The organism is Streptomyces sp. NPDC003284, from assembly GCF_053589675.1.
This window is the reverse complement of sequence record NZ_JBSFSI010000006.1, coordinates 339,957-395,914: the sequence shown is the minus strand read 5'-3', so window position 1 is coordinate 395,914 and position 55,958 is coordinate 339,957. Positions and strand designations below refer to the sequence as shown.

Annotated in this window: 52 protein-coding genes and 1 pseudogene (2 of these 53 cut by a window edge); 34 read left to right on the top strand and 19 right to left on the bottom strand. The window is 73.8% G+C overall.

What is annotated here, in order from left to right:
- The 10 genes from ACWDYF_RS16650 to ACWDYF_RS16605 all read left to right on the top strand — a co-directional run.
- Positions 1–678 carry the end of a CTP synthase gene (locus tag ACWDYF_RS16650; protein WP_381741473.1) on the top strand. It extends 972 nt beyond the left edge of the window, so only the last 678 of its 1,650 coding nucleotides appear in the window; its start codon lies beyond the left edge, outside the window; the stop codon is at positions 676–678.
- A gap of 88 nt (positions 679–766) precedes the next feature.
- Positions 767–1,393: an NUDIX domain-containing protein gene (locus tag ACWDYF_RS16645; RefSeq protein WP_037896719.1), complete on the top strand. Its 627-nt coding sequence runs from the start codon at positions 767–769 to the stop codon at positions 1,391–1,393.
- Between the two features lie 169 nt (positions 1,394–1,562).
- Entirely contained in the window at positions 1,563–3,671 is a 2,109-nt protein-coding gene (locus ACWDYF_RS16640; RefSeq protein ID WP_381741372.1) for a tetratricopeptide repeat protein, read from the top strand.
- Between the two features lie 134 nt (positions 3,672–3,805).
- A complete protein-coding gene (ald, locus tag ACWDYF_RS16635) occupies positions 3,806–4,930 on the top strand; it encodes an alanine dehydrogenase (RefSeq protein ID WP_381741374.1) in 1,125 nt (374 codons plus the stop codon).
- Positions 4,931–5,343: 413 nt separating this feature from the next.
- Complete coding sequence (locus ACWDYF_RS16630) at positions 5,344–6,480, top strand: ParA family protein (RefSeq protein ID WP_381741375.1); 1,137 nt, start codon at positions 5,344–5,346, stop codon at positions 6,478–6,480.
- Entirely contained in the window at positions 6,465–7,043 is a 579-nt protein-coding gene (locus ACWDYF_RS16625) for a hypothetical protein (RefSeq protein ID WP_381741377.1), read from the top strand. The genes ACWDYF_RS16630 and ACWDYF_RS16625 overlap by 16 nt, the downstream gene beginning before the upstream one ends.
- 18 nt (positions 7,044–7,061) lie before the next feature.
- Entirely contained in the window at positions 7,062–8,246 is a 1,185-nt protein-coding gene (locus tag ACWDYF_RS16620; RefSeq protein ID WP_389463966.1) for a segregation and condensation protein A, read from the top strand.
- A gap of 41 nt (positions 8,247–8,287) precedes the next feature.
- A complete protein-coding gene (gene scpB, locus ACWDYF_RS16615; RefSeq protein WP_389464281.1) occupies positions 8,288–8,968 on the top strand; it encodes an SMC-Scp complex subunit ScpB in 681 nt (226 codons plus the stop codon).
- Positions 8,968–10,038: a pseudouridine synthase gene (locus ACWDYF_RS16610; RefSeq protein ID WP_381741383.1), complete on the top strand. Its 1,071-nt coding sequence runs from the start codon at positions 8,968–8,970 to the stop codon at positions 10,036–10,038. Before scpB ends, ACWDYF_RS16610 begins: the two co-directional genes overlap by 1 nt.
- A gap of 135 nt (positions 10,039–10,173) precedes the next feature.
- Positions 10,174–11,196: an ADP-ribosylglycohydrolase family protein gene (locus ACWDYF_RS16605; RefSeq protein ID WP_389463968.1), complete on the top strand. Its 1,023-nt coding sequence runs from the start codon at positions 10,174–10,176 to the stop codon at positions 11,194–11,196.
- A gap of 16 nt (positions 11,197–11,212) precedes the next feature.
- Here the strand turns inward: ACWDYF_RS16605 and ACWDYF_RS16600 are convergent, their stop codons facing one another.
- Complete coding sequence (locus tag ACWDYF_RS16600; protein WP_381741386.1) at positions 11,213–11,914, bottom strand: nucleotidyltransferase domain-containing protein; 702 nt, start codon at positions 11,912–11,914, stop codon at positions 11,213–11,215.
- 22 nt (positions 11,915–11,936) lie between these two features.
- Positions 11,937–12,410 carry a Rieske (2Fe-2S) protein gene (locus tag ACWDYF_RS16595; protein WP_389463971.1) on the bottom strand — a complete coding sequence of 158 codons (474 nt, stop codon included), beginning with the start codon at positions 12,408–12,410 and terminating at the stop codon, positions 11,937–11,939.
- A 259-nt stretch (positions 12,411–12,669) separates the two neighbouring features.
- On the opposite strand from ACWDYF_RS16595, the gene aroH reads away from it, so the two are divergent.
- The 5 genes from aroH to der all read left to right on the top strand — a co-directional run bounded on the left by aroH (position 12,670) and on the right by der (position 17,153).
- Positions 12,670–13,032, top strand: coding sequence for a chorismate mutase (gene aroH / locus ACWDYF_RS16590; protein WP_381741389.1), 363 nt, complete (start codon positions 12,670–12,672; stop codon positions 13,030–13,032).
- Positions 13,029–14,114: a prephenate dehydrogenase gene (locus tag ACWDYF_RS16585; RefSeq protein ID WP_381741390.1), complete on the top strand. Its 1,086-nt coding sequence runs from the start codon at positions 13,029–13,031 to the stop codon at positions 14,112–14,114. Before aroH ends, ACWDYF_RS16585 begins: the two co-directional genes overlap by 4 nt.
- Positions 14,115–14,226: 112 nt before the next feature.
- Positions 14,227–14,922, top strand: coding sequence for a (d)CMP kinase (gene cmk, locus ACWDYF_RS16580; protein WP_381741391.1), 696 nt, complete (start codon positions 14,227–14,229; stop codon positions 14,920–14,922).
- A gap of 77 nt (positions 14,923–14,999) precedes the next feature.
- Positions 15,000–15,587, top strand: a complete 588-nt coding sequence (locus ACWDYF_RS16575) for a lysophospholipid acyltransferase family protein (protein ID WP_389464283.1) — start codon at positions 15,000–15,002, stop codon at positions 15,585–15,587.
- Positions 15,588–15,668: 81 nt separating this feature from the next.
- On the top strand, positions 15,669–17,153 hold the full coding sequence (gene der, locus ACWDYF_RS16570) for a ribosome biogenesis GTPase Der (RefSeq protein ID WP_381741392.1): 1,485 nt from the start codon (positions 15,669–15,671) through the stop codon (positions 17,151–17,153).
- 100 nt (positions 17,154–17,253) lie between these two features.
- Here the strand turns inward: der and ACWDYF_RS16565 are convergent, their stop codons facing one another.
- Together ACWDYF_RS16565 and ACWDYF_RS16560 are read right to left on the bottom strand one after the other, a co-directional pair.
- Complete coding sequence (locus tag ACWDYF_RS16565) at positions 17,254–17,631, bottom strand: hypothetical protein (RefSeq protein ID WP_018570452.1); 378 nt, start codon at positions 17,629–17,631, stop codon at positions 17,254–17,256.
- A 37-nt stretch (positions 17,632–17,668) separates the two neighbouring features.
- Positions 17,669–18,502, bottom strand: a complete 834-nt coding sequence (locus ACWDYF_RS16560; RefSeq protein WP_389463974.1) for a hypothetical protein — start codon at positions 18,500–18,502, stop codon at positions 17,669–17,671.
- A gap of 643 nt (positions 18,503–19,145) precedes the next feature.
- On the opposite strand from ACWDYF_RS16560, the gene ACWDYF_RS16555 reads away from it, so the two are divergent.
- Complete coding sequence (locus ACWDYF_RS16555; protein ID WP_018570450.1) at positions 19,146–19,361, top strand: I78 family peptidase inhibitor; 216 nt, start codon at positions 19,146–19,148, stop codon at positions 19,359–19,361.
- A 49-nt stretch (positions 19,362–19,410) separates the two neighbouring features.
- Here ACWDYF_RS16555 and ACWDYF_RS16550 read toward each other — a convergent pair whose 3' ends face one another.
- Positions 19,411–20,430 carry a phosphatase PAP2 family protein gene (locus tag ACWDYF_RS16550; protein ID WP_389463976.1) on the bottom strand — a complete coding sequence of 340 codons (1,020 nt, stop codon included), beginning with the start codon at positions 20,428–20,430 and terminating at the stop codon, positions 19,411–19,413.
- 297 nt (positions 20,431–20,727) lie between these two features.
- Positions 20,728–21,906, bottom strand: coding sequence for a hypothetical protein (locus ACWDYF_RS16545; RefSeq protein ID WP_381741398.1), 1,179 nt, complete (start codon positions 21,904–21,906; stop codon positions 20,728–20,730).
- Between the two features lie 266 nt (positions 21,907–22,172).
- Here ACWDYF_RS16545 and ACWDYF_RS16540 point away from each other — a divergent pair, with 266 nt between their 5' ends.
- Together ACWDYF_RS16540 and ACWDYF_RS16535 are read left to right on the top strand one after the other, a co-directional pair.
- Entirely contained in the window at positions 22,173–23,840 is a 1,668-nt protein-coding gene (locus tag ACWDYF_RS16540; protein ID WP_389463978.1) for an MFS transporter, read from the top strand.
- Positions 23,841–23,902: 62 nt separating this feature from the next.
- A complete protein-coding gene (locus ACWDYF_RS16535; protein ID WP_389463980.1) occupies positions 23,903–25,102 on the top strand; it encodes an acyl-CoA dehydrogenase family protein in 1,200 nt (399 codons plus the stop codon).
- Positions 25,103–25,138: 36 nt separating this feature from the next.
- Here the strand turns inward: ACWDYF_RS16535 and ACWDYF_RS16530 are convergent, their stop codons facing one another.
- Positions 25,139–25,576, bottom strand: a complete 438-nt coding sequence (locus tag ACWDYF_RS16530; protein ID WP_018570445.1) for a cell division protein SepF — start codon at positions 25,574–25,576, stop codon at positions 25,139–25,141.
- A 288-nt stretch (positions 25,577–25,864) separates the two neighbouring features.
- Here ACWDYF_RS16530 and ACWDYF_RS16525 point away from each other — a divergent pair, with 288 nt between their 5' ends.
- Complete coding sequence (locus ACWDYF_RS16525) at positions 25,865–27,109, top strand: DUF5685 family protein (RefSeq protein ID WP_389463982.1); 1,245 nt, start codon at positions 25,865–25,867, stop codon at positions 27,107–27,109.
- A 21-nt stretch (positions 27,110–27,130) separates the two neighbouring features.
- Here the strand turns inward: ACWDYF_RS16525 and ACWDYF_RS16520 are convergent, their stop codons facing one another.
- Positions 27,131–28,087 (bottom strand): ABC transporter substrate-binding protein, encoded by a 957-nt coding sequence (locus ACWDYF_RS16520; protein WP_389463984.1) that lies wholly within the window; start codon positions 28,085–28,087, stop codon positions 27,131–27,133.
- A gap of 508 nt (positions 28,088–28,595) precedes the next feature.
- On the opposite strand from ACWDYF_RS16520, the gene ACWDYF_RS16515 reads away from it, so the two are divergent.
- The 6 genes from ACWDYF_RS16515 to ACWDYF_RS16490 all read left to right on the top strand — a co-directional run bounded on the left by ACWDYF_RS16515 (position 28,596) and on the right by ACWDYF_RS16490 (position 35,878).
- Positions 28,596–29,453, top strand: coding sequence for an amino acid ABC transporter permease (locus ACWDYF_RS16515; RefSeq protein ID WP_037896699.1), 858 nt, complete (start codon positions 28,596–28,598; stop codon positions 29,451–29,453).
- Positions 29,450–31,207, top strand: a complete 1,758-nt coding sequence (locus tag ACWDYF_RS16510; protein WP_389463986.1) for an FAD/NAD(P)-binding protein — start codon at positions 29,450–29,452, stop codon at positions 31,205–31,207. The genes ACWDYF_RS16515 and ACWDYF_RS16510 overlap by 4 nt, the downstream gene beginning before the upstream one ends.
- A 71-nt stretch (positions 31,208–31,278) precedes the next feature.
- Positions 31,279–32,040, top strand: coding sequence for an amino acid ABC transporter ATP-binding protein (locus tag ACWDYF_RS16505; RefSeq protein WP_018570440.1), 762 nt, complete (start codon positions 31,279–31,281; stop codon positions 32,038–32,040).
- Positions 32,041–32,422: 382 nt separating this feature from the next.
- Positions 32,423–33,202, top strand: coding sequence for a DUF1684 domain-containing protein (locus ACWDYF_RS16500; RefSeq protein ID WP_389463988.1), 780 nt, complete (start codon positions 32,423–32,425; stop codon positions 33,200–33,202).
- 246 nt (positions 33,203–33,448) lie between these two features.
- On the top strand, positions 33,449–34,351 hold the full coding sequence (locus tag ACWDYF_RS16495; protein WP_018570438.1) for a S1 family peptidase: 903 nt from the start codon (positions 33,449–33,451) through the stop codon (positions 34,349–34,351).
- A 444-nt stretch (positions 34,352–34,795) separates the two neighbouring features.
- Positions 34,796–35,878 (top strand): S1 family peptidase, encoded by a 1,083-nt coding sequence (locus ACWDYF_RS16490; protein WP_381741410.1) that lies wholly within the window; start codon positions 34,796–34,798, stop codon positions 35,876–35,878.
- A gap of 388 nt (positions 35,879–36,266) precedes the next feature.
- On the opposite strand, the pseudogene ACWDYF_RS16485 reads toward ACWDYF_RS16490, so the two are convergent.
- A pseudogene (locus tag ACWDYF_RS16485) lies at positions 36,267–37,289 on the bottom strand (DUF3533 domain-containing protein); the annotation flags it as partial.
- Between the two features lie 155 nt (positions 37,290–37,444).
- Here ACWDYF_RS16485 and ACWDYF_RS16480 point away from each other — a divergent pair.
- Together ACWDYF_RS16480 and ACWDYF_RS16475 are read left to right on the top strand one after the other, a co-directional pair.
- Positions 37,445–41,140: a DNA polymerase III subunit alpha gene (locus ACWDYF_RS16480; RefSeq protein WP_389463990.1), complete on the top strand. Its 3,696-nt coding sequence runs from the start codon at positions 37,445–37,447 to the stop codon at positions 41,138–41,140.
- Positions 41,137–42,111 carry a DNA polymerase Y family protein gene (locus ACWDYF_RS16475; protein WP_389463992.1) on the top strand — a complete coding sequence of 325 codons (975 nt, stop codon included), beginning with the start codon at positions 41,137–41,139 and terminating at the stop codon, positions 42,109–42,111. Before ACWDYF_RS16480 ends, ACWDYF_RS16475 begins: the two co-directional genes overlap by 4 nt.
- Positions 42,112–42,168: 57 nt before the next feature.
- Here the strand turns inward: ACWDYF_RS16475 and ACWDYF_RS16470 are convergent, their stop codons facing one another.
- On the bottom strand, positions 42,169–42,543 hold the full coding sequence (locus tag ACWDYF_RS16470; RefSeq protein ID WP_018570433.1) for a cupin domain-containing protein: 375 nt from the start codon (positions 42,541–42,543) through the stop codon (positions 42,169–42,171).
- Between the two features lie 235 nt (positions 42,544–42,778).
- On the opposite strand from ACWDYF_RS16470, the gene ACWDYF_RS16465 reads away from it, so the two are divergent.
- Together ACWDYF_RS16465 and ACWDYF_RS16460 are read left to right on the top strand one after the other, a co-directional pair.
- Entirely contained in the window at positions 42,779–43,225 is a 447-nt protein-coding gene (locus ACWDYF_RS16465) for a MarR family winged helix-turn-helix transcriptional regulator (protein ID WP_381741415.1), read from the top strand.
- A 186-nt stretch (positions 43,226–43,411) separates the two neighbouring features.
- Positions 43,412–44,272 carry an esterase/lipase family protein gene (locus ACWDYF_RS16460; RefSeq protein ID WP_389463993.1) on the top strand — a complete coding sequence of 287 codons (861 nt, stop codon included), beginning with the start codon at positions 43,412–43,414 and terminating at the stop codon, positions 44,270–44,272.
- Between the two features lie 79 nt (positions 44,273–44,351).
- Here the strand turns inward: ACWDYF_RS16460 and ACWDYF_RS16455 are convergent, their stop codons facing one another.
- On the bottom strand, positions 44,352–45,431 hold the full coding sequence (locus tag ACWDYF_RS16455; protein ID WP_389463995.1) for a lytic polysaccharide monooxygenase auxiliary activity family 9 protein: 1,080 nt from the start codon (positions 45,429–45,431) through the stop codon (positions 44,352–44,354).
- A gap of 274 nt (positions 45,432–45,705) precedes the next feature.
- Positions 45,706–45,840: a hypothetical protein gene (locus tag ACWDYF_RS16450; protein ID WP_018570429.1), complete on the bottom strand. Its 135-nt coding sequence runs from the start codon at positions 45,838–45,840 to the stop codon at positions 45,706–45,708.
- Between the two features lie 140 nt (positions 45,841–45,980).
- Between ACWDYF_RS16450 and ACWDYF_RS16445 the strand changes: the two genes are divergently transcribed.
- Positions 45,981–46,625 carry a class I SAM-dependent methyltransferase gene (locus ACWDYF_RS16445; RefSeq protein ID WP_381741420.1) on the top strand — a complete coding sequence of 215 codons (645 nt, stop codon included), beginning with the start codon at positions 45,981–45,983 and terminating at the stop codon, positions 46,623–46,625.
- 101 nt (positions 46,626–46,726) lie between these two features.
- Here ACWDYF_RS16445 and ACWDYF_RS16440 read toward each other — a convergent pair whose 3' ends face one another.
- Together ACWDYF_RS16440 and ACWDYF_RS16435 are read right to left on the bottom strand one after the other, a co-directional pair.
- Positions 46,727–47,230 carry a DUF402 domain-containing protein gene (locus tag ACWDYF_RS16440; protein ID WP_389463997.1) on the bottom strand — a complete coding sequence of 168 codons (504 nt, stop codon included), beginning with the start codon at positions 47,228–47,230 and terminating at the stop codon, positions 46,727–46,729.
- Entirely contained in the window at positions 47,211–48,140 is a 930-nt protein-coding gene (locus tag ACWDYF_RS16435) for a GNAT family N-acetyltransferase (RefSeq protein WP_389463999.1), read from the bottom strand. The genes ACWDYF_RS16440 and ACWDYF_RS16435 overlap by 20 nt, the downstream gene beginning before the upstream one ends.
- Before the next feature lie 97 nt (positions 48,141–48,237).
- Between ACWDYF_RS16435 and ACWDYF_RS16430 the strand changes: the two genes are divergently transcribed.
- A complete protein-coding gene (locus tag ACWDYF_RS16430) occupies positions 48,238–48,606 on the top strand; it encodes a GntR family transcriptional regulator (RefSeq protein ID WP_064531993.1) in 369 nt (122 codons plus the stop codon).
- A 21-nt stretch (positions 48,607–48,627) separates the two neighbouring features.
- Here ACWDYF_RS16430 and ACWDYF_RS16425 read toward each other — a convergent pair whose 3' ends face one another.
- Both ACWDYF_RS16425 and ACWDYF_RS16420 read right to left on the bottom strand, forming a co-directional pair.
- Complete coding sequence (locus ACWDYF_RS16425) at positions 48,628–49,407, bottom strand: DUF72 domain-containing protein (RefSeq protein ID WP_389464000.1); 780 nt, start codon at positions 49,405–49,407, stop codon at positions 48,628–48,630.
- A gap of 78 nt (positions 49,408–49,485) precedes the next feature.
- A complete protein-coding gene (locus ACWDYF_RS16420) occupies positions 49,486–50,580 on the bottom strand; it encodes a DUF5925 domain-containing protein (protein ID WP_018570423.1) in 1,095 nt (364 codons plus the stop codon).
- Between the two features lie 339 nt (positions 50,581–50,919).
- On the opposite strand from ACWDYF_RS16420, the gene ACWDYF_RS16415 reads away from it, so the two are divergent.
- On the top strand, positions 50,920–51,726 hold the full coding sequence (locus tag ACWDYF_RS16415) for an SGNH/GDSL hydrolase family protein (protein WP_026252966.1): 807 nt from the start codon (positions 50,920–50,922) through the stop codon (positions 51,724–51,726).
- A 355-nt stretch (positions 51,727–52,081) separates the two neighbouring features.
- Complete coding sequence (locus ACWDYF_RS16410; RefSeq protein ID WP_026252965.1) at positions 52,082–52,348, top strand: hypothetical protein; 267 nt, start codon at positions 52,082–52,084, stop codon at positions 52,346–52,348.
- A gap of 288 nt (positions 52,349–52,636) precedes the next feature.
- On the opposite strand, the gene ACWDYF_RS16405 is transcribed toward ACWDYF_RS16410, so the two are convergent.
- A complete protein-coding gene (locus ACWDYF_RS16405; protein ID WP_389464003.1) occupies positions 52,637–53,419 on the bottom strand; it encodes an ABC transporter permease in 783 nt (260 codons plus the stop codon).
- Positions 53,416–54,372 (bottom strand): ATP-binding cassette domain-containing protein, encoded by a 957-nt coding sequence (locus tag ACWDYF_RS16400; protein WP_381741429.1) that lies wholly within the window; start codon positions 54,370–54,372, stop codon positions 53,416–53,418. Before ACWDYF_RS16400 ends, ACWDYF_RS16405 begins: the two co-directional genes overlap by 4 nt.
- 64 nt (positions 54,373–54,436) lie before the next feature.
- On the opposite strand from ACWDYF_RS16400, the gene ACWDYF_RS16395 reads away from it, so the two are divergent.
- Positions 54,437–55,150, top strand: a complete 714-nt coding sequence (locus ACWDYF_RS16395) for a TetR/AcrR family transcriptional regulator (protein ID WP_389464005.1) — start codon at positions 54,437–54,439, stop codon at positions 55,148–55,150.
- 48 nt (positions 55,151–55,198) lie between these two features.
- On the opposite strand, the gene ACWDYF_RS16390 is transcribed toward ACWDYF_RS16395, so the two are convergent.
- Positions 55,199–55,958: the 3' portion of a type ISP restriction/modification enzyme gene (locus tag ACWDYF_RS16390; RefSeq protein WP_389464007.1), read on the bottom strand. Its footprint extends 425 nt past the window's final position; 760 of the gene's 1,185 nt are visible here — the last part of the coding sequence; its start codon lies off the right edge, out of view — the gene reads right to left on this strand; it ends in the stop codon at positions 55,199–55,201.

Below are 55,958 nucleotides of genomic sequence, written 5' to 3'. Positions count from 1 at the left end.
AACAAGGCCCGTGTGAAGATCAAGTGGGTCACCTCCGACGACTGCCGGACGCCCGCGGACGCCAGGGCGCAGCTCTCGGACGTCGACGGCATCTGCATCCCGGGCGGCTTCGGCGACCGCGGTGTGCTCGGCAAGGTCGGCGCGATCCGCTACGCCCGCGAGAACAAGATCCCGCTGCTGGGCCTCTGCCTGGGCCTCCAGTGCATCGTGATCGAGGCGGCCCGCGGCCCGGCCGGGATCTCGGACGCCAACTCCACCGAGTTCGACCCGGCCACCGCGCACCCGGTGATCTCCACCATGGCCGAGCAGATGGACATCGTCGCCGGTGAGGGCGACATGGGCGGCACCATGCGGCTGGGCATGTACCCGGCCAAGCTGGCCGAGGGCTCCCTCGTGCGCGAGGCCTACGACGGCAAGGAGTACGTCGAGGAGCGCCACCGTCACCGCTACGAGGTGAACAACGCCTACCGCGCGGAGCTGGAGAAGAAGGCGGGCATCGTCTTCTCCGGCACCTCCCCGGACGGCAAGCTCGTCGAGTACGTGGAGTACCCGCGCGAGGTGCACCCCTACCTGGTCGCCACCCAGGCCCACCCGGAGCTGCGCTCCCGCCCGACCCGCCCGCACCCGCTCTTCGCCGGGCTGGTGAAGGCCGCCGTCGAGCGGAAGATCGCCGAGTAGTCCGCCGGTTGTACGGTGGCCGGGGTGCCCGCGCGCGGAGCGGGCACCCCGGTTGCGTACAGGTACCGACACACGCGGAGGACAGGGCATGACGATCAAGGACACCCCCGAGGAGTGGGAGGTCCGGGGCAGCCGGACGCCGTTCACCGGGGCCAAGACCTCGATGCGGACCGACGAGGTGGTCATGCCCGACGGCTCCGTGTCCGCCCGCGACTACCAGGTCCACCCCGGCTCGGTGGCCGTCCTGGCGCTGGACGGGCAGGACCGGGTGCTGGTCATCCGGCAGTACCGCCACCCGGTGCGGCAGCGGCTGTGGGAGATCCCGGCCGGTCTGCTCGACGTGCCCGGCGAGAACCCGCTGCACGCCGCCCAGCGCGAGCTGTACGAGGAGGCGCACGTCAAGGCGGAGGACTGGCGGGTGCTGACCGATGTGTACACCACCCCCGGCGGCTGCGACGAGGCGGTACGGATCTTCCTCGCCCGTGAGCTGTCCGAGGCCGAGGGCGAGCGCTTCGCCGCGGAGCACGAGGAGACGGACATGGAGCTGGACCGGGTGCCGGTCGGCGACCTGGTGCGCGGGGTGCTCGCCGGGGAGCTGCACAACAACTGCCTCGTCGTGGGCGTGCTCGCGCTCGTCGCGGCCCGGCAGGGCGAGGGCCTGGACGCGCTGCGTCCGGCGCTCGCACCGTGGCCGGCCCGTCCGTTCGCGTCCTGAGCGGGTCCCGGCCCCCTGGGCGAGGCCGGTGTGACCATCGGCTGATCCGATCGGGCGACCTGTCCGCCGTGCTCGTCCCGGAACGTCGCAGAGCGTGAACTAGGCTCTTCAAACGCCCGTACCGGAGTCCCGGCGGGTATGCGCGTGCGGTGGGACGGGAGTGTGGCCCGTGACGGATCAGGCGGTGGACGCAGGTGGCGTGAAACCGGCCCGCGACAACCGGTCGCCCACAGTGATGGACCGTCACTTCCTCGGCCGCACGCGGGAGTTGAAGGAACTGCGCGCGGACATCGAACGCGCCGGACTCGACACCATCTCCGGCCGCAAGGCCCCCCGCGCCCGGGTGCTGCTCATCGCCGGCCGCCCCGGATCCGGCCGTACCGCGCTCGCCGGGGAACTGGTGCGCCAGGTCGCCGCCCGTTACCCCGACGGCGTCCTGCGGGCCCGGCTCACCGAGCCCGACGGCACCCCCGTACCGGTCGCCCGCGCCGCCGGGGAACTGCTCGCCGCGCTCGGCCTGCCCGTCCCGCCCGGCGCCGCCGAGGACGACCTCACCGACGCCCTGCGCGCCGCCCTCGCCGAGCGCCGCGCCCTGCTCCTGCTGGACGACGCGGCCGGTGCCGAACAGGTCGACGCGCTGCTGCCGGACAACGCCGACTGCCTGCTCGTCGCCGTCTCCCGGGGCCCGCTCACCGGCATCGCCGACGTCCGGCCCTGCACCCTGGGCGGGCTCGACACCAAGTCCGCGCTCGACCTGCTCACCCAGCACATCGACCCGGTGCGCATCACCGTCGACCCGCTCGCCGCCGAACGCCTCGTCGAGATCTGCGAGGGCCAGCCCGCCGCGCTCACCCTGGCCGCAGGACGGCTCGCCGCGCATCCCGAGGAGACCGTCTCCGACCTCGCCAAACGGCTGCACGCCGACACCGGCGAGGGCACCGCGCTCGCCCGCGTCCTGCGCCTGGTCCACGCGGAGCTGCCCCGCTCCGCCGCCCGGCTGCTGCGCCTGCTCGCCCTCGCCCCGGCCGGCGACGTCGACCCGCACACCGCCTCCGCGCTGGCCGGGACCTCCCTGGACGGTGCCCGCGGGCTGCTCGACCGCTTCGCCGCCCTCGGCCTGCTGCGCGCCCTGCCCGCGCCGCTGCCCCGCTACGAGGTGCCCGGCTGTCTGCATCCGCTGCTGCTGGAGCTGGCCGGGCGCGAGGAGCGCCCCGCCGAGCTCCAGCTCGCCCGCGCCCGGATGCTGGAACGCACCGTGCGGCTGCTCCAGTCCTGCCGGGCGGTCACCGAGACCGACAGCCCCGAGACCCGCGAGAAGCTGAAGAACCTGCCCCCCGGCCTGCGCTTCGCCGACCCGCGGGCCGCCGAGGAGTGGCTGCGGGCCCGGCGGCCCGCCCTGCTGGCCGCCGCCCGGCTCGCGGTCGCCGACGGGGAGCTGGACACCCTGGCCCGCCGGCTGATGGCCCAGCTGGTCCGGGCCATGGTCGCCCACCTCGGCACCCGGGCGGCGGCCGGTGATCTGTACGGCATCCACCGGCTGGTCCTGGACGTCGCCGAGCGGCAGGGCCTGCCCCGGGAGCAGGCCGCCGCGCTGCTGAACCTCGCCGACCTGGACGCCCGCACCGGCCGGACCGCGAAGGCGCTGACCCGCTACCGCGCCGCGCTGGACGCCGGACGCGTGGCGAACGACCCGTACGCGACCGGCCGCGCGATGGAATCCGTGGGCGCCGCCCACCAGGAGCTGGGCGACCACGACCGGGCGGCCGACTGGTTCGGCCGGGCCCTGGCCCAGCGGCTGGCGCGCGGCGAGCACGAGGACGCCGCCCGGCTCTACGGCCGGATCGCCGCCGCCCACACCTACGCGGGCCACTACGGCGAGGCGCTGCGCAACTGGCGGGCCGCGGTCGCCGCGCACCGCAGGAGGGGCGATGTCCCCGCGCACGCGCGGGCGTTGAGCGAACTGGCCCGGGTCCAGGAGTACGCGGGCCGGCCCGAGGAGTGCCTGCGCACCTGCCAGGAGGCGGTCGAATGGGCCCGCCGCGCCGAGGACGTACGGCTCCAGGCCGCGCTCCAGCTCAGGCTCGGCGACACCCTGGAACGGCTCGGCGACCCGGCGGCGGCACGGCTGCACCGGGGGGCCGCCGAACGCATGCTCGCGGACCCGGCGGAGCCGGCCGGGCGGGCTCCGGTGGCCGAAACCGGTGCCCTTCCGGAGCACACATCACGGGAAGAGGACCAGGATGCCTGCGAAATCCGCAGCACATCCGCTGAAGATTGATGCAATGAAAGGCTAGACAGCGGGAACGCCTTCATTAGACTGGCTCTGCCGCTCGTTCCCCTGCGGTGTCTCCTGGTATGCCCGTGCGTGCCGGGGTACGTCTTAATTGCCCCACATTCCCTGAGTCAAGGACCGTGATCGACGTGAAGGTCGGCATCCCCCGCGAGGTCAAGAACAACGAGTTCCGGGTGGCCATCACCCCGGCCGGCGTGCACGAGCTGGTGCGCCACGGACACCAGGTCGTCGTCGAGCGGAACGCGGGCACCGGCTCCGCGATCCCTGACGAGGAGTACACCGCGGCCGGTGCCGAGATCCTGGAGACCGCCGACGAGGTCTGGGCCGCCGCCGACCTGCTGCTCAAGGTCAAGGAGCCCATCGCGGAGGAGTACCACCGCCTGCGCAAGGACCAGATCCTCTTCACCTACCTGCACCTGGCCGCCTCCAAGGAGTGCACGGACGCCCTCCTGGAGTCCGGCACCACGGCGATCGCCTACGAGACCGTCGAGCTGCCGAACCGCGCCCTGCCGCTGCTCGCCCCGATGTCCGAGGTCGCGGGCCGCCTCGCCCCGCAGGTCGGCGCCTACCACCTGATGCGCGCGGCCGGCGGCCGCGGTGTCCTGCCGGGCGGCGTCCCGGGCGTGCCCGCGGGCAAGGCCGTCATCATCGGCGGCGGCGTCTCCGGCTGGAACGCCGCGCAGATCGCCATCGGCCTGGGCTTCCACGTGACCCTGCTCGACAAGGACATCAACAAGCTCAAGGAAGCCGACAAGATCTTCGGCACGAAGATCCAGACCGTCGTCTCCAACGCCTTCGAGCTGGAGAAGGCGTGCCTGGAGGCCGACCTCGTGGTGGGCGCGGTGCTCATCCCGGGCGCCAAGGCCCCCAAGCTGGTCACCAACGAGTTGGTCTCCCGGATGAAGGCCGGCAGTGTCCTTGTCGACATCGCGATCGACCAGGGCGGCTGCTTCGAGGACTCGCACCCGACCACGCACGCCGAGCCGGCCTTCAAGGTCCACGAGTCGGTGTTCTACTGCGTCGCCAACATGCCCGGCGCGGTGCCCAACACCTCGACCTACGCGCTGACCAACGCCACGCTGCCGTACATCGTCTCGCTCGCCGACAACGGCTGGGTCGAGGCGCTGCGCCGGGACGCCGCGCTCGCCAAGGGCCTCAACACCCATGACGGCAAGGTCGTCTACCGGGAGGTCGCCGAGGCCCACGGCCTGGACCACGTCGAGCTGGCGTCGCTGCTCGTCTGACCCGCACGCGTCGGGGAGTCGACCAAGTCACCCGACGGAAAAAGGCGATACGTCAACTCGTGTCGTCAACGACACGCGCCCGGCCGGACCTTGCCCGCAAGGTCCGGCCGGATGTGTGTATGGTCACTTCGCCGCACACGGCCAACTCGCCTCGAACGCAACCATTCGACCGATTCACGCACCGGTGAAACCTGCTGTGCGACGGTCGTACGCCCTTGACAGAGGGATGTTTCATTGCCGACACATCGAGCCGGGTCCGGCGGATTGTGTTGCTGCGGACGCCCGACACGCCATAGAGTCGCCAACCGTCGGCATGGTGCCACGCTGACCTGTCTAGAAATTTCCTGGTCACCAAGGAGGTAAGACGACTTGTGAATGAGTCGACATTTTCTCCCGGGGGTGGTCAACCAGGAATGCCTGTGCGGGGCCAGAGCTCCGCGGGGCTCGAGGCTGTCGGCTCCGTCGCTGTGCGCACCTTCGCAGCCCACCAGGGTCACCGGTTCCCGCGAGTGACCCAGCCAGGACACCAGAGCATGGATGGCCATCACGTGAACGCCATGGCCGGCGACGGAAGTGGCGCGCCCCACAACCACTTCGCCGACTACGACGAACTGCCCGAGGGGCACTTCTACGACCCCGACGCCGAGTACGAGCCCGATCCCGAGTACGCGGCCACGCTCGCGCCCGACGCGGCCCGACAGCGCCGTGAGCGCGTCGGCCCGACCGGACGCCCGCTGCCGTACTTCCCGATCCCCGGGCCGCTGACCGAGCACGGACCCGCGAAGATCATCGCGATGTGCAACCAGAAGGGCGGCGTCGGCAAGACCACGTCGACCATCAACCTGGGTGCCGCGCTCGCGGAGTACGGACGCCGGGTGCTGCTCGTGGACTTCGACCCGCAGGGCGCGCTGTCGGTGGGTCTCGGCGTCAACCCCATGGAGCTGGACCTCACCGTCTACAACCTGCTCATGGAGCGGGGCATGTCCGCGGACGAGGTCCTGCTGAAGACGGCGGTCCCCAACATGGACCTGCTGCCCAGCAACATCGACCTGTCGGCCGCCGAGGTGCAGCTGGTCTCCGAGGTCGCGCGCGAGTCCACGCTCCAGCGTGCGCTCAAGCCGCTGATGGACGACTACGACTACATCGTCATCGACTGCCAGCCCTCGCTCGGTCTGCTCACCGTCAACGCCCTCACGGCCGCGCACAAGGTGATCGTGCCGCTGGAGTGCGAGTTCTTCGCGCTGCGCGGTGTCGCGCTGCTGACCGAGACGATCGAGAAGGTCCAGGAGCGCCTCAACCCCGACCTGGAGCTGGACGGCATCCTCGCCACGATGTACGACTCGCGCACCGTGCACAGCCGTGAGGTGCTCGCCCGTGTCGTCGAGGCGTTCGACGACCACGTCTACCACACGGTCATCGGGCGCACGGTCCGCTTCCCGGAGACCACGGTCGCCGGTGAGCCGATCACCACGTACGCCTCCAACTCCGTCGGTGCCGCCGCCTACCGCCAGCTCGCCAGGGAGGTGCTCGCCCGGTGTCACGCCGAGTGAGTCTGCCGGGGGCCGACGAACTGTTCCGTACGACAGGGGGGACCGCGCTCCAGGCGTCCACTCCCCGGCGCCAGCCGGGCGGCGAGGCCAGGGTGCCGGCCCCGGCGGGCGAGAGCGACGCCGCCGCCCCGGCGGAGGACGCGCCGCACTCGGTGCCCGCGCAGGGCGGTGACGGCGAGGGCGCCGAGCACGTCGCGGCCGACACCGAGGCGGCCGACGCGGGCGAGTCCCGCAGCCGCGGCGCCGCGGGCGCCGGGGCGGAGCGCTCCGGCCGGCGCCAGGCCCAGCCGGGCCAGGACGGCGCCGCTGCGGCCCCCCGCAAGCGCGGACGCTCGGCCAACCGCCGCCCCAGCGGACGCGAACGCCACGACGAGAAGATCACCGTCTACGTCTCCGCCGAGGAACTGATGGACCTGGAGCACGCGCGTCTGGTGCTGCGCGGCGAGCACGGCCTGGCCGTCGACCGCGGCCGGATCGTCCGCGAGGCGGTCGCCGTGGTCCTGGCCGACCTGGAGTCCCGCGGGGACGCGAGCATTCTCGTACGCCGGCTGCGCGGACGGTAGCGGTAGCCTGCGGAGGCCATGACCTCGAACGACGTACCTCCCCCGGACCCGGGCCCCGCCGCCGCGCGCAGGCGCGCCCTGGGCAGGGGACCCGGCGCGGCCCCGGCGCCCGTCGCGCCCGAGCCGCACGAAGCGGGCCCAGCCCCCGAGGCCGGCACCGCCCCGCGCCCCCCGGCTCCGGCGGCCGTACAGCCTGCCGGGCCGACCCCGCCCAGGCGGGACACGGAACCCGCGCCGACTCCGGCCGTCGCGCCGGAGGCGCCCGAGAGGCCCGTGGTGGCCGGAGCACCGGCCGAGCCGGTCGCGGCGGTCCCGTCCGCCGGGCCCGAGCCGGGAGGAGAGGGTGCGGCGCGCGCTGCCTCCGCCGGGGACGGGGAGCGCGGCGAGGGCAGGGACGGGGTCTTCACCGTGCGGCTGGCCAACTTCGAGGGGCCCTTCGACCTGCTGCTCCAGTTGATCGCCAAGCACAAGCTGGACGTCACCGAGGTCGCGCTGTCGAAGGTCACCGACGAGTTCATGGCGCACATCCGGGCCATGGGCCCGGACTGGGACCTCGACCGGACGACCGAGTTCCTGGTGGTGGCCGCCACCCTGCTCGATCTGAAGGCGGCCCGGCTGCTGCCCGCCGCCGAGGTGGAGGACGAGGCCGACCTCGCGCTCCTGGAGGCCCGGGACCTGCTGTTCGCCCGGCTGCTCCAGTACCGCGCGTACAAGCGGATCGCCGACATCTTCGACGCCCGGCTCACCGCCGAGGCCCGCCGCCACCCCCGTACCGTCGGACTGGAACCGCACCACGCCGAGCTGCTGCCCGAGGTCGTCATCAGCATCGGCCCCGAGGGGTTCGCCCGGCTGGCCGTCAAGGCGATGCAGCCCCGGCCCAGACCCCAGGTGTACGTGGACCACATCCACGCGCCGCTGGTCAGCGTGCAGGAGCAGGCCCGGATCGTGGTCGCGCGGCTGCGGGAGACGGGCGAGGCCCGCTTCCAGGACCTGGTGGCGGACACCGACGACACGCTCACGGTCGTCGCCCGCTTCCTGGCGCTGCTGGAGCTGTACCGGGAGAAGGCCGTCGCCCTCGACCAGGAGACGGCCCTCGGCGACCTGCTGGTGCGCTGGACGGGCGGCGACGAGGACGCGCACACGCGGGTGACCGACGAGTTCGACCGGCCGCCCGAGAAGCCCGAGGAGGAGCGAGAGCCATGAGCGCGGAAGCCCCGAGTGAGGAAGCCCTGAGCGCGGAAGTCCTGAGCGAGGAGACCGGGACCGCGGGACTGCCCGCGGGCCTGCGGCCGGTCGCCGCACTCGGCCTCAAGCCCGCCCTGGAGGCCGTGCTCATGGTCGTGGACGAACCCGCGACCGAGGAACTGCTGGCCAGGACGCTCCAGCGGCCCCGGCGGCAGATCGCGGACGCGCTGCGCGAGCTGGCCGACGAGTACACCGCGCAGGGGCGCGGCTTCGAGCTGCGGCTGATCGCCGGCGGCTGGCGCTTCTCCACCCGCCCCGAGTACGCGGCGGCCGTCGAGGGCTTCGTCCTGGACGGCCAGCAGGCCCGGCTCACCCAGGCCGCGCTGGAGACGTTGGCAGTGGTCGCCTACCGCCAGCCGGTCAGCCGCAGCAGGGTCTCCGCCGTGCGCGGAGTGAACTGCGACGGGGTCATGCGCACCCTGCTCCAGCGCGGACTGGTCCAGGAGGCGGGCACGGAACCCGAAACAGGTGCGATCCTGTACAGGACGACGAACTACTTCCTGGAGCGGATGGGCCTGCGCGGTCTGGACGAGCTCCCGGAGCTCGCGCCCTTCCTCCCGGAGGCGGAGGCGATCGAGGCCGAGACCCAGGAGGCCGTACCGTCGTTCGACCCGGACGCCCCGGACCTGGACGACGGTCACGGGACGCACATGACTCACACGACGACGACGGAACTTTGATGCGAAGCAGCGGTAGCGGCAGCGGCAAGAGCGGCGGACGCGGTAACCACCGCGGTGCCGGCAACAACAGGGACCAGAAGCAGGGGCAGGGACGCCCCGGCAAGCCCCGCCCCGAGGAGCGCCGCTACGACGTGGGCCCCGGCGCCACCAAGGACGGCCCGAAGTCCGGGCGCGGCGGAGCGGCCCGCGGCGGCGCCAAGGGCGGCCCCCGCAGGCCCGACGGCCAGGGCGGGCGTACGACTCCGGCGCGCTCGCGCGAGTACGAGACGCGGACGGAGGAGCGCAACCGCGACCGGTACGCGGGCAAGAAGGACGTCAAGCTGCCCAAGACCTTCCCGGGCGCCGAGCAGGAGGGCGAGCGGCTCCAGAAGGTGCTCGCGCGCGCGGGCTACGGTTCGCGGCGCGCCTGCGAGGAGCTGATCGAGCAGGCCCGCGTCGAGATCAACGGCGAGATCGTCCTGGAGCAGGGCCGCCGGGTCGACCCGGAGAAGGACGAGGTCAAGGTCGACGGCCTGACCGTCGCGACGCAGTCGTACCAGTTCTTCTCGCTGAACAAGCCCGCGGGCGTCGTCTCCACCATGGAGGACCCCGAGGGCCGGCAGTGCCTGGGCGACTACGTCACCAACCGCGAGACGCGGCTGTTCCACGTCGGCCGGCTGGACACCGAGACCGAGGGTGTCATCCTGCTCACCAACCACGGCGAGCTGGCGCACCGCCTCACCCACCCCAAGTACGGCGTGCGCAAGACGTATCTGGCGCACATCGTCGGCCCGATCCCGCGCGACCTCGGCAAGCGCCTGAAGGACGGCATCCAGCTGGAGGACGGCTACGCGCGCGCGGACCACTTCCGGGTCGTCGAGCAGACCGGCAAGAACTACCTCGTCGAGGTCACCCTGCACGAGGGCCGCAAGCACATCGTGCGCCGCATGCTCGCCGAGGCGGGTTTCCCGGTCGACAAGCTCGTGCGCACCGCCTTCGGCCCGATCACCCTCGGCGACCAGAAGTCCGGCTGGCTGCGCCGCCTGTCCAACACCGAGGTCGGCATGCTGATGCAGGAGGTCGACCTCTAGGGGCTAGGGGCTAGGGGCCAGGGGCCAGGGCCTAGGGTCTTGGCGGGGCCCGTACACCGGCGGGCGGTGGCGCTTCACGGCGCCGCCACCCCGCCCGTGCGCGATCCCGTCCCGACCGACCCGAAGGAAGTCCGTATGACCGCCACGACCGCCGCCGCCGGACGGGCCACCGGAGCGCTGTTGGGCCTGGCCCTGGGCGACGCGCTGGGGTTTCCGACCGAGTTCAACGACGTGCCCTCGATCCTCGCCAAGTGCGGGCCGTGGCGGGAGATGGAGCTGCCGGCGCCGGCCTTCGTCACCGACGACACCCAGATGACGCTGGCGCTCGGGCGGGGGCTGCGCACGGCCATGGAGCGGGGGCCGCTGGCTCCGCGGCGGCTGGAGCGGCCGGTGCGGGAGGAGTTCGTGGACTGGTCGCGCTCCCCGGACAACAACCGGGCGCCCGGCCGCACCTGCATGGTCGCCTGCGGTCTGCTCGGCGACCCGGACCGGCCCTGGCAGCGGGCCAGCCAGGTCGAGTCCAAGGGGTGCGGGGCCAACATGCGGGTGGCGCCGCTCGGGCTGGTCCCCGGCCTGGACGACGCCCGGCGGGCGGGCGCGGCGCAGTTGCAGGCCGCGCTCACCCACGGCCATCCGACGGCGCTGGCCGCCTCCGACCTCACCGCGCACGCCGTGCGCCTCCTCGCGCACGGCACCGCCCCGGCGGACCTGGTCCCGCTGCTGCGCTCGTACGCCGAGGAGAACCGGACCCGCTACCACCACCTGTGGCTGGGCGACCTGTGGACGCGCACCGGGGACGCGGGGCCCGAGCGGTTCATCGCCCGCGGCTGGGACGAGTGCCTTGAGGTGCTGGACCGGCTGGCCGAGGCCGTGGCGACGGTGTCCGCAGAGGACGATCCGTGCGAGGCCACCGGCGACGGCTGGATCGCCGAGGAGGCCCTGGCGACCGGCCTGCTGTGCTTCCTGCTCTTCCCCGACGAGCCCGTCACCGCCCTGCGCCGCGCCGCCTGCACCCGCGGCGACTCCGACTCCCTGGCCTGCCTGGCGGGCGCCTTCGCGGGCGCGCACCTGGGCCCCGGTGCCTGGCCCGCGGCCTGGACCGAACGCGTCGAGTACCGGGACGAACTGCTGGCGCTGGGGGCCCTCTGGGACGCCTGAGCGGCTTTCCGCGGGCTCAGACGGGCCGGGCGGGGGCGCCGAGCGCCGAGGCGCGGCGGACGCGGTACAGGAAGTCCTCCACGCGGCGCAGATCGGGCTCCTCGGGCAGCGGGGTGCGCGCCGCGGCCTGTTCGGTCTCGGCGGCCAGCCGGGTCATCCAGGACTCCACCTCGGACCAGGGCACCTCGCCGCCGCGCACGGCCAGCAGCCGGGTCCGGGCGTCGCCGGTGCCGATGTCCAGGCGGCCGGTGCGCAGCAGGTCGCGGGCGCTGATCAGCAGGCGCAGCAGATGCATGGCGTGCTTCCAGCGCGGGGCGCCGTGCGCCCGGACACCGGCCTCCAGCCTGCGGCGCTGGGCGAGCGCGTAGCCGGTGAAGGAGGCGTGCACCCGGCGGGAGAGGAACGCCTCGCGCAGGGCGAGCAGTTCACGGCCGGTGTCGTCGGCGTACTCCACGAGCGGGGAGTGCAGGCACTCCAGGATGTTCGGATTGCCGCGCAGCGCCAGTTCGCAGAAGCGCTCCAGTTCCCAGCTGAACTGCTCCGGCAGCGGCCCCTCGGCGTGGGCGGGCGGCTTCTCGAAGCGCCAGAAGAGCGGGGCGGGGGCGACGAAGACGCCACGGCGGTCCGTGTCGCTGTCCTCCGTCGCCAGCCCGAATGCCCGCGAGCCCATGACACAGGCGTAGATCGTGTGGTCGCGTACCAGGTCCTCGGGCTGCATGCCCGGGAGCGTACGCGGATCCTCACACCAGGCGGATGGAATTTCCCTCCACCTGGATCTCCTTGGCGGCCAGCGGCCGGGCGGCCGGGCCGTGCGCCACCGAGCCGTCGGCGGCGTGGAACATGCTGCCGTGGCAGGGGCAGGCGATGGTGCCGTTCTCCACCGAGGCGACGGTGCAGCCCTGGTGGGTGCAGACCGCGGAGAAGGCCTTGAACTGCCCCTTCTCCGGCTGGGTGACGATGACGCGCTGCTCCTTGAAGATCTTGCCGCCGCCGACCGGGATGTCGTCGGTGCGGGTCAGCTCCGCGCCGAGGGCGCTGTGCGAGGGGGAGGCGGCGGCCGCCGTGGTCGGTGCCGTGGAGGCGGTGTGCGGCGCCGAGGAGGCGGCCTGCGGGGAGGCCGCGCTGTCGCCGCCCGAGGTCGAGTCGCTGCATCCGGCGGCGAGCGCAGCCGCGCCCGTCGCGAGAACCGTGCGCCGGGTCGTGCCCTGAGTCATGCCGTCACTCCGAGGGTGCCGAGGTGGGGGGAGTCGCTCCGAGCGGAGCGCAAGCATCTTCGCACCGAAAACTCTCAAGTCGAAGTAAATGCGAACTCATTGGTGCAAATGGTGCATCCGTTCGCCGTCTCAGCGGGCGGGCGCCGCGCGTGGGCCGCCCGCCGCCCAACTAGGCTGGTCGGCCGGGACCCGCGTCACCGGCGGGCCCGCGGCACTCAGGCCGGACTCAGGTCAGCACACGTCAGCAAGGAGCAGCGCCGTGGCGGTACGAGCGGTCCGGGGGGCCGTCCAGCTGGAACGGGACGACGCCGGTCATATGAGCGAGCAGGTCGAGGCGCTGCTCACCGCCGTCCTGGAGCGCAACGGCCTGACCGCCGACGACCTCATCAGCATCTGGTTCACGGCCACCCCCGACCTGCACAGCGACTTCCCCGCGGTCGCCGCCCGCCGGCTCGGCATCGTCGACGTACCGCTGATCTGCGCGCAGGAGCTGGACATCGAGGGCGCGATGCCCCGCGTGGTCCGGGTCCTCGCGCACATCGAGACCGACCGGCCGCGCGCCGCGGTCACCCACGTCTACCTCGGCGCGGCGGCCGCCCTGCGCAAGGACATCGCCCAGTGAGGACCGCACTCGTCATCGGCACCGGCCTGATCGGCACCTCCGCCGCCCTGGCCCTCGTCGGCCGCGGGGTGCGGGTGCACCTGGCCGACCGCGACCCCGAGCAGGCCCGTACGGCGGTCGCGCTCGGCGCCGGCACGGACGAGGCGCCCGAGGGACCCGTCGACCTGGCGCTCGTGGCCGCCCCGCCCGCGCACGTCGCCGGGGTGCTCGCCGACGCCATGCGCCGGGGCGTGGCCCGCGGCTACCTGGACGTGGCCAGCGTCAAGGGCGCCCCGCGCCGCGAGCTGGAGGCGCTGGGCCTGGACCTGAGCCACTACATCGGCAGCCACCCCATGTCGGGCCGGGAGAAGTCCGGACCGCTGGCCGCGAGCGCCGACCTCTTCGAGGGCCGCCCCTGGGTGCTCACCCCCACCCGGGACACCGACACCGAGGTCCTCAACCTCGCCCTCGAACTGGTCTCGCACTGCCGCGCGGTCCCGGTCGTCATGGACGCCGACGCCCACGACCGGGCCGTGGCCCTGGTCTCCCACATGCCCCAGCTGGTCTCCAGCACGGTCGCCGCGCGCCTGGAGCACGCCGAGGAGGCGGCCGTACGGCTGTGCGGGCAGGGCATCCGGGACGTGACCCGGATCGCCGCCTCCGAGCCGCAGATGTGGATCGACATCCTCTCGGCGAACCCGGGCCCGGTCGCCGATCTGCTCACCGACGTCGCCGCCGACCTGGACGAGACGGCGCGGGCGCTGCGCGCGCTCCGGTCCGCCGAGGGCGCCGAGCGGGAGGAGGGCGGCGCCCGGGTCCGCGACGTGCTGCGGCGGGGCAACGCGGGCCGGGTCCGGGTGCCCGGCAAGCACGGGTCGGCGCCGCGGGCGTACGAGGTCGTCGCCGTCCTCATCGACGACCAGCCGGGCCAGCTGGCCCGGATCTTCGCCGACGCCGGGACGGCCGGGGTGAACATCGAGGACGTCCGGATCGAGCACGCGACGGGCCGGCAGGCCGGTCTGGTGCAGCTGATGGTGGAGCCGAGGGCCGTCCCGGTGCTGACGGCGGCGCTGCGCGAGCGGGGCTGGGCGCTGCGGCAGTGAGCGCGGGGCACCTCCGGCAGCATGAGGGCCCCCGGGCAGCCAGTAACCTTGTGCCGGGGGCCCCGGCTCCCGCACACCCATCCACCACCCTTCACCAGGAAGGTGCCCCGCTGTGGAAGACGGCGCCGCCCGGACCGCCCAGCCCGTGATTGTCGCCATCGACGGCCCCTCCGGCACGGGCAAGTCGAGCACGTCCAAGGCCGTGGCCGCGCAGCTCGGCCTGAGCTACCTGGACACCGGCGCCCAGTACCGGGCGATCACCTGGTGGATGGTGACCAACGGCATCGACATCGACGACCCCACCGCGATCGCCGCCGTGGCCGCCAAGCCGGAGATCGTCTCCGGCACCGACCCGGCCCACCCGACGATCACCGTCGACGGCGTGGACGTGTCCGGCCCGATCCGCACCCAGGAGGTCACCTCGCAGGTGAGCGCGGTCAGCGCCGTGCCCGAGGTGCGCACCGTGATCACCGGGCTCCAGCGCACCCTGGCCGGGGCTGCCGACCGCGGCATCGTCGTCGAGGGCCGCGACATCGGCACCACCGTGCTGCCCGACGCCGATCTGAAGATCTTCCTCACCGCGTCGCCGGAGGCCCGCGCGGCCCGCCGCAGCGGCGAGCTGAAGGGCGCCGATGTGCGCGCCACCCGCGAGGCCCTGGTCAAGCGGGACGCGGCCGACTCCAGCCGGGCCGCCTCCCCGCTGGCCAAGGCGGACGACGCCGTCGAGGTGGACACCACCGAGCTGACCCTCGCCCAGGTCGTCGAGTGCGTCGTCACGCTCGTCGAGGAGAAGCGGGCCGCCGCGTGAGTCTTCCGTCCCAGCAGACGGCCGGTGCCGCGTCCGAGCGCGGCGCGGACGTCGGCCGCCGGATCGGCGTCGGGCTGATGTACGGCCTGTGGCGCCCCCGGGTCCTGGGCGCCTGGAAGGTGCCCGCGACCGGGCCGCTGATCTTCGCCGTCAACCACTCCCACAACGTCGACGGACCCATGGTCATGGGCGTGGCACCCCGGCCGGTGCACTTCCTGATCAAGAAGGAGGCGTTCGTCGGACCGCTCGGCTCCTTCCTGGCCGGTATCGGCCAGCTCCCGGTGGACCGGCACAGCGCCGACCGCACCGCGATCACCCGGGCGCTCGGCGTGCTGGAGCAGGGCGGCGTCCTCGGCATCTTCCCCGAGGGCACCCGCGGCGAGGGCGACTTCGCCGCGCTGCGCGCCGGGCTCGCCTACTTCGCCGTCCGCAGCGGGGCGCCCATCGTCCCGGTGGCGGTGCTGGGAAGCTCCGAGCGGCGGGGCCGGTTGATACGGGGGCTGCCCCCGCTGCGCTCGCGGGTCGACGTCGTCTTCGGCGACCCGTTCGAAGCGGGTGACGGCAGCGGCAGACGGACCCGGCGGGCACTGGACGAGGCCACCGGGCACATCCAGAAGCAGCTCGCCGACCACCTGGAAAACGCCAGGCGCCGCACCGGGCGCTAGGTGACACTTGAGTAGTGGAGAGCGCCACCGACCGTGGCGCCCGCCACCGATCACCACGATGAACTACGAGGTACGGACTTCATGAACGACGACATCCAGCCCGACGGCTCGGCCGAGCACGAGTACGAGCACGGGGCGCTCGGCGACGCCGAGTACGCGGAGTTCATGGAGCTCGCCGCCGAAGAGGGCTTCGACATCGAGGACGTCGAGGGCGCCATCGAGGCCGCCGGACACGGCCCGCTGCCCGTGCTCGCCGTCGTCGGCCGCCCCAATGTCGGCAAGTCGACCCTGGTGAACCGCATCATCGGCCGCCGCGAGGCGGTCGTCGAGGACAAGCCCGGCGTCACCCGCGACCGGGTCACCTACGAGGCCGAGTGGGCGGGCCGCCGCTTCAAGGTCGTCGACACCGGCGGCTGGGAGCAGGACGTCCTCGGCATCGACGCCTCCGTCGCCGCGCAGGCCGAGTACGCCATCGAGGCCGCCGACGCGGTCGTCTTCGTGGTGGACGCCAAGGTCGGCGCCACCGACACCGACGAGGCCGTCGTCCGGCTGCTGCGCAAGGCGGGCAAGCCCGTGGTGCTGTGCGCCAACAAGGTCGACGGCCCCAGCGGTGAGGCCGACGCCGCCTATCTGTGGTCCCTCGGACTCGGCGAGCCGCACCCGGTCTCCGCGCTGCACGGCCGCGGCACCGGCGACATGCTGGACCAGGTCCTGGAGGCGCTGCCCGAGGCGCCGCGCGAGAGCTTCGGCGCCGGCGGCGTCGGCGGTCCGCGCCGCATCGCCCTGATCGGCCGCCCCAACGTCGGCAAGTCCTCGCTGCTGAACAAGGTCGCGGGCGAGGAGCGCGTCGTCGTCAACGAGCTGGCGGGCACCACCCGCGACCCGGTCGACGAGATGATCGAACTGGGCGGTGTCACCTGGAAGTTCGTCGACACCGCGGGCATCCGCAAGCGGGTCCACCTCCAGCAGGGCGCCGACTACTACGCGTCCCTGCGCACCGCCGCCGCGGTCGAGAAGGCCGAGGTCGCGGTCATCCTGATCGACGCCTCCGAGTCCATCTCGGTGCAGGACCAGCGCATCGTCACCATGGCGGTGGAGGCGGGCCGCGCCCTGGTCCTCGCCTTCAACAAGTGGGACACCCTCGACGAGGAGCGCCGCTACTACCTGGAGCGGGAGATCGAGACCGAGCTGGGCCAGATCGCCTGGGCCCCGCGCGTGAACGTCTCGGCCCGCACCGGACGGCACATGGAGAAGCTGGTCCCGGCGATCGAGACGGCACTGGACGGCTGGGAGACCCGGGTGCCCACCGGCCGTCTCAACGCCTTCCTCGGCGAGCTGGTCTCCGCCCACCCGCACCCGATCCGGGGCGGCAAGCAGCCGCGCATCCTGTTCGGCACCCAGGCGGGCACCAAGCCGCCGCGGTTCGTGCTCTTCGCCTCCGGCTTCATCGAGGCCGGCTACCGGCGCTTCATCGAGCGCCGGCTGCGCGAGGAGTTCGGCTTCGAGGGCACCCCGATCCACATCTCGGTGCGGGTGCGGGAGAAGCGCGGCGCGAAGAAGAAGTGACCTGAGGTCCTTCCTCCGGACCGCAGGCCGGACTGCAACAAGAGGGCGGCCCCTGGCTCAGGGGCCGCCCTCTTGTGTCCCCGTACGCCCGGCGGCGGGCTCAGTCGCCGCGGCGCGGGGCGGGCGGCAGCGCCGCCGGGACGTGGTGCATCCCGGGCCCGGCCTCCTGCCGCCCCAGCGTCCCGACGCGCTGCCACTGCGTCTGCTGCCGTCCGGTGCCGTGCCGAGTGCTGTACGCGCCCGCGCTGTAGGCGATGTACGTGTTCGGGCCGAGGCCGCGCGGCAGGTTGCCGAACGCGACGAAGCCCAGGTCCTCCTCGCCGCTGCGGTCGCCCGGCAGCGTCCGGTAGGACTTGACGTACTCGGCGTAGAGCGCGTCGTAGATCGGCGTGGCCGAGTAGCCGTGCTGATCATGGGACGGCTGTGTGGACCGGTTCGGATGGTAGGACTGGCGGCGGGGAACCTCATATGCGTGCACGTATGTCCAAACGACCCCGAACCGGAAGAGATGCGGCTCAGGTCCCGGCGAGCGGCAGCGTCGCCGCGACCAGCCTGCCCTGCGCCGCCGCCTTGTCCAGGGCGTTGCGCAGCAGGTCCTCGCGGGGCTGGCGCCCGATGGCCCCGACCGGCGCCGCGAACATCAGGACCTGCTGGTGCTTGTTGGCCGCGGCCCGCCAGCCGTCGGTGACCTGGAGCGGCTGGTGCGCCTGCCACCAGGCTGCGGGCCTGCCGTCCTCCGTGCCCGGCTGGAGGACGGCGTGCAGCTGGCCCATGGCGAGCAGCACCGACCAGCCGTGCAGCACGGGCGGCACGGAGGCGAGGTCGGCCATCGGGACGTAGCCCTGCTCGGTGAGCAGGGTCAGGAATTCGTCGTCGGGGCCGTTGGAGCCCGGCCGCACGATGGGGCCGGTCGGCTCGACCACCAGCGCGGGGTGCAGCTCGCCCGCGACCAGGACGAGCCCGCTGGTCACCCCGAGGACGGCCTGTTCCGGCGCGGCCTGCTGCGGCGCGGTCCGCTCCGGGTTCTGCGGGGGCGTCCCCTGCGCGGGCACGCCGGGGGCCGGGGCGCCCGTGTCCGCGTTGATGGAGCGGACCGCGCCCCGCAGCTGCTCCTCGGTGACCTGGACGACCTGGGAGGGCAGGCAGGTGGAGTGGGCGAAGGCGAGGACGGCGGTCTCGTCCCCGACGAACAGAACGGTGCTGGTGCGCTCCTGCGCGGAGTCGCCGGGGGTGCGGCAGGACGTGCAGTCGTAACTGCCCGGGGCGTTCTCTCCGGCGAGCAGCCGGTCGGCTTCTTCGTCGCCGATCTCGGCGCGTACGGCGTCGCTGACGTCGAGCATGCGCGGCACGGGTGGCTCCTCGGGATGCGGTGCGTGGCGGGGCCGGGTGGCTCCCGGCCCTGAACCGGGAGGGCCCCCGGCTCATGCAGAAGACAACGGACGATCCGCGGGGGGAGTCACGCCCTGCGGCGCACGGAATCCGGCCGCCTCCATCCGATGGTCACACAGGGTTTACAGTTCCTCACGTACTGTCGTCACAGGGGAGTGGTGCGGGCTCCCGGCCGGGCGGTGCGGAGCGACGCCGTCCGCTCCACGGGCGGATCGGGAAGGCTGTCGGGAAGCCGTGGAATTCTTGTGCGGGCCCGTCCCGCCGGGCTGTTCCGAAGGAGGGGGCGAAGGGGGGCCGAAGGGGAGACCGCAGGGAAGCGGAATGTCCTTCCGGGTGTGCTCCGGGATTCGCTTCCCGTGCTTTCCCGCGCCTTCCCGGCTGCTTTCCGGCGGGTATTCCCACGGGATGTCCGGGCTCCGGGGAATTGCGTTCGAATGCCCGCGCGAGAGGGAAGCGGGCGGTGGTGAGGGTGACGGAGTACGGCGCCGCGCACTGTGGTGATCTTGTGACGTAAACGTGACAGGCCAGGCGCATGCGTACGGATGCGGCCACCAGGAGCGCGGTGGACTTCCCTGCCCTCCGGGGGACGCCTAGCGTGGGGGCATGGCACCGATTCCCACTCCGCCGGCGGAGCCCCAGGACAGTCCCGAACGGTATGTCGGTCTGGAGGCGGGCCGGGCCGAACGGCTCGCGCGGGAGCGGGGCTGGTCCACGGTCCGCTCGCTGCCGCCGGGCGCGGTCATCACCATGGAGTACCGGGTCGGGCGGCTCAACTTCGAGGTCGGCGACGGGAAGGTGGCCCGCGCCTGGAAGGGCTGAGGACGCGCCGCCCGCGGCGGTGCGCACCCGGGCGGGTGCGCACCGCGGGTCAGGAGCGGGCCGCCGAGGTCGTGCCGCGCGGGGCGTGCTCGGGCTGCGGCGGCCTGCGGCTGCCGGACGGGGTGACGGGGGAGTGCTCCGCGCGGGCGCTGTGCGGGCCCGGGACGAGGTGGACGGGCGTCCGGGAGGCGCGGCCGGCGCCGAGGGCTCCGTGGGCCGCCGGGGCCTCCTCCGCTGCCGGGACGCGCGGCTTGTGCACCACAGGCGTGCCCACCGGGAGGACCGGTCCGGGAACCGGGGCGCGCAGGCCGGAGCGGGTGCGCCAGCGGTCGCGCAGATCGAGGATGCGGGTCTCGGCACGGGCGATCACCGGCTCGCACCAGGGCAGCGCGAGCAGGATCAGCAGACCGGCGGCCCAGCCGAGCACCACGTCGCTGAGCCAGTGCGTGCCCAGGTAGACGGTGGTGAGGCCGACGCCGAGCGAGGTCACGGCGGAGAGCGCCGACAGCCAGCGGCGCGCGGTCGGGGTGGAGGCCAGATAGGCGAGGATTCCCCAGGTCAGCACGGCGTTCGCGGTGTGTCCGCTGGGAAATATATCGCCGCCGAGACCCATCTCGTTGGAGCCGATGACGGTCGCGTAGTGCGGGCCGAGGCGTCCCATGCCGTATTTCGCGGCGCCGACCGTGACGTTCAGCAGCAGCAGCGAGGTGGCGAGGGTGAGCAGCGGACGCAGGGTGTGCTGCCGCCAGGAGCGCCAGCCCAGCCAGGAGGCGACCATCACGGCGGTGGGGCCGCGCTGGCCGAGGACGACGTAGTAGTCGAGGAACGCGTGGATCTGCGGCCACTGCTGGTACGGCCGGAAGAACATGACCTGCCAGTCCAGGCGCACCAGCCAGGAGGTGGTCACCACGGCCCAGACGATCGCCAGGTAGAAGCCCAGGGTCGCCGAGAAGAGCACGACCCGGTGCCGGCTCATCGTCGGCACGTCGAGGTGCGCCGGCCGCTGTGGCTCACGGTCCAGCCTGGCGAACACCCGGTCCAGGCGGGTGAGGGTTCCTTCGGTAGGCACCTAATCGACGTTACAGCGAGTGAGTGGGGTTCCCGGACGAATCACGTGGTTTGTGATGACGATGTGATGTGGGATTGCTCTCAACGGGGCTTGTTTTTCCCGGATTTCATAAGAGTGCGCGGCGCCCGGCATGCATTTCCTTTGATCATTTTGGTGTCCGTTGCCGGGTGTTTATGAATGCGTTGAGCGAACGCCCGGCTGGAATTCACCGTGCGTGCACGCGGGGCGCCGGGCGGATCACGGCTCATGGCACCGGACGGAAAATGATCATGGGGGACCGGCGGGCGCCGGGCCGGGTCACGGCGGCCCCGAGCCGTTCAGCCAGAACGCGCCGTAGACGGCCGAGGCCAGCGCGATGCCGCCGGTCAGCAGCGCCGCCCGCGAGGCGCGCAGCCGGGCGAGGGCCAGGGCGAGCGGCAGCAGCAGCGGGAAGGCGGGCAGCAGCAGCCGCGGCTTGGAGCCGAAGTAGCTCGACGCGCACAGGGCGAGCGCGGTGACGATCCCGGAGTACACCAGCAGCGCGGGCGGCTGCCCCTGCCGCACCCCGGTGACGTACAGCCACACCACCAGCGCCACTCCGACGATCAGACCGGCCCCGGCGAGCGCCGAGGGGAACGCGGTGAACTTCTCGCCGACGAAGCGCGCGAAGGCGTACCCGCCGTCGAAGCCGTTGCGCCAGCCCGCCTGGACGTCGAGATAGCCGAGCGGGCCGCCGCCGGTGCGGTGGCCGACCCACAGCACGTAGCCGGCGGCCCCCAGCGGGGCGAGCAGCATGCCGAGGACGCGCCGGCCGGGACCCGGCGCGGGCGCGGGCGTGAGCGGTGCCGCCGCGCGCCGCTCGCGCAGCAGCGAGAGGACGGCCGCCGTCCACACGGCGGCGGCCACCGCGAGCCCGACCGGCCGGGTCAGCCCGGCCAGCAGCGCCAGGGCGCCCGCGCCCACCCAGCGGCCGGTCAGCACGCAGTACAGCGCCCAGGCGGCGAGCGCCGTGAACAGCGACTCGCTGTACGCCATCGACTGCACGATCCCGACCGGCAGCACCGCCCACAGCAGCACCGCGCAGATCCCCGCCCGGCGGTCGTACACATGGTCGGCCACCGCGAAGATCCCCCAGGCCGCCGCGAGCGAGGCGAGCAGGCTGACCGCGAACCCCGCGTCGGCGTACGACAGCGGGCCCACCGCGGCGCCCAGCCGCTCCAGCCAGGGCAGCAGCGGGAAGAACGCCAGGTCCGCGTGGACGTCACCGCTCGGCAGGCGCACCTCGTAGCCGTAACCGCCGCCGGCCACCCGCGCGTACCAGAGGGAGTCCCAGCGGGCGGTCAGCAGTGTGTACGCGCTCTTGCCGCGCGCCGCGCTCCAGAGGGCCAGCACCAGCAGGCCCAGGGCGCGCACGGCCGCGTAGCCGCAGAGCGCGGGGGCGGCGCGGCGCAGGGCCCCGGTGCGGGCCGTCGCCCGGAGTGTCGCAAGATCGGTCACGGGCTCGATTATCGACCGTGGCCGAAAGCCGTCCGGCGGCCGGGGCGGTCCACCCGTACGAGGGAGTGGCGTACACCACACGCGTTCCGTCGGGAGTGTGAGAGATCGGCCACGCACCCGGGCGGGTGACTCGCGTAGGCTGCCGTGTCACTCGCCCTTCGTCGCGCGGACCGGGAACCACCGCTCCTTCCCGGCCCAGGCCCTGGCGCGGAACGTCCCCACTCCGCGGGCCCGCCGAGGCGAGGGTTCATCTGGGAGGTACGTACATGTCCGGCACGTCCGCCGCGACCGCGGCGGTTCGCGGACCGCACCGCCGGGCGGCCGGGGAGGGCGCGGGCCGCTGGCTCGTCCTGGTCGTGCTCTGCGTCAGCCTGCTGCTGGTGGCGGTGGACGCCACCGTGCTGCACGTGGCGGTGCCCGCCGTCACCGAGGACCTCAGGCCCGGCGCCGCCGAACTGCTCTGGATCGTCGACGTCTACCCACTGGTCTGCGCCTCGCTGCTGATCCTCTTCGGCACGCTGGGCGACCGGGTGGGCCGCAGACGGATCCTGCTCCTCGGCTACGCCCTCTTCGGCGTCGCCTCCGCCCTCGCGGCCTTCGCCCACCATCCCCAGACGCTGATCCTGGCCCGAGCGCTGCTCGGCGTCGGCGGTGCCATGATCATGCCCGCCACGCTGTCCATCCTGCGGCAGGTCTTCCCCGACCGGCGCGAGCGGGCGCTCGCGATCGGCGTCTGGAGCGCGGTCGCCGCGGTGGGCGCCGCGGTCGGACCGCTGCTCGGCGGCTTCCTCCTCGAACACTTCTGGTGGGGCTCGGTCTTCCTGGTCAACATCCCGCTGATGCTGGTCAGCCTGCCGGTGGGGCGGCTGCTGCTGCCCGAGTCGACCGGCGGCCGCGAAGGCCCGTGGGACGTGACCGGGGCGCTGCTGGCCGCGGCCGGTCTGTTCGGCAGCGTGTTCGGGGTGAAGCGGCTCGGCGGCGGTGAGCCGGTGCTCAGCGCGCTCACCCTGGGCCCGCTGTTGCTGGGCGCGGCGCTGCTGGTGCTCTTCGTACGGCGGCAGCGGCACCGGACGCACCCCCTGGTGGACCTCGGGATGTTCGCGCGGCCCGCCTTCGGCACCGCCGTGGGCTGCATCGTGCTGGCGATGCTGGCCCTGGTCGGCCTGGAGCTGGTCGCCGCCCAGTACCTGCAACTGGTGCTCGGCCTGTCCCCGCTGAGCACCGGACTGCGGCTGCTGCCGCTGACCTTCGCCGCGATGGCGGCCGGACTGGTCGGGGCGCGCGTCCTGCGCCGGTTCGGGCCGCGGCGCATGGTGTGCGCGGGCTTCTGCGCGACGGCCCTCGCCGTGCTCGCGCTGACCGCGATGGGCACCGCGGACGCCGCCGGGCTGCTGCTGGCCGGGTTCGTGCTGCTCGGCTTCGGCCTGGAGACGACGCTCTTCAGCGCGTACGAGTCGATGCTGAGCGAGGCGCCCGCCCACCGGGCGGGCGGGGCCGCGGCGATCGGCGAGACCTCCTACCAACTGGGCGCGGGCATCGGCATCGCCCTGCTCGGCACCGTGATGAACGCGGCCTACGCGCCCGGAGTCTCCCGGGTGCCCGGCGTCCCGGCGGCCGCCTCGGCGCAGGCGTCGCACTCCCTGGGGGAGGCCTACGAGGTCGCGGGGCGGCTCGGCGGGCCGTCCGGGGACGCGCTGCGGCGGGCCGCCCGGGACTCCTTCGTGCACGGACTGCATGTGACGCTGCTGGTGAGCGCGGGACTGCTGCTGCTGGGCGCGCTGGCCGCGCTGCGGCTGCCGCGGGCGATGCAGTGCGAGGAACCGGCGGAGCAATCAGGGGAGCGACCGGGGGAGCGGTCGGCGGCGGATCTGCCCGCGCAGCGGGAGACCGAGCCGGTCCGGGTGGCGCTGGACGCGGGCCACCGGGCGTCGTAACGTCGGGCCGGAGCCGTTCGACTAGCAGTGCTAGTCGACTGAGTCGGAGATGCGAGGTGCTCATGCCGGCGTCGTCGAGACCGTCGCTGCCCCCGTTCGACCCCGTCGACCCGCTGGGGATCGACGATCTGCTGGACCCGGAGGACCTCGCCGTCCGCGCCACCGTGCGGGACTGGGCCGCGGACCGGGTGCTGCCGCACATCGCCGGGTGGTACGAGAGCGGCGAACTGCCCGGTGTCCGGGAACTCGCCCGCGAACTGGGCTCCCTCGGCGCGCTCGGCATGTCGCTGAGCGGCTACGGGTGCGCGGGCGCCACCGCCGTCCAGTACGGCCTGGCCTGCCTGGAACTGGAGGCGGCCGACTCCGGGATCCGCTCTCTGGTCAGCGTGCAGGGCTCGCTCGCCATGTACGCGATCCACCGCTTCGGCAGCGAGGAGCAGAAGCAGGAGTGGCTGCCGCGCATGGCCTCCGGCGAGGCCATCGGCTGCTTCGGGCTCACCGAGCCCGACCACGGCTCCGACCCCGCCTCGATGCGCACCCGCGCCCGGCGCGACGCGGGCGGCGACTGGGTGCTCGACGGGCGCAAGATGTGGATCACCAACGGCTCCGTCGCCGCCGTCGCCGTGGTGTGGGCGCAGACCGAGGACGGCATCCGCGGCTTCGTGGTCCCCACCGGCACGCCGGGCTTCTCGGCCCCCGAGATCAAGCACAAGTGGTCCCTGCGGGCCAGCGTCACCAGCGAACTCGTCCTCGACGGGGTGCGCCTTCCGGCCGACGCGGTGCTTCCGGAGGTCAGCGGGCTGCGCGGCCCGCTCAGCTGTCTGTCGCACGCCCGTTACGGAATCGTCTGGGGCGCCATGGGCGCGGCCCGCTCCAGCTTCCAGGCCGCGGTGGACTACGCGCGCTCGCGCGAGCAGTTCGGCAGGCCCATCGGGGGCTTCCAGCTCACCCAGGCCAAACTCGCCGACATGGCGGTCGAACTGCACAAGGGGATCCTGCTCGCCCACCACCTCGGGCGGCGCATGGACGCCGGCCGCCTGCGTCCCGAGCAGGTCAGCTTCGGCAAGCTCAACAACGTACGGGAGGCGATCGAGATCTGCCGCACGGCGCGCACGATCCTCGGCGCCAACGGGATCTCCCTCGAATACCCGGTGATGCGGCACGCGACCAATCTGGAGTCGGTGCTCACCTACGAGGGCACCGTCGAGATGCACCAGCTCGTGCTGGGCAAGGCGCTCACCGGTCTCGACGCCTTCCGGTGAGCCCCGGGTGGGGCAGGGCCGGTGTGCGGCCCTGCCTCAGCTCTGGTTGAAGAAGCCGTCCGAGCGGTGCGCCCCCGGGTCACCGCTGATGATCTCCGTGTCCGCGGGGGAGAGCAGGAACACCCGCGTGGACACCCGGTCGATGGAGCCGCGCAGCCCGAAGACAAGACCGGCCGCGAAGTCCACCACGCGCTTGGCGTCCGACGCCTCCATCGCCGTGAGGTTGACGATGACGGGCACGCCCTCGCGGAACAGCTCGCCGATGGCGCGGGCGTCCCGGAAGCTGTCCGGTGTCACCGTGCCGATGCGGCGGCCCTTCTCCTCGGCCGTGTCCGTGGCGACCTTCACGCGGGGGTCGGTGACCCAGGCGTCGCCGGACCCGGTCCCCTCGGAGTAGTCGTCGTCGTAGTAGCGCTCGTCTTCGTTGTCGTCGACGAGGCCGAGCCACGCACTCGCCTTGCGTACCGATCCCATGGACGCCTCCTCTCACTAGCGGTCTTTCTGTTCTCGCATCCCTATGGTCATCCATGATGCTGACAGCGCGCCAAGTGGATAGACGCCGCGCGGGGGGTTTGTGACGGTACTGGTGCACAGCCGATCCGTCGAGGGCCTTGTGCCCCAAGGGTCATGCTCTACACCGATGCTGACCGGGAGTGAAATATGATCGTCCACGGCACTCGGGTGACCCGTGGTACGTCCGGGTGAACAGGCCGGTCGGTACGATGCGGCAGCTCAACGTCGCAGACACCACGGGGGATCGTCGTGTTCGGAATCGTCAGACCCTGCGCCCACCGGCTCGGTGAGAACCTCAAGGCCCAGTGGATGGCGCACTTGTGCGGACTGTGCCTGGCCCTGCGGGGCGATCACGGACAGTTCGCGCGGGTCGTGACCAACTACGACGGTCTGCTCATATCGGTTCTGACGGAGGCTCAGGCCGAACGCGGCACCAGCGGCAGGGCCGGGGCGGGGCGGCGGACGGCGGGGCCCTGTCCGCTGCGCGGCATGCGCACCGCCTCGGTCGCCCGGGGCGAGGGCGCCCGGCTCGCGGCGGCCGTCTCCCTGGTGCTGGCCTCGGCCAAGGTGCGCGACCACGTCGCCGACGGCGACGGACTGCTCGCCCGCAGGCCGGTGGCGCTCGCCGCCCGCCGGGTCGCCGACCGCTGGAACCGCGCGGGCGCCCGGAGCGGCGCCGACGTCGGCTTCGACACCGCCGTCCTGGTGGACGCGGTGGAGCGGCAGGCCGGCCTGGAGTCCCTGGCCGGACCCGGCACCCCGGTCCTGGCCGTCACCGAGCCCACCGAGACCGCGACCGCCGCGGCCTTCGCGCACACCGCCGTCCTCACCGGCCGCCCCGGCAACGCCGCCCCGCTCGCCGAGGCCGGACGGCTCTTCGGACGGCTCGCCCATCTCCTGGACGCCGTGGAGGACCAGGCGGCCGACGCCGCCTCGGGTGCCTGGAACCCGCTGACCGCGACCGGCACTTCACGCACCGAGGCCCGCCGGCTCGCCGACGACGCGGTGCACGGCATCCGGCTCGCCCTGCGCGACGCCGAGTTCACCGACGGACGGCTCGCCCACCTGCTGCTGGTGCACGAACTCCCGCGCTCCGTGGACCGCGCCTTCGGCACCACCTCCTGCGGCCACGCGCCGGGCACCGAGGAGGCCGCGCACGGTGCCTTCGGCCCGCCGCAGGGCCCCTACGCCCCGCAGCGCCCGCCCGTCCACGACCCGCACCACCCCGGCGGCGTCGACCCCTTCGGCGGCGAGCCGCCGCGGCCCGGCAAGCGGGGCCTGTTCACCGGCTGCGCGGTCGCCCTCGGCCTCTGCTGCACCTGCAAGGTGTGCTGCGCCTCCGAGTTCGAGGGTCCGTGGTCGCGGCAGCGGCGCGAGGGCTGGTGCAGCAACTGCGACTGCGACTGCCCCGATTGCAGCGGCTGCGGGGACTGCTGCGACTGCTGCGGGAACTGCTGTAGCTGCGACGGGTGCGACTGCGGCTGCGACTGCTGAGCCCGCGGGGCGGCCGCCGCGTCAGGACTTCAGTTCCGGCGGGGAGATCCGCGACTCCGTGAGCGCCGAGTCCTTCGTGCCCCACTTGTCGAGGATCTTCGCGTACGTCCCGTCGGCGATCAGCCTGTTCACCGCCGCCCGGAAGGCCGGCGCCAGCTTCGTGCCCTTCTTGAAGGCGAAGCCGACGTCGAGCCGGTGGAACTCGTTGAGGAACTTCAGCCCCTGCTGCTGGGCGACCGCGTAGCGCAGTCCGTTGATCGTGGACATCACCACATCGCTGCGGCCCTGCTGGAGCGAGGACCACAGCGCGCCCGACTCGCTGTACGTCTGCACCTTGTACGCCTTCTCGCCCGCGTCGGCGCACTGCTGCTTGTTCTTCTCCAGGGTGGCCTCGAAGGTGGTCCCGGCGCCCGTGGCGACGTTCAGGCCGCACAGCTGCGCGAGGCTGGTGACCTTGCCCAGCTTGCTGTCCGCGCGGGCGGCGAAGCCCTGGCCGTCGTTGATGTAGGTGACGAAGTCGATGGTGCGGCGCCGCTCGTCGGTCACGCCGAAGTTGCCCGCGCCGAGGTCGTACTTGCCGCTGTCCAGGGCGGGCAGGATCGCCTCGAAGCCGGCCTCCTGCGTCTTCAGCCGGATGCCGAGCACCTTGGCGACGGCCTGCGCGAAGTCGACGTCCTGACCGGCGAGGGTCTTGCCGTCGCCGAGGTAGCTGGTGCCGGGCGGGGTGCCGCCCACCGCGTAGGCGATCGTCAGGTCCTCGACCCCGGGCGGCAGCAGCCGGGCGGCGGCGGGATCCTCGCGCACCCCGGAGACGACGTCCGCGGTCGGGATCTCGGCGGCCTTGGCCGCGCCCGCGCCGGAGCCCGTGGACGCCGCGCCGTCCGCGCCGGAGCCGCACGCGGTGAGCAGCAGCGCCGCCGAACTGATCAGGGCGAAGGGGAGCAGATGCCGTTTACGGGCGCGCGGGGGCGTACGCATGGTGCGGTCTCCTGGAAACAAAATGGGAAGGAGGAGGTCCGGAGGAGGAAGAAGTCCGGATCGGACGGCGCGAGGGGAGGGGTGCGCGTGTGAAGGCGTCGGAAGGAGCCGCGAAGGCGCGCGGCGCGACAGGAACGGGAAGAGCGGCGGGAACGGGAACGCGCTAGGACGTGCCGGACGCACGGGAGGTGCGGCGGGGACGGCCGAAGGCGGCAGGGCGTGCGGGAAGTCGGCTCAACAAGAACAGGACCACACTCGACCGAAGTCGATGTGGGAGCGCGTGACCAGCCACTGCTGCGGATGCATGGGGCAAGTGGAACAGGCATCCGGTTCCCCGTCAACCGCCCCGAGACGTCCGGCTCATATGCTGGACCCCCTTGACAACCCGGGGAAACAGAACCGTAGTCTCCAGGGGACGGCCCTGCTGAGGGGCTCGGCCGTCCAGCGCCCCGCGGCGCGACCCGTGTGAAGGCACCACCGTGTTCGACCTACGTCACGGAGCCTTCGCATGTCCTCCGGCACCCTCGCCAAAGCACCCGCCGCCCCCGGCACCCCCGGACCCGCCGATGCCCCGCGCATCGTGCCGCGCCGTCGGCCCGGCCAGTGGGCGGCCGCCGTCGTCGTCCTCGTCCTGCTGGGCCTCGCCCTGGTCTCCGTCGTACGCAACAAGGCGTTCCAATGGGACGTCGTCGCCGACTACTTCACCTCCGACTCCGTCCTGCGCGGGCTCTGGCTCACCCTGTGGCTGACCGCCGTCGTCATGGTGCTCGGCTTCGCCCTCGGCACCCTGCTCGCCGTCTTCCGGCTCTCCGCCAACCCGGTGCTGCGCGCCGTCAGCCGCGGCTACGTCTGGCTGTTCCGGTCCATCCCGATCCTGGTCCAGCTGCTGCTGTGGTTCAACATCGGGGCGCTGTACCCGAGTCTCTTCGGGGTGCGGACCGTCGATCTGCTCGGCCCGGTCACCGTCGCGATCGTCGGCCTCACCCTGCACGAGGCCGCCTACGCCGCCGAAGTGGTGCGCGGCGGCATCGTCTCCGTCGACCGCGGCCAGATCGAGGCCGCCCAGGCGCTCGGCCTGAGCCAGTGGCGGCGCTGGCGGCGGATCGTCCTGCCGCAGGCGATGCGCGCCATCGTGCCGCCCGCCGGGAACATGCTGATCGGCACCCTCAAGGGCACCTCCATCGTCAGCGTCATCGCCGTCCAGGACCTGCTGTACTCGGCCCAGCTCGTCTACCACCAGACCTACCAGGTCATCCCGCTGCTGATGGTCGCCACCCTCTGGTACACCGCCGTCACCACGGTCCTGAGCATCGGCCAGCACTACGTGGAACAGCACTACGCGCGCGGCACGGAGCGCACCCGATGAGATCTTCGCTGGTCGTCGTAGGGGCCGGGCCGCGGGGGACCGGTCTGCTCGAACGCATCGCCGCCAACGCGCCCGAGCCGTACACGGGAGCGGGCCTCGACATCCACCTCGTCGACCCGCACCCGCCCGGCGCCGGACGCATCTGGCGCGCCGCGCAGTCCCCGCTGCTCTGGATGAACTCGCACGCCGAGGACGTCACCATGTTCACCGACGAAACGGTCGACATGGCGGGACCGGTGCGCGAGGGCCCGACCCTGCACGAGTGGGCCGCCCTGCCCGGCCGCACCTTCGCCGACCGCCGCACACAGGGCTCCTATCTGCGCTGGGTGCACGACGAGGCGCTGGCCGCGCTGCCCGCGGACATCACCGTCCACCACCACCGGCGGCGCGCGCTGCGGGTCAGCGGGCCGCGCGAGGGCCGCCAGCGGGTGTGGCTGGAGGGCCGCGACCACCCGCTCCTGGCCGACCTGGTGGTGCTCGCCCTCGGCCACCTGGACGCCGAACCCGACGACGAGCAGGCCCGCCTGGCCGCCTACGCCCGCGCACACGGCCTGGTCCATCTGCCGCCGGACTTCACCGCCGACAGCGACCTGTCCGCCCTGCCGCCCGGCGAACCCGTCCTCGTCCGCGGCTTCGGCCTGGCCTTCGTCGATCTGATGGTGCTGCTCACCGAGGGCCGCGGCGGCCGCTACGAACAGGGTGCCTATGTGCCCTCCGGGCGGGAGCCGGTGCTGTACGCCGGTTCGCGGCGCGGAGTGCCGTACCACTCGAAGATCGGCTACGACCTCACCGGCGCCCGCCCGCCGCTGCCCCGCTTCCTCGGCCCGGCCCAGACCGACGCGCTGCTCGCCCTCCCGGAGGAGGACGGCACCCGGCGCGCGGCCGTGGGCGCGCTGATCGAGAAGGAACTGGGATTCGCCCACTATCACCGGCTGTTCGCCGCCCACCCCGAACGGACCGCCCTGGCCTGGGCGGACTTCGAGACGGCGTACGCCGCCGCCGGGCCGGACGAGTGCCGGGACCTGGTCGCCGCCGCCGTCCCCGACCCCGCCGACCGGCTCGACCTCGCCGCCCTGGACCACCCGCTGCACGGTGTACGGCACGCCGGTGCCGAGGACTTCCAGGAGGCGCTGCGCGGACACATCGAGGCCGACCTGCGCCGCCGCCACGATCCCGCCCACAGCGCCGACCTCGGCCTCTTCCTCGGACTGCTGTCCGTGTACGGGCAGTTGGCCCGGCTCGGCGACACCGGGCCCTGGTGGCACGGCTTCTTCAGCTTCCTCGCCTCCGGGCCGCCCGGCCCCCGGCTGCGGCAGATGCTCGCCCTGTCCCGCGCGGGCGTCCTGCGGTTCGTCGGCGCGAACATGACCGTCACCGCCGAGGACGGGGTGTTCCGGGCGGCGAGCGAGACCGTGCCCGGCGTCGTGACCGAGGCACGGGCGCTGGTCGAGGCGCGGCTGCCCGAACCCACCGTCCGGCGCACCCGCGACCCGCTGCTGCGCGAACTGCACGCCGAGGGCGCCGGCGAGACCCCGGACGGGCTGCTGCGGGTCGACCGCGCCGACGGCCGGATCCTGGACCGGGCCGGGCGCCCTTACCCCCGGCGCTTCGCGCTCGGCCCGTTCACCGACGGCCGTACCCCCGGTGCCTTCACCCGGCCGCGCACCGGCGGCCCGGCGTTCCGGCAGAACGACGCCACCGCCCGCGCGGTGCTGGCGTTCCTGCGCGCGCCCGCCCCGCACGCCGTCGGCTGAACCGCCCTCCCGCGTCCCCGCCGCACGCCCCTCTCGTCCCGTCCCGTCCCACCGCACCGAAGGAACCCCCGATGAGCGTCATGGTCGACATCAGGTCCGTCCACAAGAGCTTCGGCTCGCTGGAGGTGCTCAAGGGCATCGACCTGGAGGTGGACACCGGCCAGGTCACCGTGATCCTCGGCCCCTCCGGCTCGGGCAAGTCGACGCTGCTGCGCACCATCAACCACCTGGAGAAGGTGGACCGGGGCGCGATCAGCGTCGACGGCACCCTCGTCGGCTACCGGCGCTCCGGCGACACGCTGCACGAACTGCCCGAGCGCGAGGTGCTCCGGCAGCGCACCCGGATCGGTTTCGTCTTCCAGAACTTCCATCTCTTCCCGCATCTGACGGTGCTGGAGAACATCGTCGAGGCGCCGGTCGCCGCGCTGAAGCGGCCCCGCGCGGACGCCGTGGCCGCCGCGCTGCGGCTGCTGGAGCGGGTGGGCCTGGCCGACAAGGCGGACGCGTACCCCGGCCGGCTCTCCGGCGGCCAGCAGCAGCGCGTGGCCATCGCCCGCGCGCTGGCCCTGGAACCCCGGCTGCTGCTCTTCGACGAGCCCACCTCCGCGCTCGACCCGGAACTGGTCGGCGAGGTCCTCGACGTCATCAAGGACCTGGCCCGGCAGGGCACCACCATGATCGTCGTCACCCATGAGATCGGCTTCGCGCGCGAGGTCGCCGACACGGTGGTGTTCATGGACGACGGGCGGATCGTCGAGCAGGGGCCGCCCGCCGAGGTCCTCGACCGGCCGCGGCACGAACGGACACGGGCGTTCCTGTCCAAGGTGCTGTGACCCGGCGCCGGACCCCGGCCGCGACCGCCGCGGCGCACGGCCGGGGGAGCTGGGCCATCCGGTCGTCGTCCGGGCGGGGGATTCGGGCGCGGGACGCGGGCTCCGGGGGCGCGGGCGGGCGCCCGGGGTGCGCCCGCGCTCGTGTCCGTACCCGTGTCCGCCCCCGTGCCGAGTCCGGCACCGGAGGCGGCACGGGCATCGGCCCCGGCGGCGCCGGGAACCCAAAAGCCCCGCGCCAACTCCTCGTGTCCGTAGGGCAGAACACCTCGCGCGCTCCCGTCCCGCCCCGGCCCGGGAGCGCGTACCGCACACGGGAGCGGGCCGCCGCACGGCGCCCGCACCTCGGTTTGGCCGCACGGCCGCACATGGAAGGGTTGATCACATGACGGACGCATCCGACCGCTGGAAGCAGTGGCACGAGGACCGCACCGAATCGGTGTCGGCACCCTACGGGCCGCTCGCGCTGACCGGCACGCACTGGCTGGAGGACCACCCGGGCGGTCTGCTCCCGGGCGTCCCCGGGCGCTGGGCGGCCGACGGCGACGCGGTCGTGCTCGACGCCGTCGAGGCGGACGGACTGACCGTCGACGGGCGGCCCCTGGCCGGGCGGGTGCGGCTCGGCGCCGACACCGCGGCGCCGGCGGACGCGCGGGTGGCGCGGGGGGAGCGCCGGCTGGTCGTGCTCGTCCGCGAAGGCGCCTGGGGGGTACGGGACTACGACCCGGACTCCGCGGCCCGGCGGGCGTTCCGGGGCATCGCGGCCACCGCCCACGACCCGCGCTGGTCGGTGCCGGGGCGTTTCACCCCGTACGAGGAGAGCCGTACCGTCCGCGTGCCGAACGCGGACGGGCGCGAGCGCGGCCTCGCCCTCGCCGGGGAGCTGGCGTTCACCCTGGAGGGGCGGGAGCTGACGCTCCAGGCCGCCCGGCGGCCGGACGGCGGACTGTGGGCGGTGTTCGCCGACGCCACCAGCGGGGACAGCAGCTTCCGCTTCCGTTTCCTGTACCCGCAGGCCCCGGACGCGGAGGGACGCACCACGGTCGACCTCAACCGCGCCGAGCTGCCGCCGTGCGCGTTCGCCGACCACTTCATCTGCCCGTTCCCGCCGCCGGGCAACACGCTGGACCTCGCGATACCCGCGGGGGAGCGCACCCTGCTCTGAGGCCCCGGCGCCCTGGCGGCTGACCTGCCGTCAATCCACCCGGACCGCACACGGTCCACTCGAATCGCACACAGTCGCACGGCCGAAAGGCACTCTTGTGCCGACCGGCCGTTCGGCCGAATACTCCCCCACAGCGCTTGTCAGGGGCACAACGTATCTGGAACCCCGGACCACCGCCCCCGGCTCTGCGCCTCACGGGCCCCGACCCCACGCGGGCCCCCGACTTCCTTTGTGGAGGAACGAAAAGTGAGGATCAAGCGCACTTCCCCCCGCACCGTCGTCACGAGACAGACCCGGCTGGTGGCCGTAGCCGCCGGACTCGTGGCCGCCGCCGCGTTCGCGGTCCCCAGCGCGAACGCGTCCGACACCAACACCTTCAGCGCCGCACAGCTCACCGGTGTGAGCGACTCGGTGCTCAAGGCCGACGTCCCGGGCACCGCCTGGGCCGTCGACAGCACGACCAACCGGGTCGTCGTCACCGCCGACAGCACGGTCTCCCAGGCCGACATCAACAGGATCAAACAGCGGGCCGGGGCCGACTCGGGGGCCCTGACCATCAAGCACACCCCGGGCAGGTTCAGGAAGCTGATCTCCGGCGGCGACGCCATCTACGCCAGCGGCTGGCGCTGCTCGCTGGGCTTCAACGTCCAGGACGCGAGCGGGAACTACTACTTCCTGACCGCAGGTCACTGCACCGACGGCGCGGGCACCTGGTGGTCGGACTCCTCGCACTCGACCACCCTCGGCACCACCGCCGGGTCCTCCTTCCCCGGCAACGACTACGGCATCGTGCGCTACACCAACAGCTCGGTGACCAAGTCGGGCGCCGTGGGCAGCCAGGACATCACGAGCGCCGCCACGCCCTCCGTGGGGACCACCGTGTACCGCCGCGGCTCCACGACCGGCACGCACAGCGGCCGGGTCACCGCGCTCAACGCGCAGGTCAACTACGGCGGCGGGGACATCGTCTCCGGTCTGATCCAGACCACGGTCTGCGCCGAACCCGGCGACTCCGGCGGCCCGTTGTACGGCGGCAGCACGGCCTACGGTCTGACCTCCGGCGGCAGCGGCGACTGCTCCTCCGGCGGTACGACCTTCTTCCAGCCGGTCACCGAGGCGCTGAGCGCCTACGGGGTCCACGTGTACTGACCCCACTCCCCGCCGTCCCTTCCGGACGGTCCCGGCCGTCCCCCACCGGCCGGAACAGGCGGCCCCCGCACGCGAACCCGCGTGCGGGGGCCGCCGTTCGTCCGGGGCGCGCCGCCCGGCCGGTCCGTGCGCCCGGGGTCCGGTCGCGCGGCCCCGGTCGCACGGGTTCCGGTTCCGGCGCGGCAAGGGCGAGATCCGGACAGGAGTAGACCTCACAGAGCGCCGACAGGTTACTCGCTCGTAGTGTTTGCAGAGTGAACGGGAGCGTCCCGACCTCGGGTGCTCAAGCCGCAAGGGGCGTACGCCGGTTGGCGTACGCGCGTCCAGAACTCGACCTTGTGTGCTCCCTGCGGGCCTCGGAATAGTAGGCGCCGTTCAACCGCCTTCCGGCCCGCTGAGGTCCCCACAACCTCGCGGGCCGATCCCCCCACAGGAGGACGTCAGTTGAAGCATCGACGCATACCCGCGCGCCGGGCGACCATGGCGACCGCGGGCATCGCCGCGCTCGTCGTCGCCGGAGTCACTTTCCAGAGTGCGAACGCCAGTGAGCCGGACGCCGCCCCCACGGCCCGCACGCTGTCGGCCCCCACGGCCGGAAAACTCGCCTCGACCCTGGTCAAGGACCTCGGAACCGACCGCACGGCGGGCGCGTACTACGACGCCCGCTCCGGTCACCTCGTGGTCAACGTGCTCGACAAGGCCGCGGCGCGGACCGTCGAGCGGGCGGGGGCCAGGGCCAGAGTCGTCGCGCACACCCTCGCCGAACTGGACGGCGCCCGTACGACGCTGGCGAAGCGGGCGGCCGTACCGGGCACCTCGTGGTCGACCGACCCCGTCAGCGGCAAGGTCGCGGTCACCGCCGACAGAACGGTCTCCCCGGCCGCCTGGGCGCAGCTCTCCAAGGTCGTCGCGGGGCTGGGCGACAAGGCCGAACTCAAGCGGTCGAAGGGGGAGTTCAAGCCCTACGTCGCGGGCGGTGACGCCATCACCGGGTCGGGCGGGCGCTGTTCGCTCGGGTTCAACGTGGTCAAGGACGGGCAGCCGTACTTCCTCACCGCGGGCCACTGCACCGAGGCCATCTCCACCTGGTCGGACGCCGACGGCACCGTGATCGGCAGCAACGAGCGCTCCAGCTTCCCCGGGAACGACTTCGGCCTGGTGAAGTACACGGCCTCGGTCGACCACCCCAGCGCGGTCGACCTCTACGACGGGTCCACGCAGCCGATCACCAAGGCGGGCGAGGCGACCGTCGGCGAGCAGGTGACCCGCAGCGGTTCGACGACCCACGTCCACACCGGCACGGTCACCGGTCTGGACGCCACGGTGAACTACTCCGAGGGCACCGTCAGCGGCCTCATCCAGACCGATGTGTGCGCCGAGCCCGGTGACAGCGGCGGTTCGCTGTTCGACGGCGACACCGCGCTCGGTCTGACCTCCGGCGGCAGCGGTGACTGCTCCTCCGGCGGCGAGACCTTCTTCCAGCCGGTCACCGAGGCGCTGTCGGCGACCGGCGCCCAGATCGGCTGACCTCACCCCACCCCATCCCCCCCACGGGATCCGGCGGAGCCCCGTCCTCGCGCGCGAGAGGGCGGGGCTCCTACGTGTCCGCGCCCGGGTCCGCGCCGGTGTCCGGGTCCGCGCCGGGGGCAGCGTCGGGGGCACGGTCCGGGGCGGTGGCGTCCGTACGGGGGCCGGTGCCGGGGCCCGGACCGGAGGCGGCGGGGCCCGGATCGGTGAAGGTGTCGTTCACGGGCCGTGCGGGTGCGGAGGAGGCGGCGGGTGAGGCACCGCCCGCCTGTGCGGAGCCGCCGTGCCCGGCCGCCCCGGCGCTGGCCGCTCCGGCGGCGGCGCTCGCGGCCGTCCCGGCCACCGGGTCAGGGGAGTCCTTCCACGCCGCTCCGACGGCGCCGCCGCCGCGCCCGCGCCGCTGCCCCGAGGCCAGCAGGGTGACCACCACCCCCGCCGCCGCCCACGCCCCCAGCACCAGCAGCGCGCCGGTCAGGGCGTTGCTCCGGAAGTACGCGATCGAGCGGGCCGCCCAGGTCCCCGCGCCCGGCGGCAGCGCGGGCCCGATCGTCTTCCAGAACGGGGGCAGCAGCGGCAGCGGGAAGGCGCCGCCCGCGCTCGGGTTGCCCGCGATCACCACCAGCAGGATGGCCAGACCGATGCCGATGACGCCGAAGATCCCCTGGAGGGCGAGGGTGGCGGCGCCCACGGCGAAGGTGATCAGCGCCCCCAGGCCCCACAGGGCCGCGACACCGCCGGGCAGCGCGCCCAGGACCGGCCCCACGATGACCGCGCCGCCGAGCCCGCCGACGGCCGCGACGAAGGCCATGGCGCCCAGCCGGATCGCCGCGCGCCGCAGGTTGGCGGGGCGCGCCCCGGTGCTGATCGCGAGGATCGAGGCGCACAGATAGCCGCCGACGCACCAGCCCACGACCAGGTAGAAGGAGGACAGGCCGTTGAAGTCGCCGGTGGAGGCCGGTGCCACGTCCACCGTCCGCACCGTCCGGTGCTGGGCCTGCTCCACGGGCCCGACGATCCGCTCCAGGCTGGTGGCGAGGATGGTGCCGCCGCCGGTGGCGACCAGCAGGGTGTCGGTGGTGCCGCCCGGGGGGACGACCAGGGCGCCGTCGACGTCCCGGTCCAGGATCTGCCGGCGGGCCGCCGCCTCGTCGGCCACCGCGCGCGGGTCCAGGGGCGAGCCGGGCAGCTGCCGCAGCCTGGCGACCGTCTGCCCGGCCACCGCCGCGGGCGCCGCGACGGCGAAGGGCACGTCCTTGGGCTTCGGGTGGTGCAGCGCGCCCACGTAGGAGGCGATGAACAGCAGCTGGAGCGCCAGCACCCCGACCACGAGCAGCGTGGCCCGCGGGGTGACGGCGTCCTTGACCTCCTGGACGAAGGAGTGGCGGGGCCGGCGGGCGTGCGGGTGGGTCATGGTCTCACGCTGCGGTCCGGCGGGTGTTCGCGCAGGTGGGAGGCGCCCGAACGGGCGTCGCACAGATGTTCGGGAATTGGTTTATGGTGGAGGGCGAGTAGTGAACTGATGTTCGAAAGCCTGGGTGTACGGGCCCACGACCGCGGGAGGTGCGGATGCCGGGTTTCACGCATCTGCACACCGTCTCCGGGTTCTCCCTGCGCTACGGCGCCTCGCACCCGGAGCGGCTGGCCGAGCGCGCCGCCGAGCGGGGCATGGACGCCCTCGCCCTCACCGACCGCGACACCCTCGCCGGTACGGTCCGCTTCGCCAAGGCCTGTGCGGCGGCGGGCGTCCGCCCGCTGTTCGGCGCGGAACTGGCGGTGGCCGGTCCCGACGCGTCCGTACGGCATGACGGGTCCGTACGGCACGGCGGATCCGTGCGGAGTGGCGGGTCCGCGGGGCAGGGCGGTCCGGGGTGGCGCGGCGGGGGACCGCGGCCGGAGCGGCGCCGGACCCCGGTGCGCGGCGGTGCCTTCGTCGACGAGTCGACTCCGCGGGTCACCTTCCTCGCCCGGGACGGCGCCCGCGGCTGGGCCGACCTGTGCCGACTGGTCACCGCCGCCCACGCCGCGCCCTCGGACACCCCCCTGCTGCCCTGGTCCGGCAACCACGGCGACGGTCTGACCGTGCTGCTCGGCCCCGGTTCCGACGTCGGCCGGGCGCTGGCCGCCGGACGCCCCGACCGGGCCGCGCGGCTCCTGGTCCCCTGGCGCGAGGTCTACGGCGACGCCCTGCGCCTGGAGGCCGTCTGGCACGGCCGCACGGGCACCGGCCCCGGCTCCCTGCGGCTGGCCGCCCGGACCGTCGGCCTCGCCGCCGAGCAGCGGGTCCGGCCCGTGCTCAGCAACGCCGCCCGCTACGCCGACCCGGGCCAGGGCCCGGTCGCCGACGTCCTGGACGCCGCCCGCCGCCTGGTCCCCCTCGGCGCCACCGGGGAACGGGACTCCGGCGAGGGCTGGCTGAAGGGACCCGGCGCCATGCTGGAGGCGGCCGAGCGGATCGTGGAGGCCGCCGGATTCCGGCGCGACACCGCCCACCGGCTGCTGGAGCAGACCCGGGCGACGGCCGCCGAGTGCCTGGTCGACCCGGAGGACGACCTCGGCATGGGCGCGGTCCACTTCCCCGAGCCGCACCTCGTCGGCGCCGGGCGCCGCACCGCCCGGCGCGCGCTGGCCTCCCGGGCGGCGGCGGGCATGGTGCGGCGCGGCTACGCCGGACGGCGCGCGTACTGGGAGCGGATGCATGAGGAACTGGACGTCATCGCGTACCACGGCTACGCCTCCTACTTCCTCACCGTCGCCCAGGTGGTGGACGACGTACGGGAGATGGGCATTCGGGTCGCCGCGCGCGGCTCCGGGGCGGGCTCCCTCGTCAACCACCTCCTCGGCATCGCCCACGCCGACCCGGTCGAGCACGGGCTGCTGATGGAGCGCTTCCTGTCCCGGCGGCGGTTCGTGCTGCCCGACATCGACATCGACGTGGAGTCCGCGCGCCGTCTCGAGGTCTACCGGAAGATCATCGGCCGGTTCGGCGCGGAGCGGGTGGCGACGGTCGCCATGCCGGAGACGTACCGGGTGCGCCACGCGGTCCGCGACGTGGGCGCGGCCCTGTCCATGGACCCCGCCGAGATCGACCGGGTCGCCAAGTCCTTCCCGCACATCCGCGCCCGCGACGCCCGCGCGGCCCTGGAGGAACTGCCCGAACTGCGGGCGCTGGCGGGCCGGAAGGAGCGGTACGGCAGGCTGTGGGAGCTGGTCGAGGCGCTGGACGCGCTGCCGCGCGGGGTCGCCATGCACCCCTGCGGGGTCCTGCTGTCCGACGCCTCCCTGCTCGCCCGGACACCGGTCGTGCCCACCAGCGGCGAGGGGCTGCCCATGTCCCAGTTCGACAAGGAGGACGTGGAGGACCTCGGGCTGCTCAAGCTGGATGTGCTGGGCGTGCGGATGCAGTCGGCGATGGCGCACGCTCTCGCCGAGGTGGAGCGGACGACGGGGGAGCGGATCGACCTGGACGCCGTGCCGCCGGGCGATCCGGCGACGTACCGGCTCATCCGCTCCGCCGAGACCCTCGGCTGCTTCCAGATCGAGTCCCCGGGCCAGCGCGACCTGGTCGGCCGGCTCCAGCCCGCCGACTTCCACGATCTCGTGGTCGACATCTCCCTCTTCCGGCCCGGCCCGGTCGCCGCCGACATGGTGCGGCCGTTCATCGAGGCCCGGCACGGCCGGGCGCCGGTGCGCTATCCGCACCCGGACCTGGCCGGACCGCTGGCGGAGACGTACGGCGTCGTCGTCTTCCACGAGCAGATCATCCACATCGTGCACCTCATGACCGGCTGCGGGCGCGACGAGGCGGACCGGGTGCGGCGCGGGCTGTCCGACCCGGAGTCGCAGGGGCGGATCATGGTGTGGTTCGCCCAGCACGCGGCGGCGCGGGGATACAGCGCAGAAACGATTCAGCGCACCTGGGAGATCGTCGAGGCGTTCGGTTCGTACGGCTTCTGCAAGGCGCACGCGGTGGCCTTCGCCGTGCCCACCTATCAGTCGGCGTGGCTGAAGGCCCACCATCCGGCCGCCTTCTACGCCGGGCTGCTCACCCACGACCCCGGCATGTACCCGAAGCGGCTGCTGCTGGCGGACGCGCGGCGGCGCGGGGTGCCGGTCCTGCCGCTGGACGTGAACCGGTCGGGAGTCGCCCACCGTATCGAACTGGTGTCTGACATGAAGGGGGGCAAAGCAGCTGAAAGAACTGAAGGATCCGGTACGTGGGGGCTGCGGCTGGCCCTCTCCGACGTGCTCGGCATCAGCGGGGCCGAGGCGGCGCGGATCGCGGACGGACAGCCGTACGCCTCGCTGCTCGACTTCTGGGAACGGGCCCGCCCGAGCCGCCCGGTCGCCGGACGGCTCGCCCAGGTGGGCGCGCTGGACGCGTTCGGCGCCAACCGCCGTGACCTGCAACTGCACCTGACCGAGCTGCACCGGGGCGCCCGGGGCGCGGGCGGCGGCCAGCTCCCCCTGGCCGGAGGGAAGGACACGGCCGCCGCCGGGCTGCCCGACCTGTCCGACGCCGAGAGGCTCAGCGCCGAACTGGGCGTGCTGTCCATGGACGCCTCCCGCAATCTGATGGACGACCACCGGGCGTTCCTCGACGAACTGGGCGTGGTCTCCGCGCGCCGGTTGCGTACGGCCCGGCACGGGGAGACGGTGCTGGTCGCGGGCGCCAAGGCGGCCACCCAGACCCCGCCGGTCCGGTCCGGCAGACGGGTCATCTTCACCACCCTCGACGACGGCACCGGCCTGGTCGACCTCGCCTTCTTCGACGACTCCCACGACGCCTGCGCGCACACCGTCTTCCACTCCTGGCTGCTGCTGGTGCGCGGAGTGGTGCAGCGGCGCGGCCCGCGCAGCCTCAGCGTGGTGGGCGCCGCCGCCTGGAACCTCGCCGAACTGGCCGAACTGCGCGCCGAGGGCGGCCTGGAGGAGGTGGCGGCCCGCCTGGCCCGCCCCGGCGGACCACCGGAGGGGGCCGCGGGCGGGGACGGTCCGGACGACGGATCCGGGGGAGGCGACGGCGGTGACCGCGGGGAGCGTGAGGGCCGCGGTGGCGGGCGGCGGGCCCGGCTCGCCGGTTCGGACGGGCGGCCCGCGCCCGCCGGTTCCGCCGCCCAGGACCCGATGGAGGCCGCGCGCGGGCGCCGTATCCGCATGCCCACCGGCTACGAGATGCATCCATGGGCGGATCTGCGCCCGGCGGGAGAAGGGCCCGCGTACGGAAGGAAGTTGTGGCACCAGAGTCCAGGGAGCGCGGGATGACCATTCTCTGCGTACGTTTCCAGCTGCCGCCGATGTACGAGGCGGCCCTGCCCGGACTGCTCGGGCTGCTGGAGGAGTTCACCCCCGTGGTCGAGGCGCTGCCGCCGGACGGCGCGCTGGCCGATCTGCGGGGCGCCGAACGGTACTTCGGGCGCGACGCGGTCGCACTCGCGGCGGTGATCCGGGTCCGCGCGCTCGCGCGGTTCGGCGTCGACTGCGTGATCGGCGCCGGGCCGGGCCCGATGCTGGCCCGCGTGGCACTGGGGGACGCCCGGCCCGGGGCGCCCTGCGCCGCGCCCGCCGAACCGGCCGCCGCCGCGGAGTTCCTCGCCCACCGGCCCGTCACCGCGCTGCCCGGCGCGGGCCGGGCGACGGCCCGCACCCTGGGTGAGTACGGCCTGGACACCCTGGGCCTGGTCGCCGCCGCGCCCCTGCCGACCCTCCAGCGCCTGATCGGCGCGAAGGCGGGCCGCGAACTGCGCGACCGGGCGAACGGCGTCGACCGCGGCCGGGTCGTCCCGGGCGCCGTCGAGCGGTCCCTGCTCGCCGAACGCCCCTTCGACCGCGACGAACTGGACCCCGGCCGGCACCGCGCGGCGCTGCTGTCGGCGGCCGGGGAACTGGGCGCGCGGCTGCGCGCCCTCGGCAAGGTCTGCCGCGCCCTGACCCTCACCGTGCGCTACGCCGACCGGTCGGCCACCGTCCGCGGCCGCACGCTCGCCGAACCGACCGCCCACTCGGCGGCGCTGACCGGGACCGCGTACGCCCTGTACGAGGCCCTGGGGCTCCAGCGCGCCCGGGTCCGCGCGCTCGTCCTGCGCGCCGAGGGGCTCGGCGGCGCCGAACACGCCTCTCACCAGCTCACCTTCGATCCCGTGGACGAGAAGGTCCGCCGCGTCGAGGAGGTCGCGGACCGCGCGCGGGCCCGGTTCGGGCCGCGCGCGGTGATCCCGGGGACCCTGGCCGCCTGAACGAGCGGCCTCCCGGCTGCCGGGGTCCCAGCCCCTCCGGCGGCCGGTCTGTCCGGTCTAGTTGGCCCACGGCGGGGTGAGGACGGTGCCGTCCGCGAGGCGGGCCGTCAGACCGACGGACGTGGTGACCCAGGAGACCGCGGTGCGGTCCGTGGGGTTCTCCACGGTGAAGGTCGCCCCGGCGTTGACGATCACCGTGTCGCCCGCGGTGACGCGCTCGGTGCGGTCGTCGAGCGTGACCAGGAGTTCGCCGTCGAGCAGATGGAGGATCTCCTCGCGGTCGACGGTGTGGGCGGGCGCCCTGGTCCCGGCGGGGATCTCGCCGCGCCAGGCGCACAGTTCCCCGGCGCCGGTGCGCGGGGTGGCGTACGAGACGAAACGGGCGCCGTGGATCTCGTGGGTCGTGGCTTCGGAGGGGCGGACGACGGGCATGGGGTCTCCTTCGGGGTGGGTGAACCGCTTGGCGGGGTGGCCTGGGGTGGCCCGGGGCTTGGGGTGGCCCGGGTTCGGGGCTCGGGCCGGGTGGCCGGGTTCTATGGTCAAGCCACTTGACCATATAGTCAAGCTACTTGTCCAAGCAGATGGTCAAGCCGCCTGATCACATGGTCAAGGCGCCTGACCGGGTGGTCAGGCGCCTTGACCATGGCCACGGTGCTTCAATGTCCCCGTGCACAGCTCCGAGGCCATGGCCCTCTCCGCCGCCCTGCTCGCCGTCGCCGGCCGGCTGACCCAGCGCATCCACGACGGCGTCGCCGCCCGCGGGTTCGAGGGGCTGCGGCCCGCGCACGGTTTCGCGTTCGCGCGGCTGGCGCCGGGCGGGGCGACCGTGACCGAGCTGGCCGCCCATCTCGGGGTCACCAAGCAGGCGGCCAGTCAGCTCGTCGACGAGATCGTGCGCAAGGGGTACGCGGAGCGGCGGCCCCATCCCGCCGACGCGCGGGCCCGGCTGATCGTGCTGACCGCGCGGGGGCTGGCCTGCACCCGCGCGGCGGAGGAGTCGGCCGCGGAGGCGGTGCGGGGGTGGATCGCGGTGCTCGGCGAGGGCGAGGTGGACGCGCTGGGGGAGCGGCTGGCGCGGATCGCGCCGTCCGGGCCGATCCGTCCGTCTTGGTGATGCTTCGTCATGTCGTCCCGCTCGCAAGCGAGTTGAGGCGGAGAGTGGACTCGCGAGTTTTTACTGACGCGTAACTTCACACTTCGACTACTCGTCCGTAACTTGACGAGTGAACAGCATCCTGGTGATCCGGATCACAGGGCGCAGTGCCGTCGCACCTCCCTTGAGCCGCAAGGAGATCACACGATGCTGCCCTTCCAGCGCGCCCGCAGACACCTGGCCGCCCTGTTCCTGGCCGCCGCCGTCGCTCTCGTCCCGACCGCCGCGGCCCACGCCTCCGCCGCCCCCAGCTCGGGCTGGAACGACTACAGCTGCAAGCCGTCCGCGGCCCACCCCCGCCCCGTCGTCCTCGTCCACGGCACCTTCGGCAACTCCGTCGACAACTGGCTCGGTCTCGCGCCCTATCTGACGGCCCGCGGGTACTGCGTCTTCTCGCTCGATTACGGCCAACTGCCGGGCGTCCCGGTCTTCAACGGCCTCGGTCCCATCGACCGGTCGGCCGGGCAGCTGTCCGCCTACGTCGACAAGGTGCTCGCCGCCACCGGAGCGGCCAAGGCCGACCTCGTCGGCCACTCGCAGGGCGGCATGATGCCCCGCTACTACCTGAAGTTCCTCGGCGGCGCCGCCAAGGTGAACGCCCTCGTCGGCATCGCCCCCGACAGTCACGGCACCACCCTCAGCGGTCTGACCAACCTGCTGCCGTACTTCCCGGGCGCGAAGGATCTGATCTCCGCCGCCACCCCCGGCCTCGCCGACCAGATCGCCGGGTCCCCCTTCGTCACCAGGCTCAACGAGGGCGGGGACACCGTGCCCGGCGTGCACTACACGGTTATCGCCACCCAGTACGACGAGGTGGCCACGCCCTGGCGGACCCAGTACCTGAGCGGTTCCGACGTCCGTAACGTGCTGCTCCAGGACCTGTGCCCGCTCGACCTCTCCGAGCACGTCGCCATCGGCACCGTCGACCGCATCGCCTTCCACGAGGTGGCCAACGCGCTCGACCCGGCCCACGCCACCGCCACCACCTGCGCCTCCGTGTTCAGCTGACCCGGGGGAGCGCCACCGGGCGCGGTCCGGGGTCCGTCCGGCCTGAGCCGCCGGACGGACCCCGTGTCCATGGGCCGCCTCAGCGGCCGGAGCGGGCCGCCCGCCGCCTGACCGAGAGGAACAGCGCCGCCGAACCCGCCGCCAGGGCCGCCGCGCCGCCCATCGCGATGTACGGGGTGCTGCCGGACCCGCCGGTCTCGGCGAGATCCGCGGTCCGCGCCCCGTCGGCCGCCACGGAGCTGCCCGCCGCCGCGTCCGTGCCGGTGCCGGTACCCGTGGTGCCGTTCCCGTTCCTGTTCCCGTTCCCGTTCTGGGCCGGGGCCGCGGGTGCCGGGTCCGTCGTCGTCCGGGCGTCGGCGTCCCCGTGGCCGTGGTGCTCGACGGTGGACCGGCCGGCCCCGGCCTGGATCTGCCGCTCGGTCGGCGCGGAGGCCGAGGGCGCGGGGGAGGAGTTCTTGGCGCCGCCGCCACCGGCGGCGGCGCCGCCCGCGCTCCCGCCGCCGTTGCCGCTCGCCGTACCGCCGAAGGTGACGTCCGAGCAGGAGTAGAACGCCTCGGGGCTGTCCGAGCGCTGCCAGACCGCGTACAGCAGTTGCTTGCCGGTGCGCTGGGGGAGCGTGCCCGAGAACGTGTAGAAGCCGCCCGAGGCCACCGGGTCGGTGACCGCGGCCACCGGGTGCGCGAGATCCAGAGCGGACCAGGCCAGCGGCTCGGCCGGGTTGTAGCCGGGCTTGGTGAGATACACGGTGAACGTGCCCTTGTGCTGGGCGGTCACACGGTACTTGAAGGTGTACGGGCCGCTCTTCACGGCCGTCGCGGGCCAGTCCGCGCGGGGCAGGTCGAGGCCCTTGAACTCCGGGTCGTTCGCGCTGCACAGCCTGCCGTCCGGGATCCGCTCCTGGTGGCGGCCGTTCACGTCGCCGATCCGGATGCCGTTCCAGTCGTACAGGGCCTGGGGGCCGCCGGCCGCGACCGCCGCCCGGCACGCCGCCGACGTCGGGTTCTCCGGGTTCTCGGCGTAGCACTGGAAGACCCGGCTGACCGGGCCGCCCATGGTGCCGTGCGCGGACGCGGGCGCGGCGGCGAGCGCGGTCAGGGCGAGCGGCGCCAGCGCCAGGACGGAGAGCGCGGCGGCCTGGCGGCGTGGACGAGCGGGCATGGGGGAACTCCTCGCGACGGGTCGTTTCTGACGGGTGCCGGCACCGGGGCGGACCCCGTGGGGTGCGTCAGAAACTAGCCCCGAGGAACGGGGAGAACGCCCGATCAGGGCGGTACGAGGGGATCCTTATGCTCGCGTTAAGGAAGCGCTGAGACTGCGCTCAGACAGAGGGCGTGCGCGGCGTACACACGGTGTGCGGAAGGCGTGTGCGGAAGGCGTACGTGGCGGCGCGCGGGACAGGTCCCGGCGCGCGGAGTGCGGTGCGCGCCGCCGGTCACCCCTCCGGCCACCAGGTGCGTGCGATGTCCTTGCGGACCTCGGGCCGTCCGGCGGGACGCTCGTCGATCTCCTCGCGGACCCGCCGGCTGTCCGTCTTCCTCAGGGGCTTCTGCACTGTCGTACGGCGCATCGCTGCCTCCTTCGACGGTCTACCGGGTTCCGTGTTCGTACGGAGGTAGACCTTTCGGGCGAGAGTTCCTCATCGGTGCGGGTCTGTCTGTGGCGGCTGTCACGATCCGGTTGTCAGTGGCGGGTGTCACTCTGGGGCGCATGAGTGCACACCCGACGACCGATCGTGACGCCACGGCCCGGGGCGCCGCTGGAGCGGCGGTGGACTGGGACGCGCAGGCGGCCGTCTTCGACGACGAGCCGGATCACGGGCTGCGCGATCCGCGGGTCCGCGCCGCCTGGGCGGAGCGGCTGCGCGACTGGCTGCCGGAGCGGCCCGCCGCGCTCCTCGACCTCGGCTGCGGCACCGGCAGCCTGTCGCTCCTCGCGGCCGGGCAGGGGCACCGGGTGACCGGCGTGGACAGCTCCCCGGCGATGGTGGAGCGGGCCCGCGCGAAGCTCGCCGACGCCGGCCGCGCCGCGGAGTTCCTGACCGGTGACGCGGCGGACCCGCCGGTGGACGGGCGCCGTTTCGACGCCGTCCTGGTCCGCCATGTGCTGTGGGCGCTGCCGGATCCCGCCCGCGCGCTGCGGCGCTGGCGGGAGTTGCTGGAGCCCGCAGGACGGCTGGTCCTGGTCGAGGGCGTCTGGGGCACGGTCACGCCCGTCGGCATACCCAACGAGCGGCTTCTCACTCTCCTCACGCCTCTCGTGCGGCACACCCGCGTCGAACAGCTCTCGGGTGACGCCCGGCTGTGGGGCAAGGACGTCACCGACGAGCGGTACGCGGTGGTGGCGTCGGTGTGACCGGTGGAGGGCCGGGGGCGGGTGGGCGCGCCGGGCCGACGGGACGGACGGGCCGTGGCGCGACGGCTGGACGACCGGGCGCGTCCCCCCCGTCCGGCGGCTCAGTCCAGCAGTGCCGCGAAGCCGTCCGCGCGGGCCAGCCGCTCCAGTTCGTCGAGGGCGGCCACGGCGGCGCCGGCCGCCGCCGGGTCGCGCTCCGCCAGCCCGCTCGCGGCGAACTCGTCCTCGTCCAGGCGCAGTACGTCCGTGCCGTCCGCCGAACGCCACAGATCCAGGTCCAGGTCCTCCACGACCAGCTCACCGCCGGTGAGCACGGCCGGGCGGGTGATGTCGCAGTACCAGCCCTTGAGCCGCCCGCCGCCGTCGTGGACCTCCTTGACCGCGTACCACCGGTCGCGCCAGTAGTGCTCGGTGAACACGTCGCCCGGTTCGAACCGCACGAAGCCGAAGTCCCGTACGCCCTCGGCCGCCCAGGGCGCCCGCACCACCACGCGCACGCCGTCGTCGCGCACCAGCGCGCTCCGGTAGCGGATCTTCGTCCGGCCGCCCTTGACGAGGACGACGTCCACCGGAGTGCCGGGCGTGTCAGCCGAGTTCGCGGACATACCGCACCTCCGTGGCGCACACCTCGTAGCCGAACCACCGGTTGACGGCGATCATCGGGTCGTTGCCGGTGTCGTTGCCGGTGAACGCCTCCCGGACGCCGGCCGCGCGGGCGCGGTGCAGCGAGTCGTTCTTGGCGAGCTTCGCCAGGCCCCGGCCGCGGAACGCCTCGGCGGTGCCGGTCATCCCCGTGCTGTAGCGGGTGGCGCCGTCCGTGTGGGCGAGGGTGAAGGCGGCGGGCCGGCCGTCGACCACCGCGACGGACGTCAGGTCGTGGCTCAGCAGCGGGTTGTGCCAGGTCTCCTCCAGCCAGGCCGCGTAGTCGGTCAGGTCCGAGGCCACGTCACCCGGTTCGTCCGCGGCCGTCTCCGCGTCCAGCTCGAACAGCGGGCGCGGGTCGGCGGCGTAGTCGGATCCCCGGCGCAGCTCCACACCGGGCGGCGGGTCCTGGAGCGGCGGGAGCCGACCGGCCGCCAGGTCCAGGCGCAGGAAGTACGCGGAGCGGCTGCCGCGGTAGCCGCGCCGCTCGGCGAAGGCGCGGTTGTCCGGCGTGTCCAGCACCCAGGAGAGCAGCCGCACCGCGCCGCGGGCGGCCAGGTGCTCCTCGGCGGTGCGCACCAGCAGCGCGCCCGCGCCGCGTCCGGTGTGCGCCGGGTCCACGTACACGTTGACGTTGCCCTGTCCGGGCACCGGGCTGTCGTGGGACAGGAGCACCTGCGCCGTGCCGATCACCTCGCCGTCGGCCTCGGCGACCAGCGGCCGGTAGTGGGCGCCGGGGTGCATCCGGGTGGCGGTGTGGGCGAGGGATTCGGGGGTGAACAGCACGAACGGCAGCGCGCGACGGCGCACCCGGGCGAACCCTGCGAGGTCTGCGGGCACGTCGGAGCGCATTTCGCGGACGATCACGGTCATGCAGGCGCACGCTACGGGCCGCCCCCGCACACCCGCCTCCCATTTTCCGCCCGCCGGACGACCCGCCCGGGGCGCGCGGGTGCGCGACAATCGGCCCGTGACCCTGAAGATCCGCATCCATGACGGCGCGCCTCCCTACGAGCAGGTGCGGGCCCAGATCTCCGAGCAGGCCCGGTCGGGCGCGCTGCCGGTCGGCCACCGGCTGCCCACGGTGCGGGCGCTGGCCGAGTCCCTCGGGCTCGCGGCGAACACCGTGGCCAAGGCGTACCGGGCGCTGGAGACGGACGGGGTGATCGAGACCCGGGGCCGCAACGGCACCTTCGTGGCCGCCGCGGGCTCCGCCGCCGACCGGGAGGCGGCGAGCGCCGCGCAGGGCTACGCGGAGCGCGTACGGCGGCTCGGCCTGGACGAGGACGCGGCGCTCGCGGCCGTCCGGGACGCCCTGCGGGCGGCGTACGAGGCGTAGCGCGTCGGGGGGGCGAGCGCGTCAGGGGCGTACGGACAGCCGGCCGGGGGTGCGGGTCACCTCCAGGCCCGCGTGCCGTGCCGCGCGGGCGAACTCCACCGCGTCCCGCACCGCCGCCCCGCCCGGGTCGTTGTTGAAGTAGGCGTACACGTCCGTGTCCGTGCCGCCCGGCCAGGCCGTGGCGACGCGGTCCACCCAGGTGCGCAGGGACCTGCGGCCGTAGCGCGGCCGGTCGTGCGCGCGGCCCTCGTGGAAGCGGACGTAGCCCCAGCCGGCCGTCGGCCGCAGCGGCGTCACCGGGCGGCCGCGGACATCGGCCCAGCACAGGGCGGCGCCCCGCGCCTCCAGCACGGCGCGCACCGCCGGTGTCCACCACGACGCGTGGCGCGGCTCCACCGCGACCCGGGTGCCGGGCGGGAAGCAGGACAGACAGGCGTCGAGCAGCCCGGCGTCGGCGCGCAGCGTGGGCGGGAGCTGGAGCAGCACGGGTCCGAGCCGGTCGCCGAGGCCCGCGGCGTGCGCCATCAGGCGGTGCACCGGTTCCGCGGGGTCCTTGAGGCGTCGGACGTGGGTGAGGAAGCGGCTCGCCTTGACCGCGACGACGAAGTCCGGCGGGACGCGCTCCCGCCAGGCCGCGAAGGTCTCCGGGGACGGCAGCCGGTAGAAGGTGTTGTCGACCTCCACCGTGGCGAACGCCGCCGCGTACTCCTCCAGCCAGCGCCGCACCGGGCACCGGGGCGGGTACAGCACGCCCCGCCAGTCCTTGTACTGCCACCCCGACGTCCCGACGAACAGGGTCATGGTCCCATCAGACCACCGGGGCGCCCCGCTGTCCCCTCACCGGGCACCAGGCACCGGGCACACGTCACCGGGCACACGTCACAGGTACAGGCCCGCGTCGGCGCCCTCGCGGGGCTCCGGGAGCGCGGTGGGGGAGGTGCCCCGGCGCAGCGCGTACAGCTCGGCCAGGGTCGCTCCCTCGCGGCCCACGCCCTCCTCGGTGCCCAGCCAGTCCACGGCCTCCCGGCGGGTCAGCCGGCCCACCTCGATACGGGCCAGGCAGCGGCCCGGCCGGACCACGGCGGGGTGCAGCCGCTCCAGGTCCTCGTTGGTCGTCACCCCGACCAGCACGTTGCGGCCCTGGCCGAGCAGTCCGTCGGTGAGGTTGAGCAGCCGTGAGAGCGCCTGGCCCGCGGTGTGCTTGGCCTCGCCGCGGATCAGTTCGTCGCAGTCCTCCAGCAGGAGCAGCCGCCAGCGGCCCTTGCCCGCCGCGTCCTCCTCGCCGATGGCGATGTCCATCAGATAGCCGACGTCGGAGAAGAGGCGCTCGGGGTCGAGGACGCAGTCCACCTGGCACCAGTCCCGCCAGGAGCGGGCCAGGGTGCGCAGCGCGGAGGTCTTGCCGGTGCCCGGCGGGCCGTGCAGCAGCAGGAGGCGGCCCGCGATGTCCTGGGGGGTGGTCTTCATCAGGCGGTCCATCGCGTCCGCGACCGGCGCCGTGTAGTTGGCCCGGACCTCGTCCCAGGTGCCCGCGGAGATCTGCCGGGTGGTGCGGTGCGGGCCGCGCCGCGGGGAGACGTACCAGAACCCCATCGTCACGTTCTCCGGCTGGGGTTCGGGCTCGTCCGCGGCGCCGTCCGTGGCCTGGCCGAGGATCCGCTGGGCCAGTTCGGCGTCGGTCGCGGTGACCGTGACGTCCGCCCCCCGGTTCCAGCGGGAGACCAGCAGGGTCCAGCCGTCGCCCTCGGCGAGGGTCGCGCTGCGGTCGTCGTCGCGGGCCACGCGCAGCACCCGGGCGCCGTCCGGCAGCAGCGTGGCGCCGGAGCGGACCCGGTCGATGTTGACCGCGTGCGAGTACGGCTGCTCGCCCGTCGCGAAGCGGCCGAGGAACAGCGCGTCGACGACGTCGGACGGCGAGTCGGAGTCGTCGACGTTGAGCCGGATCGGCAGCGCGTCGTGCGGGTTCGCAGGCATGCGGCCATGATCTGCCACCGGACCGCCCCGCGCACCCCGTTTCCCGGCCGTGCCGGGCGTGTCGGCCGCCGTCCGGGTCCGGACGCGCCGGAATCCCGTGTCGCGGCGTCAGGAACCGCCGTACGGGCGCACGAAGAGCCGTCAACACGACGAACCACCCGAACGGGTTGTCATCCGGCCGTACCGACAGGTCCGTTCGGGTCATGGCGCGGGGCCCGTACCGACCCCTACTCCCCTTGATTCCTTGTGAGTTCACCCTTTCTTTGGCATGAACACTTCCAGTTGACGCGCGTAGCTGCTACCACAGATCCGATAGCGAAGCTGCTAGAGGGAGGTTCCATGAGACGTTCCCGAATTGCCGCGTACGTCGGCTCAGTTCTGCTGACCGTAGGTCTCGTCCTCACCGGGACGGCCGCGGCGCAGGCCGCCCCATCGGCCGCGACCGGCGGCTATGTGGCCCTCGGCGACTCCTACTCCTCCGGAGTGGGCGCCGGCAGTTACATCAGCTCCAGCGGTGACTGCGACCGCAGCACCAAGGCGTACCCCTATCTGTGGAACGCCGCGAACCACCCGTCCTCGTTCTCCTTCACCGCCTGCTCGGGCGCCCGGACGGACGACGTCCTCGCCAATCAGCTCGCCCCGCTCAACTCCGGCACGTCCCTGGTGTCGATCAGCATCGGGGGCAACGACGCCGGGTTCTCCGACGTCATGACGACCTGTGTGCTCCAGTCGGACAGCAACTGCCTGTCCCGCATCGCGACCGCCAGGGCCTACGTCGACTCGACGCTGCCCGGCAAGCTCGACAACCTCTACTCGGTGATCCGCGGCAAGGCGCCCTCCGCGCGGGTCGTCGTCATCGGCTACCCCCGCTTCTACAAGCTCGGCCAGACCTGCCTCGGCCTCTCGGAGACCAAGCGCTCGGCCATCAACGACGCCGCCGACCGCATCGACACCGTCATCGCCAAGGCCGCGGCCAACCACGGCTTCGTCTTCGGCGACGTCCGCACCACCTTCAGCGGCCACGAGATCTGCTCCGGCAACTCCTGGCTGCACAGCGTCGACTGGCTCGACATCGGTGACTCCTACCACCCGACGGCCTCCGGCCACTCCGGCGGCTACCTGCCGGTGCTGAACAGCGCCGCCTGAACCCCGCCGGGGCCGGGCACGTGAGATCGCCCACGTCCCGCGCCGCCGGTACCCGGTGCCCGCCTCCCCCCTCCGGAGGCGGGCACCGGTCGCCTGATGACACGCCCTTGAGCGGTACTGGTCCCTCCGCCGCCGCCCGCTCACGCGCCGTGACGGCGTGACGGGGGCCGCGACCGCCCCGGCCCCGCTGCCTGCCGGTTGTCCAACTCGCCGTGGAACCGGTCGGATTCGGAGAGTAGTCGTCAACACCCTTACGCAGAAGGTGAATCCTGCGACCGAGATACACGGGTGCCCGCGCGGGGCGATAGGGTTACCCTGCCCGGGGTCGGGTGGACTCGTACGGGTGGGGAGTGACATGGAGCAGATAACAGTGCGCAGCAGGGCCAGGGTCCCTGCGATCACCTGCGGAAGCAGCGCGACCAGCTCGCGCCTCGACCGCCATCTCGCGGTGCTCGGCGGACCCGCCGTCCCGCAGCGGGAGGCCGCCGAGGCGACGCTGCTGATGCGTGAGCTGACCGCGCGTGCCGCGCACGACCGCACCGGCAGGGGTGCACGGATGCGCCGGGTGTCGCTGTTCGCGCCCCTGCGCCGACTGCGCCGCACGCTGTTCGGCGGGCACTAGCGACACCCCGTCCGCGGCCTCTCCGGCACCACCGGAGGGCGCCGCCGACGTTCCCGGGCCCGGACCCCCTCAGGGCCGGCGTCCGGGTCCCCAGCAGACCGCCTCACCGCCTTCGTACGGCGCCGCGCGCTCGCCGCCCGCATCCCCACGGCCGCGGCGCCCCGTACGGCTTCCCGCTCCTGTGCCCGAGCGGCACCGGCGCGGCACGGGAGTCGGCCGCCCGCCGCGCACAGCGGCCCCCCGTCCGCGCCCGGACCCGCGCCGCGCCCGCCGCCCGGCCCTCGCCGTTCAGCCCTCGGCGCGCGCGTACCGCCGCACCGCCGACGGCGCGCTGACGGCGAGCAGCACCGCGCACCAGGCCAGCGTCCCCGCGACGGGATGGGCCACCGGCCAGGAGGCGTGCTCCGGGACCGGGGCGTTGCCGAAGAGGTCGCGCAACGCGGTGGTGAGCGCGCTGATCGGGTTCCACTCGGCCAGGACACGCAGCCAGTGCGCCAGATTCCCGGTCGGGATGTACGCGTTCGACAGCAGCGGCAGGACGAAGGTCGCGGCGCCGAGCTGACCGGCCGCCTCCTCGCTGCGGGTGAGCAGCCCCAGCCAGATCCCCACCCAGGTGCAGGCGAACCGGAAGAGCAGCAGCAGGGCGACGGCGCCCGCCGCCCCGGCCGCGCCCCCCTCGATCCGCCAGCCCACCGCCAGCCCGACCAGCAGCAGCGGCACGGTCCCGGCCGCCGTGACGACGAGGTCGGCCACCGCCTGCCCGAGCGGCACCGCCGCCCGGCTCACCGGCATGGTGCGCAGCCGGTCGTTCACCCCCCGGTGGACGTCCTGCGCCGACTGGAACATCCCCGTCATGATCCCGCCGGCCGCGGTCGCCGCGAGCAGTCCGGGCACCAGGAAGGCGCGGTACTCGCGGCCGGGCACGGCCAGCGCGCTGCCGAAGACGTAGCCGAAGAACAGCAGCATGTTGATCGGCATGACCTGGGTGAGGACCGCCAGGCCCGGGTTGTTGCGGACCCGGCGCAGCTGGCGGCCCGCCAGCGCCGTCCCGTCGTGCACCAGTGCGCTCATGCCGCGATCTCCTCGCTGTCGTGGGCGGCTCCGGTCAGCCGGAGGAAGACGTCGTCCAGGGTGGGCGGGCTCAGGCTCGCGTCGAGCAACAGCACGCCCGCCGCGTCCAGTTCGCGCACCAGCCGGGGCAGGGTGAGGGTGGGGTCGGTGGCGACCGCGCCGACCGCGGCCCGCTCGTGGTCGAACACCGGCTCGGCGCCGGTGAGCCGGTCCAGGACGGCCGCCGCCCGCGCCATCTCGTCCGGGTGCGCCACCACGACCTCGGCGCGCGTGCCGATCAGGGACTTGAGCCGCGCGGGCGATCCGGTGTGCGCGACCCGGCCCCGGTCCACCAGGGCGATGTCGTCGGCCAGCCGGTCGGCCTCGTCCAGGTACTGGGTGGTCAGCACCACCGTCGTGCCCTGCTGCTTCAGTTCGCGCACCGCGTCCCGGATCCGGTTGCGGCTGGCCGGGTCGAGGCCGGTGGTGGGCTCGTCCAGGAAGAGCACGGCGGGCCGGCACAGCAGGCTGGCCGCGAGGTCCAGCCGGCGGCGCATCCCGCCCGAGTAGGTGGCGGCGGTGCGGTCGGCGGCCTCGGCGAGACCGAACCGCTCCAGCAGCTCACCGGTGCGCGCCGCCGCGTCCGGGATCCGGTGCAGCCGGGCGAACAGCCGCAGGTTCTGCCGTCCGGTGAGGTCCGCGTCGACGGACGTGTCCTGTCCGGTCACCCCGATCCGGCGGCGCACGGCGGCCGGTTCGCGCACCAGGTCGTGCCCGGCCACCCGGGCGGAGCCCGCGTCCGGCCGCAGCAGCGTCGTCAGCAGCCGTACGGCCGTCGTCTTGCCCGCGCCGTTCGGCCCGAGCACCCCGCAGACCGTGCCCTCGGCCACCGCCAGATCCAGGCCGCGCACGGCACGGACGGCACCGAACCGCTTCTCCAGACCCTCACTAAGTACAGCGTACGTAGTTGTCATGGGGCGACCATAGCGCACTACGTACGCTGTACGTAACTACGATGGTGGGGCGAGGTGATGTCCCATGGCCGGCCGAGGCGCCGAACCCGAGGTGATCTGGGCCCGCCCGGAGCGGACGGGGCGGGGGCCGAAGCCTGCCCTCACCCGCGCCGACATCGCGGCGGCGGCCGTCCGGCTCGCCGACGCCGGCGGCCTGGACGCGGTCTCGATGCGGCACGTGGCCGCCGAAGTGGGCTGCGGCACCATGTCGCTGTACAACTACGTCCCCCGCAAGGAGGACCTGTACGAGCTGATGGTGGACGCCGTCAGCGGCGAGCACGAGCTGTGGGAGCCCAGCGGCGACTGGCGCGCCGACATGGTCCGGGTGGGCCACCAGACCCGGTCCCTGATGCGCCGCCACACCTGGCTGCCCCGCCTGATGTCCGGGATCTACGGCTTCAGCCCCAACGCCCTGCGCTATCTGGAGCACTGCCTGGCCTGCCTGGACCCGCTGGAGGCGCCCTACGGCACCAAGATGGAGCTGATCGCCATGGTCAACGCCGTGGTGACCATGTACGTCGCCGACGAACTGGCGGTCGCTGAGCGCACCCGCTCCCTGCCCTGGACGGCGGAGCAGGAGAACGCCGTGCGGATCGCCTACCTGGGCGGCCGGATCGCGAGCGGCGCCCACCCGCGCCTGGCGGCGGCCTTCGCGGAGGACGCCGGACCCATCGACCTGGAGGCGGTGTTCGAACGGGCCCTGGTGCGGGTCCTGGACGGGTTCCGCCCGCGCGGCTGAGCGCGCGCCGCCCGGCCACGGGCTTCGCACCCCGGCCGGGCCGTACCGTCAGATCAGGGTGAACTGGCCCCCGGGGCCTTCCTCGGCGTGGTCCAGGACCGAGGCCGGCCGCCGGGCCGCCGTCGGCACCGGCAGGACGCCCGCCGCCCGCAGCGCGGACGCCGTGACCGCCCGGTCCGGCTCCGGGGCCTCCGGCGGCTCCTGCCCGGCCCGCGCCTCGGCCAGCAGCGCCAGGACGGTGATCAGCTCCAGCAGCTCCGAGGTCCACGCCTGCGGCCACAGGGGCGGGCGGATCGCCGCCAGGGTGCCCGGTTCGCCCCGCTCCGTCCGGGCCGCGAACCACTGCTCCAGGACCCGGCCCGCGCCGGTCTCGAAGTCCCAGGCGGCCGCGGGCACCGGGGAGACGCGGCCCGCGTCGAGGTGGAGGGTCTCCTCGGCCCGGTCGTAGTGGAGGGCGCGCGGATGGTCCGGCAGGGGCGCGCGGACGTACGGGCGGCGCCCGCCGGGCAGTCTGGGGCGCTCGCCGTCGCGGCGCATCAGCCACAGCGCCCGGCGGCCCGCCGCGACGCCCCGCGCCCACCGGCCGGCGTCCGAGGTGAGCGGCACGGCCGTCCCGTCCGGGCCCGGCCGCGCCGCCGCCAGGATCCAGGCGAGCACGTCCAGCGGCTCGGGGCGGTGCCCCAGGAGGGCGGCCAGATGCTCCGGCAGGCCCGGTGCCAGGTTGGGCTCCCGCGCGCCCGGACGGCGGTACAGCGGGCGGATGCGGCCCGGCCGCAGGAAGGGCGGCAGCGAGGTCGCCAGCAGCGCC

Excerpts from the sequence above, each read along its gene's own strand:
- ACWDYF_RS16645 (WP_037896719.1), top strand. The coding sequence starts at position 767 with ATGACGATCAAGGACACCCCCGAGGAGTGGGAGGTCCGGGGCAGCCGG.
- ACWDYF_RS16630 (WP_381741375.1), top strand. The coding sequence starts at position 5,344 with ATGCCTGTGCGGGGCCAGAGCTCCGCGGGGCTCGAGGCTGTCGGCTCC.
- ACWDYF_RS16620 (WP_389463966.1), top strand. The coding sequence starts at position 7,062 with ATGACCTCGAACGACGTACCTCCCCCGGACCCGGGCCCCGCCGCCGCG.
- ACWDYF_RS16610 (WP_381741383.1), top strand. The coding sequence starts at position 8,968 with ATGCGAAGCAGCGGTAGCGGCAGCGGCAAGAGCGGCGGACGCGGTAAC.
- ACWDYF_RS16605 (WP_389463968.1), top strand. The coding sequence starts at position 10,174 with ATGACCGCCACGACCGCCGCCGCCGGACGGGCCACCGGAGCGCTGTTG.
- ACWDYF_RS16600 (WP_381741386.1), bottom strand. The coding sequence starts at position 11,914 with ATGCAGCCCGAGGACCTGGTACGCGACCACACGATCTACGCCTGTGTC.
- ACWDYF_RS16595 (WP_389463971.1), bottom strand. The coding sequence starts at position 12,410 with ATGACTCAGGGCACGACCCGGCGCACGGTTCTCGCGACGGGCGCGGCT.
- ACWDYF_RS16575 (WP_389464283.1), top strand. The coding sequence starts at position 15,000 with ATGTACGGCCTGTGGCGCCCCCGGGTCCTGGGCGCCTGGAAGGTGCCC.
- der (WP_381741392.1), top strand. The coding sequence starts at position 15,669 with ATGAACGACGACATCCAGCCCGACGGCTCGGCCGAGCACGAGTACGAG.
- ACWDYF_RS16555 (WP_018570450.1), top strand. The coding sequence starts at position 19,146 with ATGGCACCGATTCCCACTCCGCCGGCGGAGCCCCAGGACAGTCCCGAA.
- ACWDYF_RS16540 (WP_389463978.1), top strand. The coding sequence starts at position 22,173 with ATGTCCGGCACGTCCGCCGCGACCGCGGCGGTTCGCGGACCGCACCGC.
- ACWDYF_RS16535 (WP_389463980.1), top strand. The coding sequence starts at position 23,903 with ATGCCGGCGTCGTCGAGACCGTCGCTGCCCCCGTTCGACCCCGTCGAC.
- ACWDYF_RS16530 (WP_018570445.1), bottom strand. The coding sequence starts at position 25,576 with ATGGGATCGGTACGCAAGGCGAGTGCGTGGCTCGGCCTCGTCGACGAC.
- ACWDYF_RS16520 (WP_389463984.1), bottom strand. The coding sequence starts at position 28,087 with ATGCGTACGCCCCCGCGCGCCCGTAAACGGCATCTGCTCCCCTTCGCC.
- ACWDYF_RS16515 (WP_037896699.1), top strand. The coding sequence starts at position 28,596 with ATGTCCTCCGGCACCCTCGCCAAAGCACCCGCCGCCCCCGGCACCCCC.
- ACWDYF_RS16510 (WP_389463986.1), top strand. The coding sequence starts at position 29,450 with ATGAGATCTTCGCTGGTCGTCGTAGGGGCCGGGCCGCGGGGGACCGGT.
- ACWDYF_RS16505 (WP_018570440.1), top strand. The coding sequence starts at position 31,279 with ATGAGCGTCATGGTCGACATCAGGTCCGTCCACAAGAGCTTCGGCTCG.
- ACWDYF_RS16500 (WP_389463988.1), top strand. The coding sequence starts at position 32,423 with ATGACGGACGCATCCGACCGCTGGAAGCAGTGGCACGAGGACCGCACC.
- ACWDYF_RS16480 (WP_389463990.1), top strand. The coding sequence starts at position 37,445 with ATGCCGGGTTTCACGCATCTGCACACCGTCTCCGGGTTCTCCCTGCGC.
- ACWDYF_RS16475 (WP_389463992.1), top strand. The coding sequence starts at position 41,137 with ATGACCATTCTCTGCGTACGTTTCCAGCTGCCGCCGATGTACGAGGCG.
- ACWDYF_RS16470 (WP_018570433.1), bottom strand. The coding sequence starts at position 42,543 with ATGCCCGTCGTCCGCCCCTCCGAAGCCACGACCCACGAGATCCACGGC.
- ACWDYF_RS16460 (WP_389463993.1), top strand. The coding sequence starts at position 43,412 with ATGCTGCCCTTCCAGCGCGCCCGCAGACACCTGGCCGCCCTGTTCCTG.
- ACWDYF_RS16455 (WP_389463995.1), bottom strand. The coding sequence starts at position 45,431 with ATGCCCGCTCGTCCACGCCGCCAGGCCGCCGCGCTCTCCGTCCTGGCG.
- ACWDYF_RS16450 (WP_018570429.1), bottom strand. The coding sequence starts at position 45,840 with ATGCGCCGTACGACAGTGCAGAAGCCCCTGAGGAAGACGGACAGCCGG.
- ACWDYF_RS16445 (WP_381741420.1), top strand. The coding sequence starts at position 45,981 with ATGAGTGCACACCCGACGACCGATCGTGACGCCACGGCCCGGGGCGCC.
- ACWDYF_RS16440 (WP_389463997.1), bottom strand. The coding sequence starts at position 47,230 with ATGTCCGCGAACTCGGCTGACACGCCCGGCACTCCGGTGGACGTCGTC.
- ACWDYF_RS16435 (WP_389463999.1), bottom strand. The coding sequence starts at position 48,140 with ATGACCGTGATCGTCCGCGAAATGCGCTCCGACGTGCCCGCAGACCTC.
- ACWDYF_RS16425 (WP_389464000.1), bottom strand. The coding sequence starts at position 49,407 with ATGACCCTGTTCGTCGGGACGTCGGGGTGGCAGTACAAGGACTGGCGG.
- ACWDYF_RS16420 (WP_018570423.1), bottom strand. The coding sequence starts at position 50,580 with ATGCCTGCGAACCCGCACGACGCGCTGCCGATCCGGCTCAACGTCGAC.
- ACWDYF_RS16415 (WP_026252966.1), top strand. The coding sequence starts at position 50,920 with ATGAGACGTTCCCGAATTGCCGCGTACGTCGGCTCAGTTCTGCTGACC.
- ACWDYF_RS16410 (WP_026252965.1), top strand. The coding sequence starts at position 52,082 with ATGGAGCAGATAACAGTGCGCAGCAGGGCCAGGGTCCCTGCGATCACC.
- ACWDYF_RS16405 (WP_389464003.1), bottom strand. The coding sequence starts at position 53,419 with ATGAGCGCACTGGTGCACGACGGGACGGCGCTGGCGGGCCGCCAGCTG.
- ACWDYF_RS16400 (WP_381741429.1), bottom strand. The coding sequence starts at position 54,372 with ATGACAACTACGTACGCTGTACTTAGTGAGGGTCTGGAGAAGCGGTTC.
- ACWDYF_RS16395 (WP_389464005.1), top strand. The coding sequence starts at position 54,437 with ATGGCCGGCCGAGGCGCCGAACCCGAGGTGATCTGGGCCCGCCCGGAG.